Raw genomic sequence first — 53,036 nt, forward strand, 5'->3', positions numbered from 1 at the left:
TATCCTTCTCCTCTCGCGCAACACTCATAGGATCAAGTCCCAGCGGAAAATTGCGTAATAAAAGTGGTTGCCCACTCAGTTATTTACTTTACCATATTAGGTTTTAAGTGTAAAGGTCTTTTGCTTGATTTATCTATTTTACAGAGTGTTTTCAGGTTGTTCAGCGGTCCATTCAGCGATCCACTGCTGTTCCTGTTTAGTCAGCTCACGTTTGACCAGCATATCCGGCCGTCTCTGGAATGTGCGCTTCAACGATTCTTTATGACGCCATTCGTCGATTTTACCGTGATTCCCACTCATCAGCACATCTGGTACAGCCATCCCCTTAAAGTCCGCTGGACGAGTGTAATGCGGATGTTCGAGTAAACCGCTTGAATGTGAATCCGTCTGAGCAGAAGCCGCATTTCCAAGGACATTCGGCAACAGGCGCACGGAAGCATCAATCATCACCATAGCCGCCAGTTCGCCCCCAGTGAGAACATAATCGCCTAGAGACACTTCATCTGTAACCAGTGAACGAATACGCTCGTCATATCCTTCATAATGGCCACATAGAAAGACGAGGTGCTCTTCTTCTGAAAATTCCTCAGCCATTGCCTGATCGAACGGTTTGCCTGCAGGATCCATCAAAATAACACGCTTTTTAGTTTCAGGATCACGTTCATTGATCGAATCCATGGCTTCAAATAGCGGTTCAGGTTTTAAGAGCATCCCCGCTCCCCCACCATATGGCGTATCATCGACAACTTGGTGCTTCCCTTTTCCAAACTGTCTAAAATTCACCCGGTTGACTTCAACGATACCTTTGTCGATCGCCCGACTGACGATAGAGTGACCCAGTGGGCCGTCAAACATTTCTGGAAAGAGTGTGACAACGTCTATCTTCATTCGTCCAGCCCTTCCATAATATGAACAGAAATGACGCCCTGTTCGATATCGACATCAAGGATCACAGATTCGATATAAGGCAGTAATAGGTCTTTCTTGCCTTGTCTCTGAACGACCCAGACATCATTTGCTCCAGGGGACAGAACTTCTTTGATTTTACCGATTTCCTCATTCGTATCATTATCGATCACTTTGAGGCCGACAACTTCATGAATGTAAAACTCGTCTTGCGGTAAATCTAGTAAGAGATCTTCGCTGACGCGCAGCGTCCCACCAACAAACTTTTCCACCTGATTGATATTGAAATAGTCTTCAAACGTCAGTAAATCAAACGTTTTATGCTGACGGTGACTGCGGACTTTCAGCTCCACCTTTTCATTATCTTTTCCAAACCAGGTCAAAGGGGCTCCGGCGTAATAGCGCTCCTGTGGGTTGGTCGTAATCGACATGACCCGAACCTCTCCCTTTAACCCGTGCGTGTTCACGATCTTTCCTACGTCATAATACTCCATCTTGTGCTCCTCTCGGATAGTGGTCATAAAAAAAGGGATGGACTCTAAGAGCCACCCCAATTCAATCTTTACTGCTATGTGTGATTGTCATGGGTACGCCTCAGCGTGATGACTTAATCAACTATTGTTAGACGTACACGTTTGGGTCCGTCGAATTGTATGCTGTAGACAATTGCACGAATCGCTTTAGCAATACGGCCTCGTTTACCAATGACACGTCCGACATCATCTGAATGAACAGCCAGCAGGTACTCGTGAAACTCATCGGTTTCTTTCAAGTCCAGCTTGACCTCATCTGGATGACTGACTAAAGGTTCAACTATAGTTTTAATCAACTCTCGCATTTCTTTATCAGTCATAGTACCATCCTTTTTAAATAGCCTCAGTATATAGAAGGAAGAAAAGAAAGACTGCCAGTATTAAAACAGACACCATTCTTTTCTTCTTCAACGATTAATTTAATTAGAACAATTATTTAGCGTATTTCTGATCGTGGAATTTTTTGATGATTCCTTCTTTAGAAAGTAAGTTTTTAACTGTATCAGAAGGTTTTGCGCCTTCTTTCAACCATTTCATAACTAACTCTTCGTCGATCTTCACTTCAGCTGGTTTTGAAACCGGGTTGTAAGTTCCTACTTGTTCAATAATGCGTCCATCACGTGGAGCACGTGAATCAGCAACAACTAAACGGTAAAAAGGATTTCTTTTAGACCCCATACGTTTCATACGAATTTTTACTGCCATTTAACTTGCACCTCCTGTTAATTTATAAGGATATCTTTATGTTTAAAGAACCTTTAATCTGAGTTTTCTGCTTAATCAAACTCACAAAATGTATCTTACCATGCAATAAAAAGAATGTAAAGTGTTTTTTCTTTACAGAAGGAAAAAAGCATAAAATGTATCTCCCCTCTTTTGTGTTATATTAGAGTGAAATAGAAGGGATGTGTTTAAATGACGATAGAAGATCAGGATTTTATGATGCGACAAATCAAGCTGATGGCCAAAGGAATCGGTGTGTTTTTAGATATCTCTTCCCTAAAGGAATTATTTAAACTGGAATTCTCCTTTGACGATGAACTGACTGACCCTGAAATAGAAGGCATCATTTTCCTTGCCCGTACAGAGGAGCTGATTGATAAAAACCTGCTTTCCAGAGAAGAACTCGAAGAAGTCCTAAACACCTCTTCTGAAAGAATTGATCAGCTATTAAGTAGTCAGGCTCAGCCAAACGGCGAAGAACGGGAAAAGCTGGAACAGCTGATCGATGACAAACAGTACTGGATGGACCAGGACGATACAGACTATTAAATACGCTTTAAAGGATGGCGTCGGATTGAAAATGAAGGGTTGTCTGCATCTCAACATGCCACTTTAGATGAGTTGCATGTAAAGAGCATTTACCCTTCAACTCACCTGTTTAGCTTTCTGAGTTGCTTCTAAACCGATCGACTAAGTGCAAGTGAAAAAAGGAAGCATTCTGAGTTAAAGCTGAAGCAGTGACTAACTTCAACTCAGTTCATCAGGTCATATAAGTTAAAGATAGTCAGCCTGACTATCCTCAACTGAGAAACGATTCTATTTAAGCTAAGGATAAAAAACAGAAAGGCCTCATCTCAAACCTGTCCAGCCTCTCACTTGAGCCGTAAAGCATTCAGAACCAATAGAAAGACGAAAAAACACATTTCTTCAACTGATATCGAAGGAAAGCCTTCAAGGTCAGTTCAGAAATGTGTTTTTAGTTTAATTATTTATTTCTTTTTCTTTTTAACGATCTTCTTCTTTTTCTTCTTGCTGTTCTTTTTGGACATGCTGTTCATAGCCATTTTGCCGAGCTTACCTTTAACGCCACCACCGAGCAGTTTGTCCATACCGGGCATGCCGCCCATATTGCCATTGGACATTTTGCTCATCATCTCTTTAGACTGTTTGAACTGTTTGATCATGCGGTTGACTTCAGCGATGTCACGGGCAGACCCTTTAGCGATTCGGCGTCTACGCTTTTGAGACAACAGATCTGGATCCTCACGTTCAGCTGGAGTCATAGACAACACAATAGCTTTCATGTGCGCAATGTCTTTAGGATCCATCTGGAAGTCTGCCATGCCGGGAACGTTACTCATTCCTGGAATCATTTTAAGAATGTCTTCCATTGGCCCCATGTTTGTCATCTGGTCCATTTGTTCAATAAAGTCATTGAAGTCATAACGGTTTTCACGCATCTTCTCGGCCATTTCATTGGCACGGTCTTCGTCGACTTCCTGCTGGGCGCGTTCGATCAGGGTAAGAATATCACCCATCCCCAGGATACGGTTAGCCATACGGTCCGGATAAAACGGCTCTAAGGCTTCCAGTTTTTCACCAGTACCGGTGAACTTGATAGGTTTATTCGTAACGGAACGGATAGACAGTGCCGCACCCCCACGAGTATCACCATCCAGTTTAGTCAAGATGACACTTGTAATATTCAAACGTTCATTAAAGGAATCTGCCACGTTAACGGCATCCTGTCCTGTCATCGCATCGACGACCAGGAAGATTTCATGTGGGTTGACAGTCTGTTTCACATTTTCCAATTCGTCCATCAGGGTTTCATCGATGTGCAGACGACCGGCCGTATCAATAATAACGACGTCGCGGTTTTCGTCTTTCGCCATCTGAACCCCTTTTTCAGCAATTTCGACCGGGCTGACTTGATCGCCCATACTGAAGACTGGAATATCCAAATCGCGCCCAAGCGTTTCAAGCTGATCGATCGCAGCGGGACGATAAATATCGGCCGCAACCATCATCGGTTTTTTGTTCTCGTGTTTACGCAGGTAGTTCGCCAGTTTACCGGCAGTGGTTGTTTTACCAGCCCCTTGTAAACCAGTCATCATATAAATAGTGGGTCCTTGTCCAGGTTCAGCGAAGATGATTTTCTCTTGCTCGCCACCCATTAAGGCAGTCAGTTCATCGTTAACGATTTTAACGACCTGTTGTCCACCATTCAGGCTCCCCAGTACTTCTTCACCGAGTGACTTTTCACGAACGGTTTTAACAAAATCTCTGACTACTTTATAGTTGACATCGGCTTCCAGTAAGGCTAACCTTACCTCGCGCATGACGTCTTTGACATCTGCCTCCGTTACTTTTCCCTTTTTACGCAAGCCGGAAAAAGCATCCTGCAGACGTCCTGTTAATCCTTCAAAGGCCATACATGGTTCATTCCTCTCTGATTGAATCCAGACTGATTGCTTCTATTAATTCCAGCAGCTGTGCGTCTGAAGCGTGATTTTCATTTACATATTCTTTTAAGGTTTCAACTGCGTCTTTTTTCTTGTCGAATTCTTCGACTAAATGCAGTTTACTTTCGTAGTCATTTAGTATGACTTCTGAGCGCTTGATATTGTCATAAACTGCCTGACGACTCACTGAGAACGCATCTGCGATTTCGCCCAGGGAGTAATCATCACCGTAGTATAACTTCATGTACTCCTGCTGTTTAACGGTCAGGAGCGGATGATAAAAGGAGAACAGACTGTTCATTCGCAATGTTTTTTCAAGTTCCATTCGATTTATCACCTTTCTATTTTCAGCTAGTCTAACGGGCTTACGAGGTCTGTTCAATCAGTTCCTTAAACAAGCCATAAGCAAATTTCTCAGTATCAAACGGATGAAGATCATTCATCGTTTCTCCGAGCCCGACAAATTTAACGGGAATATTTAGTTCCTTCCCGATTGCCAGAACGATCCCACCTTTAGCAGTTCCGTCCATCTTAGTCAAAACGATTCCTGTTACGTTAGTGGTTTCTTTAAAGATTTTAGCTTGATTGAGCGCGTTCTGTCCAGTGGTCGCATCTAGTACCAGCAGGGTTTCATGAGGAGCGTCCGGAATTTCTCTGGAGATAATCCGTTTCATCTTCTCAAGCTCATTCATCAGGTTCTTCTTGTTCTGCAGGCGTCCAGCAGTGTCGATTAAGAGTAAATCTGCGCCGGATTCACGTGCTGTCGTAATACTATCGTAGACAACAGCCGCTGGGTCTCCACCTTGTTTAGTGGAAATCACTTCTGCACCGACTCGACTACCCCAGATGTTCAGCTGTTCGATTGCGCCCGCACGGAATGTATCTCCGGCAGCCAGTACGACTTTCTTGCCTTTATCGATATACTGGTGAGCCATTTTGGCAATTGTCGTCGTTTTCCCGACCCCGTTGACCCCTACAAACAGGACAACAGTCAGTCCATCTGGATTCTCATTGAATTCGGTATGATCCGGATTGGTCTCTCCGTACATATCCACCATCGTTCTGACGATTACACGCTCGGCATCTTTCATGCTTCGGATGTTTTCGACTTTGGCTTCGTAACGCAGCGTATCCGCAATCTGCATGGTTGCTTCAAATCCAACGTCTGATTCGATTAAAAGGTCTTCGAGTTCTTCGAAAAATTCCTCATCTTCGTACCTGAAATTAGCCAGGAGCTCATTTAATCGACGGGTAAAGGATACACGAGATTTTTTCAATCCTTTTTCGTACTGTTCGGTTTCTTTTTTGGTATCTTCAGGTTCTAAAGTCGTATCTTCGGTTACCGGTGCTTCAACTGTTTCTCTAACGGCTTCCTCTTCTACAGCTTTTTCCTGGATGACTTCCTGTTCTGGTGCGTCCTGTTTTTTATCAGCACCTGTAAAGGCGGATTTGATCTTATCAAATAATCCCATAATGGACTCACTCTTTCTTTACTTTTTTTGACACATATACATCAGTTTAACACATATTGTTCGATAGCATAAGCGACACCGTGCTCATCGTTCGATTTAGTGATTACCTGGGCTGCATCTTTGACGATTTGAGTGGCATTTGCCATCGCTACACCTGTACCGGCAGTCTGCACCATGGCAAGATCATTCTCCTGATCTCCGATTGCCATCATCTCATCCAGTCCGATTCCAAGCAGCTCACTCAGCTGAATCAATCCTTTGCCTTTATCGACTGACTTGGGCAGCACTTCGAGTAAATTGTCTCGTGACTTCATGATCGTATAGCGCTCCCGGTAAACGTCAGGGATTTCTTTAATTTTCTCGTCGAGTTCTTCCCGGTGCCAGCACATGACGATTTTATTGATCGGAAATTCTTCCGGCAGATCTGTCATATCGACCTTTACAAACGGCAGTGCTTTCATGTGTTTGGCGTACTGCGACGGTTTGCCTTTCGGATAAGCCGGTTCGTAGACCGTATCGAGATCAATAAAGTTACACGGCAGGTTCAGATCCTGGCTCAGCTTGTAGACATCCAGTACGTCTTCTTTAGGCAAGGTGATCTGGCTTAATGTTTCCCCAGTGCGGGTCCACTGCACCAGTCCGCCATTATAAGTCAGGCCAATATCGCCTTCTTCAGTCAGATGACACTCTTCCAAAATAGACAGCATGCCTTTTAAAGGGCGTCCCGTCACAAGGACGATCTTGACACCCTGTTCTTTGGCTCTTTGAATGGCTCGTTTATTTTCTTCAGACACCTGATGGTCACTGTTCAAGAGTGTACCGTCCAGATCGATGGCGACTAGTTTGATTGACATAAGGTCCTCCTCATTAAGCTTGTTCGATTTGTTCATCGATATCCTGCAAGTGAACGGATACCAGTTTCGATACCCCTTGTTCTCTCATCGTCACGCCGTATAGAGAATCCGCTTCTTCCATGGTTCCCTTGCGGTGAGTGATGACGATAAATTGCGTATCTGATGCAAATTCGTGCAGGTAACGTCCAAAACGGGTCACATTCGATTCATCTAGAGCGGCTTCCGCTTCATCTAAAATACAGAAGGGAATCGGACGAACCTGAATAATGGCAAACAGTAAGGATAAGGCAGTCAATGCGCGCTCCCCACCAGACAACAGACTTAGTGACTGCAGTTTTTTACCAGGTGGCTGGGCAACAATTTCGACCCCTGATCCCAGTAAATCATCTGGATCGGTCAGGCGCAGTTCCGCTTTTCCTCCACCAAACATTCGTGGGAAGACAATCGCGAACTGTTCTTTGACCAAGCTAAATGTTTCATAGAAGCGTTTCTTCACTTCAGTATCCATCTGATCCATCGTGTCATATAATTTCTCTTTCGCTTCAAGCAGATCCTGCTGCTGGGTAGCGAGGAAATGGTGACGCTCGTGCACTCGGTCATATTCTTCAATAGATGCAATGTTCACTGGCCCCAACTCGTCTATCCCACGCTTGAGCAGTTTAACACGTTTCTGTGTCTCTTCCCTTTCGATTTGGTCAGGCTGATTTTTCTTGGCTTCTTCATAACTCACCGCATACTCTTCTGATAAATACTCCAGTAAATGGTCAATAGAGACGTCGTAGCGTGAGGCCTGAATATCGAGCTGGTTCTTTTCTTCCACCATATTTGAGCGTTTATCCTGAAGATCACTGATCGTTTCTTCCAGTTCGGTTACGGCTGTTTCAATTTCAGTGTGTTTCTGCTTAAGGGTTTGTTCAGACGACCTTAAGTCATCTGTTTCAGTGTTTAACCGGATTAAGCGAGCATCCAGATCTTCTTTTGATTCAAGTTCTTCCCCTTGTTCAAGCTGGACCAATTCACTCTTGATTCTCTCGATTGCCGTTCTGGTTTGATCAATCTGTAGATCAATACTGTCTTTTTTCGAACGTGTAGAGGCCAGTTCTTCACGGGCCTGGTTCCACTCTTCTAAAATAGCGTCTCGTTCGGCTTCAATACGTTCTTTCTGGACTTCTCTGTCTTCTTTCTCATTAGACAGCTGATCCATTTCGGCTTTCAGTTCTGTTAAGGCAGAGTCAGCCTGCTGGCGTTTAGCCTGTACATCAGCCAACTGTTCGGTCAATGACTGTTCTTCACTGGTCGACTCGTTCATTTCAAAGAGGAGTCCTTTTTTCTCGCGTTCCAGACGATTGACGGTGTCGGTCAGCTGAGTGACTTCATTTTCCAGCTGTTTTTCTGCCAGCCGTTTGTCTTCACCCGTACTACGCAGCTCTTCGAGTTTGGCAGTCAGTTCCGTGCGCTGTTTTTCTTCCGACTGACTTTCCTGCTGCCTTAAAGCTAATGTTTTTTCCAGTTCATCTATTTCAATACGGAGCGCTTTCTCTTCTTTTTTCTGAGAAAACAGGTGTGCATTGGATGAGCGTTTACCACCTCCACCCGTCATCGATCCACCGGCGTTCATCACGTCTCCTTCAAGACTGACGACACGGACGTTGTACTGGACCGCTTTGGCAATCGCATTGGCTGACTTCAAGTCTTCGGCCACGATAGTAGACCCGAGCAGGTTCCCCATTATCTGCGCGACTTTATCATCATAGTTGATCAAGTCGCTTGCAATGCCGACGAATCCTTCTGTAGCTGAGGCGCGTTCGGCATACGCATGCGAGACTGACCGTTTCTTGATTGTTGTGAGTGGAAGGAACGTTGCGCGTCCCGCTTTTTTCTGCTTTAAGTACTGAATGGAGTCGCGTCCCGCTTTTTCATCTTCGACGATGACAAACTGACTTGCTGCTCCCAGTACCGTATCAATCGCTTCTGTAAATTTGACCGGTACATCCATCATATCGGCAACTGTTCCAACAATGCCTTCCAGCTGATTCTTAGCGGTCATAACAGCTTTAACACCGGCAAAATAACCGGCATAGTTTTCCTGCATTTCTACCAGGCTCTGTTGCTTCGCCTGAGACCGGTGAAGCTGCTGCTGAAGCTGAGCAATTCGGTTCGCTTTCTGACGATAGGTGCCGTTGATGTCGTCAAGTGTCGCTTTGGTTTCTTTAAATGACTGAACCAGTTTATCCAGATCAGCTTTCAACTGGGTCAGGTCTTCTTCTTTTTGAGTTAGACGTGTCTGAGTTTCAGACAGTTTTTCTGACACGGAATCGACTGCACGGGTCTGCTTCTCAGAAGACTGGGAAGACTGACTCAACTGCTTCGTTAAGTAGGTTTCTTCATTTTTTAAAGAGGTCTTCTGCTGCATGGCTTCAATGTAGTCTGACCGCAGCGCTTCAATGGCTTCTTCCTTATTGCCCATCAACCGTTTCAGCTGGTCTTCTTTCTGTTTGTAATCCGCTTTAAAGTCACTGACTTGCTTGGACTGACGGGTATACAGGTCACTTATAGTGGCCAATTCATTATTTAAATCCCTTAAACGGGATTCTTCTTGCGTTAAGGACCCCTGTTTTTCGCTTAAAAAGGCATCCTGATGCTTTTCTTTTTCCTCTACTAAACGCAGGTTAGCCTCGGTCCGTTCAATTTGTTTGATCAGATCAATGTGCTGCTCATGGATAGAGTCACGTTTAGACTCGACCTCATGCAAGGCGTGTTTTTTCTTCTTGACAACCTGTGAGCTGGACTCGATCTGACCGGCCAGGGCATGAGCGTTCTGACCAAACGTCTGGGACCGTTCTTTGTTGCCTTTCTGCTCGGACACATATTCATCGATCCGCATGACAGATAAAGCAATATCCAGATCAGTGAGTTCTTCCTTTTGTTTCACATAGCTTTGAGCAATGTCTTTCTGTTCTTTCAATGGTTCCAGTTGGGCCGTCAGTTCATATAAAATATCCTGCACACGGTCTAGATTGTCCTGGGTTTCAAAGAGCTTGCGTTCAGCTTTTTGCTTTTGCGTTTTGTATTTAAACACACCCGCAGCTTCTTCAAAAATAGCCCGTCTGTCTTCTGCCTTGCTGTTGAAAATCGCTTCGACCTGTCCCTGGGAAATGATTGAAAATGATTCTTTTCCAAGTCCCGAGTCCATAAACAAGTCAACGATGTCTTTTAACCGGACATTTTCCTTGTTGATCAGGTAATCACTGTCCCCGTTGCGGTTGATGCGCCTTGTGATGCTGACCTCTTCAAACGCCACAGGAAGAAAGCCATCCTGGTTGTCCAACACCAAGGTGACTTCAGCAATGTTTATTGATTTACGCAAATCTGTCCCTGAAAAAATGACATCATGCATACGGCCACCTCGAAGTGTCTTAGCGGACTGTTCTCCCATTACCCAGCGAATCGCTTCGATAATGTTTGATTTTCCACTTCCATTTGGTCCGACGACCGCTGTGATGCCATCTGTAAAGTCCAGTACCGTCTTATCGGCAAAAGACTTGAATCCTTTGATTTCTAATCGTTTTAACTGCACGTGATCGTCTCTCCTTCATAGTATTCTCGTGTTTAATCGAACACTACGATTCTCTGGCTTCTTCTAACATCTTCATAGCGACTTTGGCTGCGGCCTGTTCTGCCGCTTTTTTTGAGCGACCGACTCCTTCACCAAATGAGTCCCCTTCGACGCGAACTTCCACCACGAATTCTTTTTCGTGGTCTGGGCCACGTTTATCCACGACAGAATACTCGATCGTGACAACCCCATTTCGCTGAAGCAGTTCTTGTAATGCTGTTTTGTGATCCATCCCATGAGAGAAAGCACCGGAATCAATTTTCGGAAATAATATGGCTTTTAAAATGTCGATGACGACATCCATGCCCTGGTCTACAAATACCGCCCCAATGAAGGCCTCGAAAACATCACATAGTAGTGACGGACGCGTTCTGCCGTTCATCTGTTCTTCCCCTTTGCCCAGACGGACATAAGTATGCAAGTCAAACTCCTTAGCCAGTTTGGCCAGGCTTTCTGCACGAACAATTGACGCACGCATGCGAGTCAACTGGCCTTCAGGGTGATCGGGGTATTTATGGTACAAGTAATCAGATACAGTAAGTTCCAGTACCGCATCTCCAAGAAATTCAAGCCGTTCCAGATTTTTGATTTGCTGGTCACGATGATCATTCGCATAGGATGAATGGGTAAACGCCTCTATCAGAACATTTTCGTCCTGAAACGTCACACCAAATTTATCTTTTACATGTTGAAACAATTTTTTCATCTGCTGGTCACCTCCTAATGACAATACCCCTCTAGTATACTTGATTTGATAGGGAAAATAAACATGTGGTCGCGTATTAGACAGTGAATATAGTTTTTTTATGAATAAGACACAGTACAAGGAACAAAACGATCCAAGAGTATTGAAGATATGACCGTATACTAACCGGCTCTCACCTTATTCAACTAGAATCACTAATATTGTCCATCTATTGACAGAATATAGTCTGTCAATAACGATAACCAACGCCTATAATAGGTATCAAATACAAGGAGGAATGTACAAGTGGGAATTGACTATCACGTATCGAAGAATGGATCGGATTTAAGTAAAGGAACAAAACAGGATCCCTTCTTAACAATTAACAAAGCAGCCTCAGTGGCTATTGCTGGAGACAGTGTCGTTGTTCATGAAGGCGTTTACCGAGAATGGGTCAAGCCTAAGTTTCCTGGCTTAAGTAACCGCAGACGCATTACGTACAGTGCAGCTGAAGGTGAAAAAGTCGTGATTAAAGGATCTGAAGAAGTGAAAGACTGGGAAAAGGTCGACGGATCAGTCTGGAAAACTGTCATCCCAAATGCGTTCTTTGGAGACTATAATCCATTTAAGGAAGAACTATATGGAGACTGGATCGTTGAGAATCCTGGTCGCCACCTTGGAGAAGTCTATTTAAACGGTAAGTCATTTTATGAAGCAGAAACCAAAGATGAAGTCACTAACCCCGTTACTGTAACGGAAGTAGTTGATGGATGGACGAGAAAAACTGTTGCAGCTCACGATCCTGAACAGACAAAATATGTCTGGTTTGCGGAAGTAGACGAAGACAATACAACAGTGTTTGCGAACTTCCATAAGTATGACCCTAACCAGGAACTGATTGAAGTGAATGCGCGCAGATCGGTTTTCTATCCTGAAAAAACGGGCATTGATTACATTACAGTTAAAGGGTTTGAAATGGCTCAGTCCGCTACGCCTTGGACGCCCCCTACTGCTGATCAGCCAGGATTACTAGGACCGAACTGGGCTAAAGGATGGATTATTGAAGATAACATCGTTCATGACTCAAAATGTAGTGGGATCAGTATCGGAAAAGAAGTCGGTACAGGTGACAATTACTACTCTAAGCGTCAGGACAAACCAGGCTATCACTATCAGATTGAAACAGTCTTCGCAGCTGAAAAAGCGGGCTGGAGCAAAGAAAAAGTCGGCTCTCATATTATCCGAAACAATAAAATTTATGACTGTGGCCAGAACGGAATCGTCGGGCACCTGGGTTGTATCTTCAGTGAAATTTATAATAACCATATCTTCAACATCGCAATCAAGCGTCAGTTTTACGGACACGAAATTGCCGGCATTAAACTCCATGCGGCCATCGATACACAAATCCATGACAACCGTATCCATGACTGTACGTTAGGTATTTGGCTTGACTGGCAACTGCAAGGCACGCGCGTCAGTAGAAACATCTTCTACCGCAACAACCGTGACCTGTTTGTCGAAGTCAGCAGCGGACCGTTCCTGGTCGATCATAATATCTTCACGGCAGACTATGCACTGGACAACCATGCGCAAGGTGGAGCTTATGTCAATAACCTGGTCAGAGGTAAAATGGAACACCGTAAAATGCTGGACCGTTCTACCCCTTACCATGAGGCTCACAGTACGGATATTAAAGGCTTCTCCCCTGTTTACGGAGGAGATGACCGCTGGTACAATAATATCATTGTTGGAGACGAAGGAATCGAGGACGCAGGAACAGCGCACTATAACGGGTATACTACGTCTCTTGAAGAATATATCTACGATGTTCACCATCAGCCAGGCAGTGATCATGAGGCATTTAACGTTGTCGAGCAACCTGTTTATATTAATCAGAATGCCTATTTAAACGGTGCTCTACCCTTTGACAGAGAAGAAGAAAATATTGTTTCTGACTTTAATCCAGAACTTAAAATCAGTGAAGAAGGCAATGACGTCTATCTTGAAATTACTCTTCCGGATGAATTTGAAACGATCAAAGGTGGCGTTCATTCTACTCAAACCCTTGAACGTGTCAGACTGACGGATGTCGAATTTGAGAATCCAGATGGCAGTGAAGTCGTCATCAATAAGGATCTTTTAGGACAGGTCAAAGAAGGCAAATCGGTCTTAGGCCCTCTATCCAATCTTAAGAGCGGTAAAAACAAAATTAAAGTCTGGGGATAAATACTAGAAACATCAAATGAATAGAAAAAAGGATCAAGTAAACTGATAAAATCCGCTGAAAAATCATAATCGATTTTCAGCGGATTTTATTTGTCTATTTAGTTCTCTTCCCTACTCCTATTTGTTTAAGCTTAATAGTTTGATAAATGATAACTGTAAGGTACAGTAAAATCAATTGACAGGGTAATTTAAAAGAAAAAATAAGGGGGATAACAAATGTTTAAAGATCTAGAAGGAAAAGTAGCAGTCGTAACGGGTGGATCCAGAGGAATTGGAGAAGCCATTACACTCCGTTTAGGCGAAGAAAAAATGTCTGTCGTCATCAATTATTACGGTGATGAAGATAATGTACATGAGTCAGTAGAATTGATTAAAGAAAAAGGCGGCAAAGCTGTAGCTGTCCAAGCGGATATTAGTTCTGAAGAAGGCGTCGATACCTTACTTAAAGCAGCTGAAGAAAACTTTGGGTCCCTGGACTTATGGGTCAACAATGCTGGTTTGCAAAGCCAATCGCCAACACATGAACTGAGCCTTGAAGACTGGTCTATGATCATGAATGTCAATCTGACTGGTGCATTCCTGGGGTCTAAAAAAGCACTGAATTACTTTTTAGAACATGATATTAAGGGGAACATTATTAATGTGTCCTCAGTACACGACAAAATACCCTGGCCGACATTTGCCCATTACGCAGCAAGTAAAGGTGGACTGAAACTATTTTCAGAAAGTATCGCACTGGAATATGCCCACAAAGGAATTAGAGTCAATACTATTTCTCCAGGTGCCATCAATACCTCAATCAATGAGGAGAAGTTTGAAGTTGATGAAGCAAAACAACAAGTATTGACTATGATCCCAATGCATTATATCGGTAAACCTGAAGAAGTTGCTGCCGCAGCTGCGTGGTTAAGTTCCAGCGAATCCAGCTATGTGACCGGAACAACGTTATATGTTGATGGTGGCATGACACTTTACCCCTCATTTGAAAAAGGAGACGGTTAATTAATAGGGTACAGTTAAGAGGCTAGGACTTTTGTCCCAGCCTCATTCCTACGTTTAATCGATTAGGCATCATGATTTAAAATCAAGGTTCTCTTCTTCAAGAGATGCTTTTAAAACGGGAATTGAGGACGGTCCTATCCCGTGAAGTGCCAGAATCTCTTTTTGCGTATGCTCTGACAGTTTTTCAAGGGTGTCTATCCCTTCAGATAATAATGCTCTTCTAACAGGAGAAGATACTACTGATAAAAAGCCAGTTTCTGGTTTAGATTCTTTATCACAGATTGGACAACTCTTACAGTCACTGCTTTTGTAAAACTGATGGCCTTTCTCACACGTTCTCAGTGTTTTTTCAGCACTCATATGCTTCCCTCCTTCACTTAAACCTATCATATTGCTTTGACTATGAATTGTTGAGTTCAGAATGGTTTTCGATTACGTCTTCTCTAAGCGTACTTTGTCTTTCAGCCAGTGTAGTAAATGCTTTTTCTAATTCCTTGTCTTTCGCTTTTTCAGCGTAAGTTGTTAGGAGTTCACTATTTTTATAAAGGTCACAAATCAAGCCCAGTTCATCTTGAATGGCTTCTGCTTTCTTCTTCACCTTTTTGACTTCTTTAGAGGGCAGTATATCCTTATATCCCTTGGCAGCATAACGCAGCTTCTTGGCCTGTTTTCTCACGCCATGGGCTGATTTGTGATCAGAATGATCCGCCTGTTTAAATGAGTCCAACACTTTTTTCTTTTTCTTGTTGAAGCGGTTTTGAAGGTACGAATCCCACTTGCCGTCTGTCGCCTTCTCTTCGTTAAATGTCAGGTGGTTAATCGCCTGTTCTGTCTCTTCGAGCATTTTTTCAAAAGCTGAAATCATGCTATCTGTCAGACGGCTCCGGATCCATTTGCGCCGCTCATTATGCAGATACTTGAACACGTCAGCGTAATTGTCAATCAGCCCAGGTTCTTCCAGTGCCCGTTCTCCACACGATGCAATCAGCACATCCGCTTCTCGTATCGGCTCAATCCGGTGTGTAGAGTCTTTAATCAAATTATTCAGCTCATTGTACGTTTCTTTACCTATAAGTGGTTTAACAAAATGGAGCAGGGACCGCATTTTGCGCATGGTTATTCGAAAACGGTGTATCCGTTTGGGTGAATAAGGGTTGTTTCGGAAGTGCTCATAAGACTGCTTCATTTTACCTGCTTGTTTTAAAAGAATATCTCTCAGGACTTCGGCTTCCTCATTGCTTTTTTTTTTGAATTTAGGATCACTATCCCAGATAAGTGTTCCTTTTGTCTGGTCATCGTCAGCTAAACTGACAAGGGCCATGCCACCTTTTTTAAATGAATACTCAGACCCAGTTAATTTTTCCACCCATTGGCCTAAAGTCGGTTTGTGCCCAACGAGTACTACTCTAGTATCGGGATCCAAGTTAGCGACTTCATCCATCAAGGCTTTAAAATCTCCAGCTGCGATAAACTCTTTTGTATCTGCTTTTGGCCATCCCAACTGTTCACTCACTATAGAGGCTGTCTGTTTAGCCCGTTTTAAAGGACTGGTCCAGACATGAATAGTATTTTCCGTTGTCAGTTCTTCTTTCATTGATGAAACGAAATCATTAAACTCTTCTTTCCCCTTCTTGGTCAATTGACGTTTAGTATCATCCTTAGTGGACGAGCGGTCTTCAGCTTTTCCGTGACGGATAAACAGTAGTTCTTTTGGCATAACGATCTCTCCTTAACTGTATACGTTCACTATCGATTTTATCTAGTCACAGTATATCAAATAAGTGCATTAAAACTGAAAGTTAGAGCTTCAAGGATCACAAAAAGCAGAAAAAGGCTCTTCCCATGATCAATAATGAGAAGAGCCTTACTATTATAGTCGATTTATTCACTAACTAATTCTTTTTCGAAACAGATATGACCTGCGATGTTTTTCGCTGCTTCTTTGGGCGCCTCATAGGACCAGGCCCCATCGGTTTTATTGTCTTCTCCGGTAATGATGTGATAATAAGTGGCATCCCCTTTCCAGGGACACGTGTACTGCGTCTCGCTTTTGATCAAGTAGTCCATGTTGACGTCTTCTCTTGGGAAGTAGTGATTGTTTTCGACTACTTCAGTATTGCTGCTTTCGGCTAGTAACGTTTCTTCAAATACAGCTTTCATCGTATGTCACCTCCACCTCTAGAAACACTTATTTAATAAACTGTTTTTTTAAGTTTTAGTCGAACTCTTTTAATCGTCTGATACAATATATTATTGATAAAGTGAATTTTATAGAGGCTCTACAACATCTAAAGCTCTCTTTAATTTGTCATAATGCGAGATGAGCCAATCGAAATTTTGATGGTAGTTCGATCTGTCACGCAAGTCAGTCGTAGATGAATACAGTACCCTTTTTGCGACACTGTCTTCTTTGCTGGTGTACCAATCTAACTCAAACCCGCAAATTTGTTCTATTTTATCTTTCTGCTGTTCTATCAATTTGAAAACATTTTCATTATAGATGTATATACCAACTCTAATAATGTCACTTCCGATAATATTAAAAAAAATATGATAATTCTTATTGGAAAATTTCACATCATAATAATTATGAGAATATGGACTTCTTGAAGCTATTTCTGATTCTCTTCCGATTTCTGTACAATAATTGATAAAATTAGTCCAGAAATCTAGTTGAAATTCAGAAATAGTCATTTCGGCACCATTAGTTGTAGGAATTTCATCTAGTGTCAAAGTAATCTCTTCAGGTATTTCTTCAACATCTTCTCTTTCTTCTTTGACAAAGCCGATATGGAGTAAATCTAGCTTTTCCTGTTCACCTTCAAAAGAAAAATCCCATCGATTTTCTATGAAATTTAATAACTTAAGACCACGATTAAGGATAGTCGTTGCGTTCCATTCTTCTTGATCAGACACTTCTATTTCTGAATGTGAGCCGTCTCTATATCCTCTTCTACCAGGTGTGTTAACAGATTTCTTATCCGGGAAACTGTCGTTTTGCAATGAAGAATTGACACTTTGAGATAGAGGAAGTAAGTTCCCAAGGGAGCCAGATAAAGTCTTGATTTCATCTCCTGTAAACTGCCTAAACTGGTTTCTCCAGTACCATTTTGTTGGAGTTTGAGGAAGAATATGTTCAATAGATACCCTGTCTTTTTCAATTGTAGTAAATGGTTCCCATCCTACTTTTTTTATACCTGAATGCATTGCTTTTTCGTATTCATACTCGTAAAGCAAGTACTTAAGGTCTCGCCACGAATAAAATCCTTCGTGTTTTGAAAAACGAGTATCCATTTTTGTGGAGAAATTTTTTAAGGCAGTATTCAAGTCTTCTTCAACAGATTCATTAAGTGACTTAATAATATCATGAACAGTAATGTCGCCTTGGTATAAATCTCGTCCTTCTCTATAGTAAAAACTGCTCTTATAGCTGGATTGGAATGTACCCATTCTGAAGCAAACAAAAATAAAGCGTTCTATAGCCTTAAAGAGCATCACTCGCTCATCAACTGTAATGTTCTGCTCAGGTAACAGTGAAATTGCTATGAGGGGCCTGAAGTAGCCAATTCCGATTCGATTCAACCGATGAAGCCATATTTTTTCTTCAGTATTTATATCACCATGCTCCGGGAAATAGGACATGTACCAGTACTCTGAAATATCTTTTAAACTATTTACATACCCACGTATTTCATGTGGAGCAAGTTTACTGACATTTACCGAGAAATCTTCTTCAATGATCTCTTCACCATCATCGTCTTTTAGAGGGTCATCGTTTATTGGTTCAATAGTCTCTTCTTCCAGTAAGACAATATGCTTCTCAAAAATATTCAAAGCCGAGAATTTGTTGAGCAGGAAATTAATGTAATCATTCCCAGTATTGCGTGTATATTGAAAATAGATAGTCCAATGAGCTCGTAGGAATTCATCATCTGCCAATGGTGAATTCTGGTTTCTGCCTAACTGATAATAGACTTCTTTCCAGGAATTGTTGATTTTCTTCCTCAGTTCATCTTTATCAGTAGAATCCAGTTGATCATCGTCATATAAAGTCGTTAAATAAATCAATCGGTTCTTGAGAAGTTCCAAATTGGACAGCTTTTTCCCGCGATTATTCATGGTCTCAAAGGCGACAAAAACATCATAATCTTCTTCGATTTCATGAATATTAAACATTAATTGAAAAGCCAGCTTATGATACAGTTTTTCAATGCCATCCAAACCTTCTGACTTAAATAAGTTTTCTAAGCAATCTGAAAAGAAAGTTTTAGCAAATTTCAAATTTTGGGTATAATACGTTTCTTTCATGCTCCCACTATGAGGCTCGCCAAACACTTTATGAATCAGGTAGTCAGCACTCGGGTTATCCATTTCATATCCAAACAAATACGTCGTGACCATATTTTGAGGTGGTCTTTTTTGGGATATATACTTTGAGCGAATAGAGGTTAATGTTTCATAGCTGATCACTATTTCATCTTCTGTTTTTCCATCATTTTCTTCAAGTCCTTTAACGAACGTAAGGATTTCATTCATTAAAATGGAGAAAGTCGTTAATCTCTGTTGGCCATCAACGACATGATAGGCTTTGTATCCTCTATTGTTAATAAGCCACTGGTCGTTATTCCATTTATTAGTCTCAGTTTTAGGCACTGCTTTCAAAGATAGCAATCCTGTATAATGATATCTCCCTTCCTGTAGATGCACCAAATCATCCCAGAAATCCACAAGCTGACTCTGTTTCCACGCATACCCTCTCTGATAATCCGGTATTCTAAATAGTTTGTTCTGAAATAAATCCGAGAATGATTCTAGTTCGCTCATGTTGATCACCTGCCCTATTCTATATTTACATGAAACTATTATGCCTGGTCTAATCCTATTTCGAAAGAGCTTATAAATTTCTTCATATTATTCTTTGCGATTATCATTACTTTAGCAGATTCTTCAGCGTTTTTTATTTCGACGAGAAGTTTCTTCTTATCTTTTACGTTTAAATCATCAGCTTGATGTTTTAATTCGACGATCCCTTTTTCGATAGCCATTATTTTTTGAACATATTGTTCGTAGACAGTGTTTGAATAAATGGTATCATGTTCGTCATTAAGAAATATTTCTCTAACCGAAACAAGAAGCTTTTCAGATTGTAGAATGGTATCTCTCTTTCCAAGGAAACCAGCAGTCCCTACGACAGTTCCAACACCAGCCCCCAGTCCTATTCCCAGAAATGCACCTCCACCTACAACCGCGATTGTTCCTCCGGCCATTCCAGCTCCTCCAACAGCAACTGCTCCTCCCCCAAGATAAGCAAGAGACGCAGCTGTTAAGGAAGCTCCGCTTAATCCAGCAAAATTCGATCCGACCAAGGCTACCGCGATTGATGGAGCAAATGCACCTGCTGTAACCACTGCTAAGATTGTTATGGCTGACGTAATGGAGAGAGTTTTAATGACTGTTTTGAGAACTTCATTAAGATCTCTTAATACTTTATTATAAGATTTGCGCAGTCTTTGTATGTAATCATTTGGGTAATAGCTTCCAGAGAAAAATGCATCAATATAGTCATCCCCAGTTCCCTTCTTATAGCCATTAACTACGTTTTGCAAGGTCTTGTATTTTTTACTTGGGATATCATTATTATTTTTATCTTTTTCAAGTCCCAGTGGATAATAAGGTTCAAAGAGCATGACTTCGAGCAGTATCAATCTGAACCACGTGCTTTGTGGAGCATTTTCTTCGACTATAGCAATCAATTCCTGCTCAGTATACCAGTGAAGTTCAGCGTCTTCAATTTGCAGGAAGCTTGAGAATCCCTTTGATATATAATGTTTCCATTCTTTAAGCCATTCATGTTTCAGAAGCTTTATATTCTGAGTTTTTCGAGGTGTTTTTGTCTGTCGTATATCATTCAAGGTCTTGTAGTATTCAAGATTATACAAAATCTCTGTTTGTTCGACTGTTAATCCAAAATTATCGGTAGTCATATCGGCACCTATCCTTTTATTAATAGTATCATCTGATTTCTCGTATACAAACTGCTGGATATCCTTATACATATTTCTGATTTCTTTAATTTTGCGAGATTTTATACACCAGGTAACGTCTTCACCTATAGCAACGGCAAATCTCCCAACACCCATGTAATTAATAGACACCCAGTATTTTTGGGTGATGATTGAATCTCCGACATCTATAGTAGTAAAGACTCCTGTTGCAATTGTTAGCATTCTAGTTACTGTTGGATTGTTATAAGGCCGTACATCCTCCCAGTTAATTTGTTTTAAATCCGAGATTGTTTGGATATCGTTCTCCTTAATTTCTAAAGCAAGGCGTCGTATAAAATAGAAACTTCTAACGATACACTCATTAGCAATGACCGGAATGGTTTGTCGACCTATCTCAATTCCAAGACCCATTTCACTGCGCAGATCAAACCTCAGTTCTGTGTTTTTAATGATTGTACCTGAGTCATCATGTTGGGCTAGTAAAGTGCCATTAAAGAGTTTTGACAATAATTCAGATAGGGAAGTGTCTCCGATAGTTATGTTTTTGAAAATGGGTAGTATAGAAAGTTCTTTGGCTAGAGAGAGTAATGGACCTGGTATACCTGTTCCACCGCTATTACCTGCAGTATGACTAGAACCTGCCATGTCACTTACGAGATGAAAGAACCAAGTGATTGTTCCTTTAGATATTTTGGATGGCACATCATCTCCGATGAAAGCTTTACTTTTATCTAGCACGTCTAAAACTATAAATTGTCTATAATTGTTTGTCCCGTAAGATTTATTTGTAAACTGAGTAAGAAGTGAAAACATTAGTCCTACAATTGAGGGGTGATGTGCAAAATCTCTTAGATGATGCTGGAGGCTACCACCAAAAGCAGAAGTATTCCCATCACTTGGAGTTGGAAATTTATTCTCAAGAAATCTAACTGAGGCTTGTAAATCATCTGCTTCACATCCCACTAGCTTAGCCATCTTAATGACGAAGGTATCTACTTCGTCGCTGGCAATATTACGTCCTCGCTCTAAACTGAAATCGCCAACCCATAAAGTATCAAGTAACCCGCTTAATATCCCGCTGCCAATAGATACTAAATAATCGTATGAATCAGCATGGCTTGAGAGTAGGTCTATATCACTTTCAAAGTCATAAATCAGTCTGTCTAAATCGAAACTAGCCTTACTATCACTTTGAAGTTCTATATGCAAATTTTTATCTTCTGTATTCATACGTCCCCTGATTTATCAAGATTATTATTTCTTCAGTTGCTACTAATTTAAAGTAGTAAAGGTGGTCAAATGTATTAGGATTTATTATTTTTTCTTAATAATTTTGAAAACTATCTTATTACTAATATTAACATGTATTATGCATGAATACTCTAAACAAATTTTGATTATTCATATATATTGTACCCCTTTTCATGATAAACTATTTAATATATTTATAATTATGTCTGGAGGGTTTAAAATGACAAACTTAGTTTTAGGGCTCGATATTGGTATATCAAGTGTTGGCTGGGGAATCATCGATAAAGACACAAATGAAGTAGTTGATGCTGGTGTTCGTCTATTTGAGGAGGCCACAAGAAACGCGAATGAGGATCGCCGAAATTTTAGAGGTTCTCGTCGATTGAAAAGACGTCGCAAGCATCGTCTGGAAAGAGCAAAAGACTTTTTAGATTCACATGGGTATAGCTCTGAAAATATTGGTTCTGTTGACCCTTACCGAGTAAGATATAAGGGACTACATGAAGAATTGAGCAAAAAAGAATTGACCGCAGCTTTATACCACTTGGTCAAACGTCGCGGGACAACTATTGATACACCTCAAGAGGATGAAAAAACATCAGGAAGTGAACTATCTACTAAAGAACAACTGAAGAGGAATGCCAAGAAACTGGAAGATAAACACGTTATTGAGATTCAGTACGAGAAATTGAAAAATAACGAAGTCGTTCGTAATCATACAAATCGCTTTAAAACGAGTGATTACATAAACGAAGCAAATGCTTTGCTTGAAAAGCAAATGGAATTTCACTCGGAAATTGATGAAGAATTTCAGAAAGGTATTATAGACTTAATCAATAACCGCCGTCAATACTATGATGGTCCGGGATCAAAAAAGTCTCCTACCCCATATGGTCAATATTTTTATGACGAACATGGTATTTTACAGCATGAGTCAATGATTGATAAAATGCGTGGTCGAGGGACTTATTTTACAGATCAATTTAGAATTCCCAAAAAAGCGTACACAGCTGAGCTTTTCAACCTGCTTAATGACTTGAATAACTTGCGTTTTCCAAGCGATGAAAGTGGAGAAGTTGAAGGATTGACTGAAAAGCATAAACAATATCTTATAGAAAATTTTGCTGAAAAAGGCAAAAAAGTGACATTGAAAAATATTGCCAAATTAATTGGTTTATTCAATGAACTAGATATTAAAGGTGCCAGATTAGACTTGAAAACCAATAATCCTATATTTACTGAGTTCGTTGGATTAAAAAAATTAAAAAAAGATTTAAAAGATATTACGTTACCTGCTGACTTCTTTAATAACCATGATGTCCTTGATCAAATTGCTGAAATATTGACAGCTGAAAAAAGTATCACTCGACGTGAAGAGCAATTAAGTGAAGTGTTCAATACACACTACGATGATCCCCTAAACGACGTTATAGCAGCATTAGTTAATGACACATCTTTTAAAGAATATCATGCGTTATCCAAGAAAGCGATGGATCTTATCCTACCTGAACTCTGGTCAACCAGTAAAAACCAGATGCAGCTCTTCACAGATCATGGGTTAGGAAAAAGTCGATTAGAACAACTTCAGAAAGGATCTAAAATTCAATTTGATGATGAAGCAATCTTAAGTACTGTTGCCAGACGTGCTCATCGTGAAGCGATTAAAGTAACAAATGCGGTAAGGGATAAACATGGTGAACTCTCTCACGTCGTTGTTGAAATGGCGAGAGAAAAAAATAGTGATGAAGCTAAGCAGTCATATCGTAATTTCCAGAAAAAGCAAGGTGATTTCGAGAAAAAAATGGCTAAATTGTTAGAAGTCAAAGAACTGAAAGATTTAAAACTCAACGGTAAGCAAATGCTGGCATTAAAGTTAATGGACAGTCAGGACTATAAATGTACTTACACCGGCAAACAAATTTTACCTCACGATATTGTTAAAGAACATTATCAGTTTGAAATTGATCACATTATTCCGCTCTCCTATTCGTTTGATGACAGCCAACAAAATAAAGTGCTCTGTTACCGTCAGGAGAATCAGGATAAAGGTCAGCTTACCCCCTTCCAGTATTTCCAAAGTGGAAAAGCTAAGCGATCATTTGAAGAATTTAAAGCAGAATGCATGAATCTATTTAAATCGAGAAAGTTATCTAAAAGTAAGTTGAACTATTTACTTGAACAACGAGATATTCAGCATGATCCAGAAGTACAGAAAAATTTTATTAACCGAAATTTAGTTGATACTCGTTATGCGATGCGCAGCTTCTCATCTAATTTAAGAACGTTTTATATGAATAATGAAGTTGATACTAAAGTTTTGTCTATCAGAGGAAGTTTCACTTCAGCTTTGAGACGTCGGGCCCGCTTGCACAAAGATAGAGATGAAAGTCACGCCCATCATGCTATCGATGCGCTAATTGTCGCTGCAATTGGTACGACGCCAATATTGAAACAGTTCAAAGCCGTTGACTTTAATCGTGAAGGAATAGCAGTCAATACTGAAACTGGAGAGATTCTAGGTGAAGAAGAAATCTTTTCCTCCCCTACCCTTAAGTTCATTCACTGGTTGCGAAACATGGAAAGTGAAATCAAATATTCACATAAAGTGGATAGAAAACCAAATCGTACTATGACCAATCAGACCCTCTACTCTACCCGCGAAAAAGACGGCGAGAAATATTTGGTAGCTAAAGAGAAGAATATTTATGAGATGGATAAAAAAGGATTTGATGCAATTAAGAAAAAAATTGATAAAAATCCCGATAATTTTCTAATGGCTCAACATGATCCTAAGACTTGGAAGTTACTCTTAAAAGTAATGGAAGAACATAAACATGCAGAGAATCCATTTCAGGATTACTTTAAAGAGCATAAGTATATCCTAAAAGACGGAAAAGTTCCGGTCAAGAGTTTGAAGTATCTGGACAGCAAACTTGGTATCCATGTCGATATTACTAACAAATATCCTGAGTCTAAAAGAGTCGTTGTTCTTTTGAGTCGTAAGAGTGTACGCATCGATGTCTACAAAAATGATGAGGGTAAATATAAATACTTGGGTGTCCCCTATAACTGGTTCAAAAAAATTGGAAATGAGTATGTACTTGATTTAGATAAGTACTATGGTAAAGATGGATTGGCTGCCCCTTATAAAAATATTGATGAGTCTTATGAGTTTGAGTACAGTTTTTATAAGAACGATCGGATATCATATGATAAAATCGAGAAAATTATTAATCCCGAAACTGGAGAGAAAGAAAGTCAGCTGGTCCAATATGATAAGCTATTTAGAGGAGATGCTAATCCTAGACAAAATAAAATTGAAATTTATGATATTAGTTTTAAAAATGAAAAGCGTCAATTTCCTGCACCTAGTTCTTTGAATAACATACAAAAATATGGCGTTGATGTACTTGGTAATGAATTTCTAATAGATAATGAGAAATTTCAAAGTAAGATTAAATCAATTTAAAATTAAAGGTTTACAATTGTGGTGTCTCTTGGTAGAATAAAGATGTCCTCGACGGAGGACTCCTTTATACCAAAGGTTGAGAGAACCTACCAAAAAAAGGCTTTATGCCGAGATCACAGATAAAAGCCCCTTTATTGGGGCTTTTTCTGTATACAAAATTAAAATGAATGAGGTGAATACTAATGAGTTGGCGAGTAGTCTACATTGAAAAAGCTGATCAGTTACGGTTGTACTTAGATAACCTGAAAGTGATTAGAGATGAGTCAGAGATACTCATCCCTCTTTCAGATATCCATACTATCATTGTCGATAATCAGCAGACTATAGTAACAGCACGCATTATCAATAAACTGGCAAAGTATCATATTTTAATGGTTTTTTGTGATGAAAAACATCTTCCGAATACATACATTCTGTCCCCACATAGCCATCATCAATCATCCAAAGTACTGAAAAAGCAAATTAGCTGGTCTGAATCGATCAAACAGCACATGTGGCAGCAATTGATTCAAATTAAAATTTATAATCAAGCCTCTATTTTAGACCATTTAAAGAAAAACGAATCAGTTATTCATCAGCTATTCGATTTAGCTGAGGCAGTGCAGTTGGCGGATAAAACAAACCGTGAAGGTCACGCTGCTAAGGTATATTTTAAAACGTTGTTCGGGGACTCTTTTATTCGTGATCGCGATAGTTTGGACGGCATTAATTCTGGTTTAAATTACGGATATATTGTTTTAAGGTCAACCGTTGCTCGCAGTATTATCGCTCATGGGCTCCACCCTGCTCTGGGAATTGGTCATATTAATCAGTATAATGCATTCAATTTAGCGGATGATTTAATCGAACCATTCAGACCAATTGTTGATTTATGGATCAGTATCCTGATGGATGAAAAAGATTACCTTGATAAACAGACAAAACAAAAACTCGTCTACCTGATTAGTAATAATAAAATATTGATTGGCAATCAAAAACAAACGATATTAAATGCAATAGCCATTCTCATCCAAAGTTATATAAAATCTATGGATGAAGAAAATACAGATCTCCTGATCTACCCAGCTAATGGGATCTCCATATAGATTCATGAGACTCATGCTATTTTTTGATCTGCCAATGAATACACGTAAAGAAAGACGAGCCTACTCTAGGTTTAGAAAGTATTTGATTTCTAACGGATTTACGATGGTACAGTTTTCAGTTTATTCAAAAATTTTTCCGAATCGCAGTGCTCTGGATACATATATGATGACATTGAGACAAAATCTCCCTTTTCATGGATCGGTCAGAGCAATGGCTGTCACTGAAAAACAGTACAATAAAATGTATCTGCTGGTTGGAGATAAGACGGTCACGGAAAATACGTTGACTGATAATACGATGGTGATTTTATGAGGGAATGGATTTTTGACGATGGAAAGTCAACGACATTATTGCTTGATAAAGTAACGGTGCTAAAAGGATCAGCCAATCAGTGGGAAAATATGATTTATCTGATAAAAGACACAATTAGCCAAAATAAATATAATCTGTATGAAGGGAATGAAAAGATAAACCACAAAGATTATCAGCTAAACATCCTTTCTTATTCAAGCTCATTCATCTCTGAAGATGTGAAAAATAATAATGGCAGCATAATGGATTCATTTTTTTCTTATTTAGAACTCTCCCCTTTTTATAAACAGTTAGTAGAAAGTTGGGACGAATTACAGGAAGAGATATATTTTCTTAACGAAGAACTAGGATATGAAGATAAAATTACCCTTTCAGATTTTAAAAAGCAGTTAATAAAAAAGAACTTAAAAATAGAGAGTGATAAAAATGATTCCTTCCTGCAATTAAAACAGCAGCTTCGAATAACCAGAAAATTAAATAGTAGTAAACGAAATATTTTCCTGATCATTAATCCTGAACTTGAATTAAATTTATTTGAACTTGAGCAACTGGATAAATTTATGAATCTTCAGACTGATTACTTTATTGTCATTACATCGCATGTCTTTCGGGGTTCAGTTAATGTTATTCATGATGAAAAAATTATTAACTCCTGCAGTTTGTTAAAATATAAAAGCGATATTGAGGATCTACTTCCCTTTGTATTTAAAGAAGACATATATAATGATGCAGTAAATTGGTATATTGAACTTGTGGATAAGTATGACAAGAAAACGATTAATTTAGCACTACCATCTGTGGATAAGTTGGAGACTTTTATTTATCTCTACTTACTTTTTTATTTATCAGACATCTCGTTTTCCGTTGATTACAAGGGGATTCCACCTGAATATCAAAGTTACATTGCTTCATTGCAAGATAATAGGTTATAATGAAAATGGCATTTTGGTACTCTCTCATCTTTTGGTATAAAGGAACAATATTTTTACAACAGTTTTGTTCAGTGCCATTTTGGTACTCTCTCATCTTTTGGTATAAAGGAACAGTCGCCATATCGTACACGTCTTTATGGTTATTTTGGTACTCTCTCATCTTTTGGTATAAAGGAACAAAGAGGAACTTGTATCCAAAGAGGTTATGATTTTGGTACTCTCTCATCTTTTGGTATAAAGGAACGCAGACCAATGAATTGTTTAACATCAGCAAATTTTGGTACTCTCTCATCTTTTGGTATAAAGGAACCTGAATGTATCGCTGTCTTGCGCTTTCAGTATTTTGGTACTCTCTCATCTTTTGGTATAAAGGAACATGACTTATGGTACAAGCCGGTTGGTGAAGATTTTGGTACTCTCTCATCTTTTGGTATAAAGGAACTGCGGCGTTTAAAGATATCTACAACGAAGCATTTTGGTACTCTCTCATCTTTTGGTATAAAGGAACTGCGGTGCTTGTCAATGAATGGATCATCTCATTTTGGTACTCTCTCATCTTTTGGTATAAAGGAACAATGCACAAATTCGGGAATGTAACGGATATATTTTGGTACTCTCTCATCTTTTGGTATAAAGGAACATAGGAGAGGTAAGAGTGACATACACAGAAATTTTGGTACTCTCTCATCTTTTGGTATAAAGGAACAACATTTAACCACAATCCAGCAAAGGTGGTATTTTGGTACTCTCTCATCTTTTGGTATAAAGGAACCACAGATATGGGAATCGCTTTGGAACGGCATAATTTTGGTACTCTCTCATCTTTTGGTATAAAGGAACTCTGCAAAGCTTTTTCCCTTGCTTCTAACTATTTTGGTACTCTCTCATCTTTTGGTATAAAGGAACCTACACAGAGCTCGTTAAAGCTCTTATTGTATTTTGGTACTCTCTCATCTTTTGGTATAAAGGAACGAAGTACCCTTTCGCTCGGTTGGAGAACTAAATTTTGGTACTCTCTCATCTTTTGGTATAAAGGAACGCCAGATTATAGTGAGACAGTCGAGATCTTATTTTGGTACTCTCTCATCTTTTGGTATAAAGGAACTCAAACTGTTTGTCAACTTTTTAAGCACCCATTTTGGTACTCTCTCATCTTTTGGTATAAAGGAACTAATAAATTTATTTCCCGATTATAGCCATCATTTTGGTACTCTCTCATCTTTTGGTATAAAGGAACTATAACCAGTATGATGTACGCCATCGAGCATTTTGGTACTCTCTCATCTTTTGGTATAAAGGAACTACCTAGATTGCAGATCGAGGAGGGAAGTAATTTTGGTACTCTCTCATCTTTTGGTATAAAGGAACACGGTCTAACTTATTTAACGTCAATATGGCATTTTGGTACTCTCTCATCTTTTGGTATAAAGGAACAGACTGTCCCTAAGAATACTTCTAGCGCTAATTTTGGTACTCTCTCATCTTTTGGTATAAAGGAACACGCACCCGAAAATGATTCGTCATTTATGTATTTTGGTACTCTCTCATCTTTTGGTATAAAGGAACCAGCTGGCAGTAGACCAGTATATGACGCAAATTTTGGTACTCTCTCATCTTTTGGTATAAAGGAACAAAAGCCGATAGACCCGTCACTTGGTCGTCATTTTGGTACTCTCTCATCTTTTGGTATAAAGGAACGCATCATTGATCGTGTGCTGTTCGATTTTGATTTTGGTACTCTCTCATCTTTTGGTATAAAGGAACTAAATATCGGCAGGACTTCAGCCCCGATTGATTTTGGTACTCTCTCATCTTTTGGTATAAAGGAACAAAACGAGTCATTTACCGTTCAGGATTAAGATTTTGGTACTCTCTCATCTTTTGGTATAAAGGAACTTCTGCTATGACTGTACCGCCACCACTTGGAATTTTGGTACTCTCTCATCTTTTGGTATAAAGGAACGCTCGTAGACTGGCTCAGTGTCACTTTTTATTTTGGTACTCTCTCATCTTTTGGTATAAAGGAACATCGAGCCTAGTTACATTATGCCGAGCTTTATTTTGGTACTCTCTCATCTTTTGGTATAAAGGAACCAATGGACTCGGCTCAACCAAATGATGAACTATTTTGGTACTCTCTCATCTTTTGGTATAAAGGAACATAGGCTTCATAATCATCTATTTCACCGTTATTTTGGTACTCTCTCATCTTTTGGTATAAAGGAACTATATGCTGACTGAAGCTTTTCCTGATGATATTTTGGTACTCTCTCATCTTTTGGTATAAAGGAACATATATCTAAAGCGTTTATCGAAGAAGCCGATTTTGGTACTCTCTCATCTTTTGGTATAAAGGAACCAGATCCTGGCTGGTTATTCATTGCTGATGATTTTGGTACTCTCTCATCTTTTGGTATAAAGGAACTAAAAAGCACCCACCATATAGGCAGATGCTATTTTGGTACTCTCTCATCTTTTGGTATAAAGGAACCGGAAGAACAGAGAGAACTGGGATAGAGCAATTTTGGTACTCTCTCATCTTTTGGTATAAAGGAACACATGGATGTGGATGTGACACCAGCGCTGCATTTTGGTACTCTCTCATCTTTTGGTATAAAGGAACAACAGGCTAATAATACCAGGACTAATCACCATTTTGGTACTCTCTCATCTTTTGGTATAAAGGAACCCTGCTCTTTAACCAACTCTTTCTTTCCACGATTTTGGTACTCTCTCATCTTTTGGTATAAAGGAACTCTGAAGCTATCCCAAACGCACCACCTAGTATTTTGGTACTCTCTCATCTTTTGGTATAAAGGAACAAAGGGTATCGGTCACCCACTTTGAAAGAGATTTTGGTACTCTCTCATCTTTTGGTATAAAGGAACTTCGAACAAACAATCGTGATATAAATTTAGATTTTGGTACTCTCTCATCTTTTGGTATAAAGGAACAAAGAACAGCAATTAAGTCGCAGACTACCCATTTTGGTACTCTCTCATCTTTTGGTATAAAGGAACAACAAAAAGTTTTCTTCTGTCGGGCTTTCAATTTTGGTACTCTCTCATCTTTTGGTATAAAGGAACTCAACTCGTTGGACAATAATTTCAGCGTTCATTTTGGTACTCTCTCATCTTTTGGTATAAAGGAACAACGCTGAACTTAAACCTTGAAGCTCCCCGATTTTGGTACTCTCTCATCTTTTGGTATAAAGGAACTCAACTCGTTGGACAATAATTTCAGCGTTCATTTTGGTACTCTCTCATCTTTTGGTATAAAGGAACAAACAGATTACTAATACCAATCCATTGAACATTTTGGTACTCTCTCATCTTTTGGTATAAAGGAACCTTCTGTGGTTTCATCGTCTGGTGCAATGTATTTTGGTACTCTCTCATCTTTTGGTATAAAGGAACTGATGTGAATGCTCATGCGACACATTCGATATTTTGGTACTCTCTCATCTTTTGGTATAAAGGAACTGATTGTGCTCGATTCTGGCGAGTTAGTCGATTTTGGTACTCTCTCATCTTTTGGTATAAAGGAACTACGATGGTGAAAGAGATTGTATCGGATATATTTTGGTACTCTCTCATCTTTTGGTATAAAGGAACCGCTACGAGATCACTTCCTGACTCAAGGCGATTTTGGTACTCTCTCATCTTTTGGTATAAAGGAACGAGCGATTCATTCGTTACTGGCCCCTCGGGATTTTGGTACTCTCTCATCTTTTGGTATAAAGGAACACCTATACGAATGTTTGAATCAGGCCTATAATTTTGGTACTCTCTCATCTTTTGGTATAAAGGAACTGGTAGGGTCCTCCTACAATCTAACGAAAGATTTTGGTACTCTCTCATCTTTTGGTATAAAGGAACATATGTTAGATGTATCAGGTATGTCAGAGGATTTTGGTACTCTCTCATCTTTTGGTATAAAGGAACGTCAATAAGTATGCTCGTATTATTAAATTAATTTTGGTACTCTCTCATCTTTTGGTATAAAGGAACGGAAAGAGAATATCACTAGGGTTCATATTAATTTTGGTACTCTCTCATCTTTTGGTATAAAGGAACTTTATTTACCGTTTAGTACGGATATTAACTATTTTGGTACTCTCTCATCTTTTGGTATAAAGGAACACAACAACACAGTAGAGAAAGGCAGCACCCATTTTGGTACTCTCTCATCTTTTGGTATAAAGGAACGATTCAATATGAACGACCAAGAGATTGTCTATTTTGGTACTCTCTCATCTTTTGGTATAAAGGAACCTCAACAACGAAAGCAGCGTGTGAAAATTGATTTTGGTACTCTCTCATCTTTTGGTATAAAGGAACATCACTCGATCGGGTGAACTCAATGAGCATATTTTGGTACTCTCTCATCTTTTGGTATAAAGGAACAAACGATAGCATTAATTTCTGATCTGAATAATTTTGGTACTCTCTCATCTTTTGGTATAAAGGAACTGAAGAAAGTTAAAGTAGGCGGATTGACTTATTTTGGTACTCTCTCATCTTTTGGTATAAAGGAACCTCTGGATGGAATCGAATCTTTTCCTCGTTATTTTGGTACTCTCTCATCTTTTGGTATAAAGGAACACGGCGTTTAACTGCGGGATTACCGGGTCATTTTGGTACTCTCTCATCTTTTGGTATAAAGGAACATTCAAGTGTTTATATAGGACATTGAGCGCATTTTGGTACTCTCTCATCTTTTGGTATAAAGGAACTTAGGTGTGAGTGTGAAACGGAAAAACGTGATTTTGGTACTCTCTCATCTTTTGGTATAAAGGAACTGTTGTCATTGGCTGACGTCAGAACCGTGTATTTTGGTACTCTCTCATCTTTTGGTATAAAGGAACTAAAGTGAAACAGTTAAGACAAGTCGATACATTTTGGTACTCTCTCATCTTTTGGTATAAAGGAACTAGCTATACTGATAATGAAGTTGAAGAGATATTTTGGTACTCTCTCATCTTTTGGTATAAAGGAACCTCACAAGAAAAAACTATCACACTGGGCGAATTTTGGTACTCTCTCATCTTTTGGTATAAAGGAACTAAAACCATAGTACCATGACAGTATGATTAATTTTGGTACTCTCTCATCTTTTGGTATAAAGGAACTACATTTTTAGAATCTAAATCCAACAACCAATTTTGGTACTCTCTCATCTTTTGGTATAAAGGAACTGCCACCGCACAAATGCCAGCGGGTCAGTAATTTTGGTACTCTCTCATCTTTTGGTATAAAGGAACAGAAAAGAATTTAGATTATCTAAGTTTGTTATTTTGGTACTCTCTCATCTTTTGGTATAAAGGAACTCCGGTTTAAAATCGAATTCATCGCCGTATATTTTGGTACTCTCTCATCTTTTGGTATAAAGGAACTTAGACGTATAATAAAAGGTCGTGTCCGGCATTTTGGTACTCTCTAATCTTTTGGTATAAAGGAACATTAATATTATCAGTGATTCACCTATGCGGATTTTGGTACTCTCTCATCTTTTGGTATAAAGGAACATACAGAATGGACACTAAATTAAATAATAGATTTTGGTACTCTCTCATCTTTTGGTATAAAGGAACATTTGGTGTTGATGTAGAAAAGCAAAATAATCCAGCCAGTAAATGTCACTTTATTCTGGCATATTTTTCGAAACCACTGGTCAATTAAGCGACAGAATCTGTTTATTCCAGCACTTTTGTCAGTTTACTACAGCTACTAAAAAAAACCCATCACAATTTACGATAGGCTTGTCACGATACGTATGTAGTTAGTTTAAATTTGAGGTTAATCCTCTTCTTTAAGTTCAATAATTTCATCAGCTTCAAGAATCTTTATCATCTGAATAAGTTCTCCTTCTGCATAATCTCTCTCCAGCACATTGAATCCGAATTTTCCGTATAACCGAACAAGATAAGGAAGGTCTTTACATTCCAGCATGATAATTCTTCCACCTAATCTGACTTGTCCTTCGAAAATTTTAGCAAGACAATACTCCAGTACTTCTGATCCAGAAATAGCTCGTGGATGCATTTCATTTTTTCCAAGTTGTCCGATCAGTATGGAGGGGAACTCCGTGATACGACTCCCTCGCATATTAGCACTTAAGCCATCTAACTTTTTAACTTTATTTCCTGAAAGCATGCCTTCAGGGATCTTCAAAACCTGTATAGCAAGTGTGAAGTATGCGAGAATCTGAAACTCGTCTTTATTCTCATCATAAATAAAAAATGTTCTACTTTTACCTAGCTTTTCAAATTGAATCGCCTTACTTTTTAGAAAGTTTTCAATATCTGCATCTTTTTTGCAAACAAAAATAGAAATAAGTTCTTGAGCTTTAACCTCATCACTCATTTCTATTAGTCGTTTTAGCGAGATAACATTTGTTTTAATTTCTGCTCACCTCGCCTCTCTTTTTCAGGCGATACCAAGTTTCTATTTATTTTAATACTTTTTTTAGGAGTGGAAATAATTCTCTCGAATGACTCCACAGCCTTCTTCGTATTCAATGTAAAATCCTTATTAAAAGATGATGTAGCCATTCTAACCACTCCTTTGCTATTATAATATGCGAAGTTCAATAATTTATACGCATATTATAACACAATTTGACTTGATTGACTAGCTAGCTAATTCTGTTTGCTGGCAGATTATGACACTCTATTCTTACTTCAACTTCTTCATTTCTTTTTCATAGCGTGAAAGATCGAACGGGCGACCTTTATTTAAGACAAAATAGATTTCATCCAGTAATACCTGTGCGATCATTTCTTTGGCTTTTTTGGTACTATGACCGTTATCCTCTAACCTCTTCAAAGTAATCCCGGTTATCTTAGGATCATCCATGCGTAATTGTTCTTCTAAAATACCTAAAACTGTTGTTTTTAAATGTTCATTAGCCATATGAAACACTCTCCTTAAACAATTTTATTTATTTGTTTTAAAATTAGTACATATTTTTTTTATGTCAACGCTCAACGTCCACAGCACTTTTTAAATTTCTTCCCGCTTCCACATGGACAGGGGTCATTTCTGGATACATTTCTATACGGATTTTTGACGGGTTCCTGCTGGATGAACTCGTCATCATAATAATCCGAGTAAGCACTATATGATTGTGCCCCCGCTACCAGAAGTGACGTGTCCATCTTTTCCGGATCAAACATAATTCCGTCAATCTCATCGCTCATTTCCAATGGTGTATGACCTTGCAGCTGCCACTGGCGAGTTTGATTAAAAACATCTGCGTACAACTTCGCAAATTGATCAGCTTGCGATTTGTTTTTGAATAGTAACCTATCATCTTCTGTCAATTCTTCGACAACACTTACAAATGCACTGCCGACCTTCAAATTAAAATCTAAAATGTCCATTACTATATCAGAATCGACTGTCTGTTTTTTTACAAACTGTTTTAGTAATGTATATGAGTAGCTTTTGTTAACAGCTGAGTCCTTCATGTAGTGTTCAAGCTCTTCTTTAGAAGGAACATAATAATTTTTCCCTAAGTGGCTCTCGATGCTATTTCTAAATTTTACTGCCCCTTTTTCGTCTGTAAAATCAGAGCTTGCAATGGACTGATCATCCAGAACAAGATAGGAGCGGTCTGCCATTACAATATGAATGAGAGAATAGAACTTTTCGTAAGACTCAATGGTAAAAGGTTCGTCTGGAAAAGCTATGCGCCACAATGTCAAAATAAATTCCCTTGTGACTACTCCATATAAGTCAATGGCTGCTTTTATGAGACGCTTAATGTTGGTGAACTGTTGAATTTTGTCACTCTCACGGACCTTTTTAATATTATCAACAGTTTCTATCAGCTCATAAGAATGGACGGTACTCACTCGATCTGGTAACTGTTTGGAGTAGAGTAATCCCAGTCTAACTGCCACTGGGAAAACGGAGATATAGAACAGTGTTTTTTTATTGCTTATTTCATCTGTAGAAAACTCTTTATTCATAAAAGCTTGCAACAGTTCGATTTGTGAGCCGCTTAGTAAACAGACTCGCTCTTCAATTGTTTCTCTAATTTTATTTGAAATGGTTTGAACCATTTTTGCTTTTTTCCAGTTTTTCTTTATCTCGATTCCGTTTATTTCGGCTAGTTTGAGCAATCCCTCTTTCGTATAGGCACTGATACAATGTTCGAGGTGGTTAGATTTTGGAAAATGGTGAATTGAAAGATCCTCCAACGTCTCTTCTACCATCTGTACAAATAAAAAATGGTTAACTTCTTCTTCATATTCCTGTGCATATTGTTTATTCAAATGGTCCTCCATGGTATGAACACTCCTATCTCAAATGTCTGCTTCGAGTAAACTAATTGTAGCAAAAAAACAGATTCCCTTCACGCTTATTTCAATTTTCATCATAAGCAATCAACCTTAATAACTGACGACCCTAAAGATATACATTTGTATACACAAGTGGTACAATCTAAATGACAAATCATTAAGGATGGTGATATTTATGAGTATAAACAATGATAAAATCGAAAAGCAAACTAAGCGCTGGGGAAACAGTATTGGCCTACGAATTCCCAAAGAAATGGCCAGTGAATTAAATCTTGAAGAAGAGTCGGCAGTCTATCTCCAAGTTAAAGATGGCAAATTAATTGTCGAACCTAAAAAAGATCTTTCATTAGAGGAAATGGTTGATCTGATTAACGAAGATAATAAACAGGAATTGATAGACTTTGGCAATCCAGTCGGGAAAGAGTTGTATTGAGTATTCCTAAAGCTGGTGACATTATTCTAGTTAGTTTGGACCCTACAAAAGGTCATGAGCAAGGGGACTATAGACCTTGTTTAGTCATTAGTGAGACGTACTATAATAAACGGGTCAATATGTGTGTGGTATTACCCATTACGCACTCAAAGAAAGGCTACCCTTTCGAAGTGGAGTTACCTTCTTCTTTAATGACAAAAGGTGTCGTCCTTACTGACAGTATTAATACGATTGATATTAAAGCACGATCCTACAAAATTATTGAAAGACTGCCCTTACCCATTTTAAACACCTGCCGCAAGAATGTTGCAAAATTGATTGGCGCTTAATTCAATGAAAAAAGACCTTCCCCAGGTTGTATTAGTACTGGAGTGAAGGTCTTCTGTCTGTTTTTAAAAGGGCAAATCTAAATCTTTATCAGCATCGTCATTCTTCTCTTCTTCCAGCAGACCTTGTTCTTCTGCTTCTTCCATCGTTATACCGTATGGTGCTCCACCACTTGTATAGCCAGCGATGAAATAATAACTGTCACCGTAAAACTCCTTTTCAAGTTCTTCCCAGCTTTTTTCTATCCTCTTTCTCTTTCCCATTAAGATATACCCTTTCTTTCCATGTTGAATTAAACCAAATCCAATTTAAACCGTTCTTTCACTATATCAGTTGAATCATTCTCGTTTTCCATGACAAAGTAATAAGGCGCCAATGGATTGTATTGTTCGTTTAAAAGAACCAGTTTTTCTGTAAAGACGCGCTCACTGCTGGAAGGATTGACCCGATTTGCAATGAGCGAGAGTTCATTAGAAATCTTTTTACCTTGTTCATCTTCAAAGTAAAGAGTCAGACGTTTTTCTTTTTTCTCTTCACTTACGGGTTCTACTTGAAGAAAGTCCAGCCAGACCACGTTTGTTGTCAGTGTCCGTGTTTGGCTGATCAATGACACAGCCACTTCAGGTATTTCATTTCGACCACGGTCCGTCTTAATTCGCAGCAAGGGAACCATCATTTCCTGAGGCAAATGTCCGCCATGAACATACTGATTGCCTCCGCCCTGCAAGGCAAATCGATTCATACCCCTTGGGACTGAGATATAGCCAGATTTATCCAGTCGCTCAGACAAGGTAAAGTTTAGTCCAAGTGGGTAATCAGACTCGCTTTCCAAAAGGATAAAGCGTTTATTCTTTATCCAGGCATCCTCGACATTTTCAACCGTTACTTTGGCGCTTTTCGGAATCGTTCCTCGTGTATAGAGATACCCGTGATCAGCAGTGACTAGAAACGAGCTGATACTTAATTCATTAGTGAAGCGGTGCATTAAATGATTCAATTCTGCAATTGAATCTTTCGTTGCTTGAAAGACTTCTTGTTCAGTAGGCGTATTGTCTCCTATAGCGTCTATTTTGTCATGATAGATATAAATCAGTTTTTTCCCTTGAAGCTGTTCTCTTAATTCTTTTAGGTTCCATCTATTTATATCAGTGGCTTTAAGTGCAACAGCATCTGGGTGTCCGCTATTTTGCAATACAGCTTCGCGATTTTTCAACCCTTTAGTTGACTGGTCATCGACTAGAACCTGTCCATCATCTTTAAATTGAATGGCCTGGTGAGGAAGTAAACTGGCCATACCAATTGAAGTAATAGATGGCAGTTCCGTCTGCATCCAGTCCATCTCTCCATTGAATTTTTTCTCTTTCGTTAATTCAAGAAACAGTTCCTTACCAGCCTCATAACGCAATCCATCCGAGATGATAACGACGATTCGTCTGTCGTTTGCTATATATGGTTTCACTTCATTCTGATAGAAATTTGCCTGCAGCTTAGCCGGATCGAACACTGTCTGATCCAGATAATAGTCATCCCACTTGTCAGTGAATGCTCTCAGGTACTGATTGACGTACAGTCGTTCCATCTGATCTTTCACTTCAACGACCAGTTCTTTGTGAACGCTGGATAGGACATCATAATATTCATACATCTTACGGTACGCATGATCGACATGGTAAGCTGAATCACCGTAAAATGACCAGAGCTCAGAAGAATCAACAAGTGAACGCCAATCTGATTCGCATTCAACAGTATAATGATTGAGCTGAATGGCCCATTTAAGGAAGTGATAAAGGGGTTTAAATTCCTTGTACCACATCGTATTGCGACGCTTATCTAACAGAGGAATCAGACGATCCATTTCCCCGGCCTGCATATTGATCGACTGGGCTATTTCTTTAATAAGCTGGACATCAAACCACTTAAAGGTTTCAACGTTCGCAAGAGCCTGACTTGAAAAATCACTGAACAGGTTATCGAAGTCCCAGCCATTTTCAATCACAGTCGAGACAAAATAGTAGGCATCTTCTTTATCTTTCGTATTCATCCAACGGTTCATAAAGACAACGATCGGATTGCTTTTCTCAAGGACATACGGTCTTATTGCTTTAGGAAGCGGCTGATCCATTTCAGTAGATAGATAGGTAAAGAATACATGCTGCATCAGTTCGTTCACTGATACAGCCCCAGATACACTTGTGGACTGATTATACCCGGTCAGCTGGTCGATCATCTGCCAGAAAAGTGATTCGTCTCCGAACTTGACCAGCTGGTCCCACTTTTCTTCTTTTCCTTGCACAGCTTCTTCAAATAATTCTATTAAAGTAGCCATCCAGTCAGCTGAAGGAGCTTTAACTAACGAACCAAAAACCCCATATTCGACTACCTCACTTGTTTTGAATGGGCTCTGATCAAACAGTCTCTTGAATTGCTGCATCCGTGATTTCGCTCTGAAAAAGATAGGAAACTGATCGACCACTTGCGTCAACTCGGAATTATCCGGATCAATGCCTAGGGTGAGATATAGCTGACTCTTTTCATCTACTTTGAGTTCCTCACTGTAAAGCAGGACATCTAGCAGAGGATTTTCTTCCAGCGCCGGACGGTTCATGCAGAAGTACAGAAAAAGATGAGTGTCGTTTTTTTCTACTTCAACCACATAGTTTGTCAGAAAGAAATTGTGATCAGTCACTTTGAGCAATTGAATGGTGCCGTTTGTCTCGCACCATTCAGAAATAGACTTTCTGTAGCTTTCTTCTTTATCGAACAGATACATTATTTTACGCTCTTCCCCGTCTTTAAGAGGCGATAAAAAGTACTGGTCTATTCGGGTTAATACGTCTTCAGACAAAGGATCCTCTCCTTTCTACAGTTTTTCAAACACATTTAGTTTCTTGGGTTTTGACGATGAATCATCACTAATTTCAATATCCTGAAACTTCTCGTAATTCACTTTGACCCCGTCATCCAAGTCCAGATCGATCTGCTGCTTGGCTACATGATCGATGACCTGATCGTATTGTGCCAGTTCCTGACGATCTTTCGTGTAGTCGTCAATCAGTTTTTGTGCACGTGACTTTTGAACCTGTGTGCTGGACTCGTCCCTGATAACCTGAGTTTCGTGCTGAATCAAGTTATCGATAACTTTTGCCTCGTGTAGTACATAATCCGTACGAAGCTGAGCCACTGTGTGCTTATGGTAGCGATGCAAGTACATCAGTCCTTTAAAGGCACCCCGCTTGCCACTAGTAAATTGCCAGTAAATGGGACGTTTCTGATAAATTTTGACATGGTCTTTATAGAATTCTTTCATGAAATAACGACGAATACGGTCACGAGAACTTTCTGTTGCTTTTTTAGTCAACGCTTCGGCAATGAACAGTAGATTCTCCTCTAAAGTCTCTTTACCGTAAATGACAACCAGTAACTCTTCCACTTTTTTCATGATGTCATCACTGAAGTACTGATCTTCTGTTAATGGAATAATATTTGTCTCGTCCGGCTGATAAGAAGTATATAGACTGTTGTCCCAGTCTCCACCAGCGTATGCTAAACCTTTAGAATCAAGTGAATAACGACCGAACATGACTCCGACTAGATAAGATAAGAAGCTCTTCACATCACGATCAAGTTTAGCTTTTCTAACCGTTACATCCTTCTCTTCCACTTCAGGTGTTAACTCATCTTGTAGACCATAGATATCAATAAAAATACGATTCAACTCTTCTTCGTTTTCTTTGAGTTGGCTGAAACGTTCATTAGTAACTTCTTTCCATTTTAAGAAACTATCATTCATTGAAGAAGTTTCTTTGTATGTTATGAATGGATATTCTTCAAAGTCCCAGGATGTCTCGAAAGAATCCCAGTCTCTTTTGGATATATTGCTATTTATGTCTACAAGTTCATAGACACTCTTCATTTCCGAAAAAATAATAGGCATATTTCGGATATCCTTAACTTGATAATTCAAAGTAGGATTAAAAAAATTTGATAATTTGAAATAAACTTTTGAATTTAATAGTCCCAAAATATAATTAAAGTTTTGTTCATCATTAATGAAAACTGAAGACCCGCCCTTATCGTATGTAGATCCAGTTGTAAGAATCCTGAAACTAGGAAAACTTGATGTAATTAATCCCCAAGTTATGCCTTTTTTATACCAATACTCTTTTGGAACTATTTGAGATGCATGTCCAGTTTGATATATTTTTCTTGCCTCCGGTGTCCAATTAACTACATTAGTTAGATTTCCATACCATTTATTATACCCTCCACCTTTCGCGTAAAAGATCCACTTATTTTCTTGGCCAACTGACAGATTTTTTACTTCCCAATGTAGTCTTAAAAATTTTGAATTATTCCCTGTAACATTTTGACTAGCTGTAGTAGTATACTCATAAATTGTTTTATTTCCATCAAAGATATTAAATATCTCTTCACTCGCCCAATAAGCTATAGGACTTCCTGGGATTTTGCTGAATTCACTGGAGTCTATAATATTATATCTATGCTCTGTAACAGGGAATTTTTCTGGATAATTATTTGAAATGTTTTCAATTTTTACATAGTTATAGATTCCTTTTAATCCAGTTACTTTTTTTCTAAAAACTGTTGCTGCTGTTCCAAAAGCTATTCCCATCACCATATTATCCATATGAGTCATTGTTACTAATGAATAGTTATCTACAATCTTCTTCCTGAATTTTTCATAAGAAGATAAAAACATCCATGACTGCATAGTAACGTTAGAAACTATTCCACTTTCTTTAATCAGATTAAACATCTGCTTCATCATAACTGCAAACAAGTCACTTTTCTCATCTGGATAATACTTAGTCAAATACTTTTTAAGTTTTGCATCCATGCCCTTGCTTCCCATATATGGTGGGTTAGTTACTACTACATCATAACTTTTTGCTAATAAGTAGTACTGATCAATTAAATCTTCGATGATAGGAAACAAATATTCAATTAGCTCTGTAGTTAGAAGATCTAAATCAGCCTCATCTCTGGTATAAGCGATCTGATTTCCAATTAATGAAATATCTATTGGAGGTACTTGAATGATAGAACCGTATAGTTTCGCATCTTCAAATACATTCACTAATTTTGATATTTCTTCTAAGACGTTCTCGTTATCATCAGCGAACAAAGTAAGTTGTTCAGCATTAATGGTATTACTCTCTTCTATACTATGCACATGAACATTATAGTCACGACTGAAAAGTCTGCGGTCGTATTCTCTGGCTTTCATGAGTAGAGCAAAAGTGGCCAGTTGTGCGGCACGTTTATCTATATCAAGTCCAAATAAATTGTTTTTTAGAATAAGTTTAGGGATCTCTCTTTCACGGTAGCCTCTGGACAAATATATTTTATGAAAGACTTCAAAGGCGTAGACCAGAATGTGTCCTGATCCGCAACTCGGATCCAGAAAAGAAACCTTTTCAATATCCAAATTCGGATCAGTTAATTCATTCAACTGCTCGAGTACTGATTCTTCCTGCTCCGCATCATCTAAGTAATAGCTAAGTGACGACTTAAAGCTCTCATCTGGATGAGACTCCAGCCATAACCTTCCTAGGGAATTGTCTACCATGTATTCTACTATCCATCGGGGTGTAAACAATTGAGTAGCTGGACCAATCTCTTTTTTGCCGATTTTTTTATTTTTCTTGAGATTCTTAAACACATCATCTTTTTCTTCAGAAATATAAAACTGATACAGCCACCCGACGATTTCAACTTCTTTCCAGCTTTCCTCGTCTACCATATCAATGATATCTCTAATGACACTGTTCTCGTTCAATAAATTATCCGGCAGCAGTAGTGCCATTGCGTCTGATATAGGTTCAAAGACGTTTGGTAAAATGTCACCCAGTTTATTACTTTGCTGGATGAGCAGGTACTGATAGAGATTGTTCAACTGATTCTCTTCTTTTAATTTGTAGACATGGTCTTTTTTCAGGTCCAGTTCATCTGTCAGCTGTAGTACATCTGTCAAGGCATCCGGTTCTTTTTTGCCTTCTTTTTCGGATGACAAGATACGCATACCTATCGGGAGAAAGCTATTTACTTCCATGTAGCGGAGAGCGACGAAGCGGTTGAACCACGTGTATGCCGCTTCGCTCATGACCGCTTCATAGCCGTCCATCGTAATCCGGTTCTTCAAGTGAGTGTATTGTTTACGTTCTCTTTCACCCATGACCGTTCCGTTAATAATCAAGCCGTCTTCCAATTCCTGCAAAGGTTTAATTGAATCGTTTGTAATACCGAAACTGTAGGCTTTCTGTCTAACAGCTGCTTCGATATCTCTGCGTGCTTTCATCGCAAATTGTTTTAACTGCGTTTTGTTCACTTTCATGCTCCTTTACAGTAATTTGATGACATCTGCATCGTTCAAATAATCGAGTAAGGTGTCACGAAGATTATTCACATAATTATTGATATCTTCTTCTGACCTTAACTCTGTATAGGCTGTCGGATAGATTTCTGCTTTGTCAATAATTGTAGACTTCTCTTGTTTGATTGGACTGACAGGTTTAACCAGTTTCTCTTCTTTAGCTTGATGAGCAGTTTCTGTGGCTGGTGCAGATTGAGTCGCCACTCTTGCATTCTCTTCTTCCAATTGTCTCGCAATCTCATTTTTCGTTTTTTCCACTTCTTTAAAAAGTGTAACTTTGACCGTATTACTTAAGTCTTTTGCGGATTTCAGATCTCTAACTGTTCCGGCGGAAGTCACTTCCTGTTCCAAGTTACTGAACTGAAACTTTACTTTCCGGTAAATTTTATGATAATCTTCATGACCATCCAGAGCTTCCAGCTGTTTAAGTATATCGGCTTGATCATTTTCAATTTCTTTACTGATCGGTTGAGCAACATTTTCCAGTTCATCCGTGTATTCAGCATTAAATTGACTGGACCACTCGCTCAGCTCATTCATCTTACGGTACGGACGGGCCATATCCATAATAGCTTTCATTTCATCATAAATATGTTTGAGCTCACCATTGTCAATGTAATTACGATCTTTTTCAAAACGCAAGACTTGAGAGTGTGCTTTATCGTAGATGTCACGCTGGTTCTTGAAAAAGCCTCTGACATCTTCCAGATCAGAAAAATCGTCTATCAAGTCTTCGCCTGTTTCTACGAAATGATTAAGGAAATCCCGCGAATCATTTATATTCCCCAGACGTTCGACATGATTCAGCGTTTCCTGAACCAATTGACGGTCGGGATAATGCCCTTCTCTATAGTAGCTCAATAGATTTTTTAATTCTTTTTCTTTCCCGCTTAATTTCTCTGATAAAGTCGCTGAAATTTCATCTTCTTTGTCACCGATAGAGGTAATGCCAAACAGTTCATTAGACACGTTTTTCACTTTTTTGATGAAGCCCGCATCCAGGGTCTGGCGTTTGATGACAAGCAGCTTTTCCTGAGTGGCTTTTCGTGTAATATCTCGAGTAAAGGCAGTTTCTTCCGGTTTCAGTTTGCGGTTATTAAGCGTGAAATGGACTTTTTCCAGCTTGATCATGCGAACGAGACTAGCCAGAATATCGAATTCTTTCCAGCCATAGGGTTCTTTAGTGAATCGTTGAATCAGTTCCAGTAATGTAATGGACTTGTTCAATTCATTCTGCATGTTCAAATAGCTTTCAATTTCATTCGTCGCCTGATTATTGTCATCTTCATAGTCTTCCAGCATCGAGACGTTCTGATCGACACATAAACGCTCCAGATCGTGGCGATCGAAGTTTTTCTCGATATACATCAATTTCGGATAAATAGTTGAAACAAGGGTCTGTAATCCCTGACTGATCCGCTGTTCAGGTGAGCCCACGGTTTCAACGACCGATCCATTGACGATTATATCCGCTTCACTTATGGCTTCTTGCAGTTTTATAAGCGATACTTTTTCCAGCTGGCTACGCTCAGCGGCTTTTCGGCTTCTGATACTGTCTTGGACAGGGGTCAGAGACTGAGTGTTCTGACTTCTTAAGTATTGATTGATTTTCTTCCACTGTCTGATTTCTTTAAATGTTTCTTCTTCCGGTAACCGGACGATCACTTTATCTGATTCCCGCTGGGATAATGCCAGTACGGCCGGTTCTTCATGATATTCAGAATAAGACGTAATGAAGCGCACGCCAAGTGAAGTCGGTGAATTTTTAATCGGACGGTCATCGATCCACTGAGACAAATCCATCAGATAGGATACTTGTGGACGATCAGCAAAGGGTTTGTAATCGAATTTCTTCAAGTCCAGGACTTCATTACTGAGTCGTCTGCCGGCATCGATTAAATAATCTGAAGTCGGAATCGATACATTTTCAATTTCTCGGTTGATATCCTGCTCTTCATTGGTTAAGAACAGGTATTTGTTTCCGATACGCTGAATCAGAAATTCATCTTCAAGTAAATCTAATGAATGCTTGATTTGCTTGTTCAACACAATCAGGTCCTCATCGATTGATGAAATCATCAGTGTGGTCAAGTTTTTCAGGGTGCCTGGCATTTCATCTACGTACCGTACGAGGAAAAGAAGTTTCAGTACCGCAACATCAAAATCATTTAGGGCATTGTTCTGCTCAGCTTTAATGATTGTCGAGCGGACAGAGTGTTCCAGAGCCTGCTCGATATTGTCATAAAAGACGTAGAACGGAATCAGTGTGTTCAAGTCTTGTTCTTTATGTTGAATCGTTGCCTGTTGAATCGCTTCAAGCAGATTACGTTCGCCATCAGACAAATGCTTTCCTGCAGATCCGTGCTCTCTTATGCCGGTAAAGACTTTCTGCAGAAGATTGAACTGATAAGGGACAAACGGATAAACTTTTGAGAAGTCGTCGCTACTCTGATAAAAATGCATGGTTGCGGCTTCTTCAAATTCCAATTTGTTTTTCAGGACGATTTCATTTTCATTATAAATGGACAGCAGCTTGGAACGTGCTTCTGCTTTTTTCTCCAGAAGTCTGATTTTAATGACCTCATCAGCATTCGCACTGCTTAAGCTTACACGCGTATTGAAACGTCCCTGAATTTTAGAAAAGTCAGTAGAGGACATCTCGTCACTCAAACTGTTGATGTCCTGCTGGGAAGTTACTAAGACCCAAACTTTTCCATGACAGTATTTGCCCAAATCTTCAACAACAGTCTGCATGTTAAGCATCAGTTCTGTGTTTTCGGCAATGTACTGCCCGACTTCATCAACTGAAAAAATCAGACGGTAATCGTCTTCTTTAGTCTCCACATAGTCTTTAATGCGCTGAGCAAAACGTTCAACTGAAATCGAATAGCTGTCTTCTCCATTTTCCAGCCAGCGAGCGGCATTCTTATCAGAGATACCTGCTGCTTTTGCTAATGCAATTTCTGTTTCATCGGAATGATAAAAAATCGACTCACGCTCTTCCAGCCAGGCTAAACCCGTTTCTTCTTCGAAGTAGGTTTTGAAAGCTTCGTACTGTCCTTTTTGATCTAATGTCTCTTCCAGCTCAGCCAGCCAAGGAATGCTTGCAGAATACCCGCGCATTTCATTGAATACTTTGTTGAACACTTTGACGATGGCAGTCTTATTCTGCTTGCTGTCAGAATCGGCTTTCGAATCGATATTGAACAAAACGACCTCGCTGGGATGAAGTGTGGCCTTTTCCATTTGCTTATGTAAATCGTTTCCGTTTACTTTATCTTTGAAGTAGTCTATGGGTCTCATACCATCCACTTCCAAATGTGACTGCAGAAGATAAGAAAGAATTTTCAAGAAGTGTGATTTCCCTGAACCAAAAAATCCGGAAATCCAGACACCGACTCTATCAGTTGGATGATCATATGATTTATTATACGCATTATAAAACGTGTCGAAATGTTTCTTTAATTCATCTGTAACGACGTATTCTTCAAGTTCCTTTTTCATCACCGCTTTATCCTGCTGGCCGATTTTGATGACCCCCTGGATATCTCGATTGATGTCTTTTTTAAACAGCTGCTCTATGTTCATCGAATGTCCTCCTTTTGTTTAATTTTCAATTAGTTTAAACGCTCTATAGTAATTATCATCCAGGAAACGGGAGAATAGTCTCAAGCTTCCGTTGTCGTACCGACCGGGATAGAATAGAATGAGTGGTTTCTTTTCAACAACAGTTTGAAGATTGTTTAAAATAGTATGTGAGCGAATAACAGGATAAGCTTTTCCGACACCGGTCAGAAAAATCATGGCTTCTTCATCCATGTGTTCCCTAATATAATTGACGACCCAATCGTTGTCAGTCGCTAACTTCAATGCTTTTTTCATTTTATCGTAAAGAAATTCACTGCCCTTTTTTTCTTCCATTTTAAAGTTTTTGTCCATAAAACCGCGCTGATGGAAAAACTCTAAAACAATATCATATAAATCAAACTCCTGGATTTTAACAGTGTTATCTTGAGACTGGATATGTTTCTTTATATACGGGATAGCGTTTCTGACAATCAGTTCGTCTTCAGGTTCGTAGTCAAAAATATAAAAGCCCACTTCATTACCTAATCCTTTGTTGGATAATACCTTCGGATCAGCCAATTTTTCGTTTAACTCTTCCAGTCTAACTGAGATATCTCTCACTGCATAACCTCCCCTAACAAAACTTCTACAAGTTGTTTTTCTTTATTTCTCTTTAAATATCGTTCGACATCAGGCGCAATGATAGGACGCTGCAGTCTGATTTTTTCATCTTCACTGCTTGCGTATTCCGCATCGACTAGTGTTTGATGATACGCATTGGCTAATCGTTCAATGGTACTGTCTTTCCATTTTCCCACTGTCTCATTTTGTTCCACCTTTTTATCAAAAAAAGTGAGTGTATCGTGTCTATGAATGACATAATCAAGTGTCAGCCATTTATCCAATACGACTTCACGCATCCATTCGTAAAACAGTGTGTCTTTACTTGATATGGCATATAGTAAAATAAGTTTGCTCGTCTGAGAATCACTGACTAAAAAATGTTCAAATAAAAAGTCATCTAAATGACCTAAACGTTTCTTTATTTCATGATAAAACCTGTTCCGTCTATCCTTACTTTGAAGGCCTAGCACGTTATCTTCTACAACTTTCACCTTGATCAAGTCTTCATCTAATCCTTCATCAATCAAGGAAGCAATCAGTTTAGTTTCTCTATACATAAATGGTCGAGTATTTAAAGTGGTCGTATATTTTTTGTTCACTATCTTCCGCTCTTTTCTAAAAGACTTTAATACCTTCAAGTATACCATTTTCTACTAACTCATTGAACCGTTCATAAAGAAAAATCACCTCTCTATTAGAAGTGATTTGACATTATTTGCAATTGATCAGAATAGTCTTTGATTTTGGCGTTCAGCTGAGTAGCGTTTCTCACAACAGAATCTCCATGTACTACCTGATTGATTTAGAGACTTTCAAATTATTTGAGTAGGCTAAGGCGTTCATTTGAAATGCCTGCCTTATTTGTCAGTTTCTTCGAGAGTTAATTGTTTTTTGAGCAACTCTGATACTTTCTTCTCATTCATCGTTCCTCTCACCTCCTGCAATTGATTTTTATACTACAGTTATACTAATTTGAAGCATAATTGTCATGAAAACTTTACCTTCTAATAAATGTTACTTCTACACTATTGACTATTATTACAAGAAGTAACTTTTTCTCTAGTTATAAAACAACTATCGAGATTCGTTTTTATTTGATTAAAATGATTCTTTTTAATCAAATAAAGTGGGATGATGAATTGGACTTAATTTTTAGGAGGACTAAATGATGGGTGCAATAAAGGGAATTGATTTTTTACCACCTAAAGTAACCCTTGCTCAAGCGCTTCAACTGTATAAGAAAATCGCAATAATAAAATCGTCTGTTGGAAAATTGAATTCAGATTTAGAGCATTCTGTTGTGAACTCTCAGCTAATACAGATGCTCAGTTTAAAAGAGTCTGTACAGTCTACTCGAATCGAAGGTACTCAAGTTACTTTTGCAGATATGATAGAAGAATCTACTAAGAAAAACAAAAGTAGTGAAGTAACAGAAGTAATGAATTATATGGAAGCACTCTCTAAAGGTATCGACATTATTAATACTGGGACACCCATTTCTTCTCGTTTGATAAAACAGCTTCACAAAATTTTGATGGGTAAAAATACAAGTGGAACGACTTCTGCTTCTGGTGAATTTAGATCTATTCAAAATTTTATAGGACCTTCTAATAAACTTGAAGATGCTGTTTATATACCAGTGGATGCAAACCAGATTGGTGATTACATGACTAATTTAGAATATTTTATTAATTCTGAAAAGCATCGTTCGTTTGAAAGAACATTTGATAGTGATTCTGAAGTATTACTCGACGAAAGTTCTGATACATTAATTAAAACTGCTATTATGCACGCACAGTTTGAATCTATCCATCCATTTTTAGACGGAAACGGTCGGATGGGAAGAATTCTTATTGTTTTGAATACTATGCAGGATAGTTTGATAAATAAACCAGTTTTTTTCGTCAGTGAAGAACTTGAAAAAGAAAGAATCAGATACTATAATCTTTTAAATGGAGTAAGAGGCGAGAATCCGGACTGGTTTGCTTGGATCAATTTCTTTTTAGATGCTTGTCAGCGGATGGTTGATAGTATGCTTGTTAAGCTAGAAAATATAAAAGATTTAGCGAATAATGGATTATCAAAAATCAAAAGCGAAAGTACAATAAATCATATCTGGCTTGCTACATTTTCCCACCCGTCTTTATCTGTGAGCGATGTAGCTAATAAATTAAATATTGCAGTTTCAACGTCTAGAAATGGATTGAATAGATTAGTTCAATTAGGATTGATAGACGTTGATCACTCGAAGAAAAAAAACAGAGTATATGTTAATAATGATTTATTAAGGCTGCTTTAAATAATTTTTACAAGCTAGCACAAATTTGCGAATAGTCTGCATTGTCTTACTCAAAAAAACTCGTATTTGTTATTAACATTGACCTGTTAGGTACCGTTAAAGAAGGTGACTTTATCCTAGGTCCGATTTTAGAATTGCAGAGCGGTCATAACCGAATTATAATCTGGGGTTAAACAGAATACGAAAAGAGCATCAGTCTGTTTTGACTGGTGCTCTTTTATGATGCACTGTTTAGAATTTATTACTTGTTAAACCGTCTGTTTTGTATTTCTTTATCCAGCAACTTATGCGCTTTTTTTGATCCGCGTTCCAAATCACGGTCACGTTTTCTGGTGTGATAGTCAGTAAACAAACTGTCCAGATCATAGCCTTCTGGATAAAGTTCGCTGGCTGAGCCTTTCAGCTCCACTCTTTTACGCTTAACTGACTGTATCTGGTCTTCCAAGAATACTTGAATGCTCGAACTCCCTTCATCAGAGTAAACCAACCCAATCTTATCTCTATCTTTCAGTAAGACACGGTCCCCTTTTTGGAACCTCATTTCTTTTGGAAGCCTCATCGCCAGTTTCTGTTTTTGAGTTGCAGCTGGGAAACTAATCTTTTCTGTAGCGTATGATTTGTTTTGAATATACTCAGCAGCTTTCTTTAATAATCCTTCTGGCATGTGCATCTTTCTAGCAATCCATAGTGCCTGGCTCTCGCCCACTTCTCCAACCTGCAAAATATATTTAGGCGTTAACGTGTCCGGATCGAAAGCCATGGCAGCTGGTAGAATATCAGCGTGACTTTCTGCAAACTGTTTGATTTCTCCATAATGCGTCGTGGTAACGACTAGCGCGCCTTTTTTGTAGAGAGTTTCCATGATAGCAATAGCTAAAGACGCGCCTTCATTCGGTTCTGTTCCGCTTCCCAATTCATCCAGCAGAACCAGCGTATACCGTCCAACTTTAGTTAAAATCTCTGATATATTTTTCATGTGACCTGAAAAGGTACTGAGTGCATTTTCGATCGCCTGCTGATCACCTATGTCCACAAAGAGGTGATCCATAATGGCGATCTCAGTGCCAGTCTGAGCCGGGATCTGAAGACCGAACATCGTCATGACAGTCAATAGCCCGACCGTTTTCAAGACGACCGTTTTTCCACCCGCATTGGCACCCGTGATGACCAGTCCACGGTAAGACGTACCCAGCTCGAAATCCAGTGGTACGCTCTCTCCTTTCAGCAGCGGATGCTTCCCCTGGATGATAGTGATTTTTTCATCCTTATTGACCAGAGGTGTCACTCCACTAATGAATCGGCTGTATTTCGCACGTGCAAATATGATGTCAAATACTGTGACCAGTTCAATGGAATCATCTATAGAAGCGTCCATTTCATTCAGATATCCTGTCAGTTCAGCCAGAATCTGGAATTCTTCCGCCTGCTCTTGAGTTTTTAACAAAGAGATCTGTTCGTTCAGCTTGGTCACTGCGGCAGGTTCAATATAGGCTGTCGTTCCTTTATTTGATTGTTCAACAATATTACCTGCTACTTTGTTTTTGTAAGATGCGTTTATGGGTATAGTATAGTGCTCGTTCTTATTGATGATCAAGCTTTCCTGGATCATGGTCTTGTTTTTAGGGTTTGAAAGGAACTTGGATAATCGGGTCTCTATTTCCTTTTCCTTATCGCTGATTTGCTTTCTTAATTTTCGCAGAGTGCTAGATGCATCATCTGCTATTTTTTGATGGTGTATCTTCTGGTAGATCATTTCTTCTATATTCAGAAAACTCTCCAGTCCTTTGCTGTAATGATACAAAAGCGGTGTCTGGAATTGGTTTTTCTCAAAGAACTTCTGAATCATTCGAGTACTCCGCAGAAAATCAGCGATTTCGATCAGTTCTTCTGGAGTCAGAAGCATCCCTTTTATGACATGCTGCATCAACCGTTTGATCTGACTTAAGCCCATAAACGGGACGTGCTGACCGCTGTCGATAATCAGTCGGGCTTCTGACGTTTCCTGAAGTTTTGTCTCAACAGCAGATAAATTGGAGTCTGGTAGAGTTTGACTGATTACTTCCTTAGTGTAGTTTCCAATCGCATAGCTTGTAACGTCTTGAATAATCTGGTCAAACTGTAATTTTATTAATGTGGTTTTATCGTTCATTCGTCTCTTCCTTTCTTGAAAGAGATACCTGTTCAGGAATAAATAAGAGCATAGTCTATTGTTTTTGGGTACACAAAAAGACGACAGTTAGTCATACTATCGCCTTAGAATTTAATATTCTATAGTTTTCGACAGGTATCACTTATAAGCATGCCAAATAAACCTTGGTAATTCGGGTTCTTTGCTATTCAACTTACGGGTTAGATACCTGCTACACTCACAAAATTATCTCCATTCGACTTGTCTTATTCATATCCATTTGTAATATATCAAGTACCGAATGATCTGTCAACTGCTTCTAAGCTTGAAGATTATTGTTTCTCAGTCCCTCTCAAAATCCCCCTGATCAAAGTAAGGCTGGAGATAATCTACAAGTTCATCGTACAAGGCAGGAAATGCATTCGATCCAGATTTTTCGACGGTCGCTCTGTCATCAAATTCCAGTCTCATTTCCCACTGCGTGCCGTCCAGTATATTCGGGTCGTGATAAGTTTCATTCCAGTATAAGACGAATAAGTCATAGAAAAGCATCGTTTTGATATCCTGCCATTCACTCAGCATGATCCGGAACCTCACGTCTACCCTGTCCTCCGTGTTGCCGTAAGGAGAGCTGACGATCAGATCAGCATACCCGTCCCTTTCTTCCACTTTTATAAACTGGGAGCCGCCAAAAAATCCGCCTTGAGAAAAGTAAAAGGTGTCGCAGTGTTTTTCAGGCGCGAGTGTTGAATCGCTTACGTTCACGCCAAATGTTTCAGAACAGTTCAGACAGATATATTTCTCTGAGTATGATTTTGTATTTTCGTTAGTCGCTTGTTCTTCTACTGCTGCTTGACCACAGTATGGACAGCGCTTGTCCGTCATAAAGACCACTCCTTCTTGGTAATCCTGTTAGATCTATTATATTACTTTGATTAGTAGGTTAGACTGTCGATTTGACTAGTCTCTAAGTCATAGCGGCGCATGTCCATTGAGCCATCGTCAATCTCCCTATCGTATCGGATGCGTGAACCTGCTCTGGTTGCGTTCCGGTATGATCTGTGACAAATACCCAACTGGTCGGATGTTAAAAGTTATCTTGTCCCAGTGTGTAAACCAGCGCATCATCCGTTGGTGTTTAGAGTGCTATCAGACTGGATAAGAAGGCCTCAGTATAGTCTGATAATGCTGTCACTCGGCATAATATACCGGTATTTATTACTGAATAGTATACCAGACAACCCGCTTACTTTAAAGGCTGTGACGGTCAATGTCGGTCTACCAAAAAAAGCCTACCCAATAGTACGGCAAGCTTGATTATTGAATCTCTACCTATAAACTAGACACATTAAAAAAACAATATTATGCAGTCCATAGAAGGTGATCCCGATAAGCTACTGGGGTCATCTTCTTTAA

The 53,036-nt window shown here is 39.1% G+C and carries 37 protein-coding genes and 1 CRISPR repeat array; of the genes, 10 read left to right on the plus strand and 27 right to left on the minus strand.

Annotation, left to right across the window (positions count from 1 at the left end; all coding sequences use genetic code 11):
- Positions 1-138: 138 nt before the first annotated feature.
- The 4 genes from trmD to rpsP form a co-directional block, all read right to left on the minus strand.
- Positions 139-888 (minus strand): tRNA (guanosine(37)-N1)-methyltransferase TrmD, encoded by a 750-nt coding sequence (trmD, locus tag CLV38_RS00825; RefSeq protein WP_106190250.1) that lies wholly within the window; start codon positions 886-888, stop codon positions 139-141.
- A complete protein-coding gene (rimM, locus tag CLV38_RS00830) occupies positions 885-1,400 on the minus strand; it encodes a ribosome maturation factor RimM (protein ID WP_106190252.1) in 516 nt (171 codons plus the stop codon). Before rimM ends, trmD begins: the two co-directional genes overlap by 4 nt.
- A gap of 113 nt (positions 1,401-1,513) precedes the next feature.
- Entirely contained in the window at positions 1,514-1,759 is a 246-nt protein-coding gene (locus CLV38_RS00835) for a KH domain-containing protein (RefSeq protein WP_106190255.1), read from the minus strand.
- Positions 1,760-1,871: 112 nt separating this feature from the next.
- Positions 1,872-2,144 (minus strand): 30S ribosomal protein S16, encoded by a 273-nt coding sequence (gene rpsP, locus CLV38_RS00840; RefSeq protein ID WP_106190258.1) that lies wholly within the window; start codon positions 2,142-2,144, stop codon positions 1,872-1,874.
- Positions 2,145-2,354: 210 nt separating this feature from the next.
- Here rpsP and CLV38_RS00845 point away from each other — a divergent pair, with 210 nt between their 5' ends.
- Positions 2,355-2,711: a hypothetical protein gene (locus CLV38_RS00845; protein WP_106190260.1), complete on the plus strand. Its 357-nt coding sequence runs from the start codon at positions 2,355-2,357 to the stop codon at positions 2,709-2,711.
- 440 nt (positions 2,712-3,151) lie between these two features.
- Here the strand turns inward: CLV38_RS00845 and ffh are convergent, their stop codons facing one another.
- From ffh to rnc, 6 genes are read right to left on the minus strand one after another with little or no spacing between them, the layout of a single operon-like run.
- Positions 3,152-4,597, minus strand: coding sequence for a signal recognition particle protein (gene ffh / locus CLV38_RS00850; protein ID WP_106190263.1), 1,446 nt, complete (start codon positions 4,595-4,597; stop codon positions 3,152-3,154).
- Positions 4,598-4,604: 7 nt separating this feature from the next.
- Positions 4,605-4,952: a putative DNA-binding protein gene (locus CLV38_RS00855; RefSeq protein ID WP_106190265.1), complete on the minus strand. Its 348-nt coding sequence runs from the start codon at positions 4,950-4,952 to the stop codon at positions 4,605-4,607.
- 40 nt (positions 4,953-4,992) lie between these two features.
- Complete coding sequence (gene ftsY, locus CLV38_RS00860; RefSeq protein ID WP_106190268.1) at positions 4,993-6,099, minus strand: signal recognition particle-docking protein FtsY; 1,107 nt, start codon at positions 6,097-6,099, stop codon at positions 4,993-4,995.
- Between the two features lie 41 nt (positions 6,100-6,140).
- Entirely contained in the window at positions 6,141-6,953 is an 813-nt protein-coding gene (locus CLV38_RS00865; protein WP_106190271.1) for a Cof-type HAD-IIB family hydrolase, read from the minus strand.
- 13 nt (positions 6,954-6,966) lie between these two features.
- Positions 6,967-10,530: a chromosome segregation protein SMC gene (smc, locus tag CLV38_RS00870; RefSeq protein ID WP_106190274.1), complete on the minus strand. Its 3,564-nt coding sequence runs from the start codon at positions 10,528-10,530 to the stop codon at positions 6,967-6,969.
- Positions 10,531-10,573: 43 nt separating this feature from the next.
- Positions 10,574-11,275 carry a ribonuclease III gene (gene rnc / locus CLV38_RS00875; protein ID WP_106190276.1) on the minus strand — a complete coding sequence of 234 codons (702 nt, stop codon included), beginning with the start codon at positions 11,273-11,275 and terminating at the stop codon, positions 10,574-10,576.
- A gap of 285 nt (positions 11,276-11,560) precedes the next feature.
- Here rnc and CLV38_RS00880 point away from each other — a divergent pair, with 285 nt between their 5' ends.
- Both CLV38_RS00880 and CLV38_RS00885 read left to right on the plus strand, forming a co-directional pair.
- Positions 11,561-13,483: a right-handed parallel beta-helix repeat-containing protein gene (locus CLV38_RS00880; RefSeq protein ID WP_245920510.1), complete on the plus strand. Its 1,923-nt coding sequence runs from the start codon at positions 11,561-11,563 to the stop codon at positions 13,481-13,483.
- A gap of 216 nt (positions 13,484-13,699) precedes the next feature.
- Positions 13,700-14,485 (plus strand): glucose-1-dehydrogenase, encoded by a 786-nt coding sequence (locus tag CLV38_RS00885; protein WP_106190279.1) that lies wholly within the window; start codon positions 13,700-13,702, stop codon positions 14,483-14,485.
- A 69-nt stretch (positions 14,486-14,554) separates the two neighbouring features.
- Here the strand turns inward: CLV38_RS00885 and CLV38_RS00890 are convergent, their stop codons facing one another.
- The 5 genes from CLV38_RS00890 to CLV38_RS00910 form a co-directional block, all read right to left on the minus strand.
- Complete coding sequence (locus CLV38_RS00890) at positions 14,555-14,845, minus strand: RNA polymerase alpha subunit C-terminal domain-containing protein (protein WP_106190282.1); 291 nt, start codon at positions 14,843-14,845, stop codon at positions 14,555-14,557.
- A gap of 40 nt (positions 14,846-14,885) precedes the next feature.
- Entirely contained in the window at positions 14,886-16,202 is a 1,317-nt protein-coding gene (gene sixA, locus CLV38_RS00895; RefSeq protein ID WP_106190284.1) for a phosphohistidine phosphatase SixA, read from the minus strand.
- A 164-nt stretch (positions 16,203-16,366) separates the two neighbouring features.
- On the minus strand, positions 16,367-16,645 hold the full coding sequence (locus CLV38_RS00900; protein WP_106190286.1) for a DUF427 domain-containing protein: 279 nt from the start codon (positions 16,643-16,645) through the stop codon (positions 16,367-16,369).
- A 108-nt stretch (positions 16,646-16,753) separates the two neighbouring features.
- On the minus strand, positions 16,754-19,309 hold the full coding sequence (locus CLV38_RS00905) for a DUF4268 domain-containing protein (RefSeq protein WP_106190288.1): 2,556 nt from the start codon (positions 19,307-19,309) through the stop codon (positions 16,754-16,756).
- A gap of 38 nt (positions 19,310-19,347) precedes the next feature.
- Complete coding sequence (locus CLV38_RS00910) at positions 19,348-21,720, minus strand: hypothetical protein (protein ID WP_106190291.1); 2,373 nt, start codon at positions 21,718-21,720, stop codon at positions 19,348-19,350.
- A 139-nt stretch (positions 21,721-21,859) separates the two neighbouring features.
- Between CLV38_RS00910 and cas9 the strand changes: the two genes are divergently transcribed.
- The 4 genes from cas9 (at position 21,860) to CLV38_RS00930 (ending at position 27,540) form a co-directional block, all read left to right on the plus strand.
- On the plus strand, positions 21,860-25,210 hold the full coding sequence (gene cas9 / locus CLV38_RS00915) for a type II CRISPR RNA-guided endonuclease Cas9 (RefSeq protein WP_106190294.1): 3,351 nt from the start codon (positions 21,860-21,862) through the stop codon (positions 25,208-25,210).
- A gap of 182 nt (positions 25,211-25,392) precedes the next feature.
- Positions 25,393-26,295, plus strand: a complete 903-nt coding sequence (gene cas1, locus CLV38_RS00920; protein ID WP_106190297.1) for a type II CRISPR-associated endonuclease Cas1 — start codon at positions 25,393-25,395, stop codon at positions 26,293-26,295.
- A gap of 4 nt (positions 26,296-26,299) precedes the next feature.
- Positions 26,300-26,608 (plus strand): CRISPR-associated endonuclease Cas2, encoded by a 309-nt coding sequence (gene cas2, locus CLV38_RS00925; RefSeq protein ID WP_106190361.1) that lies wholly within the window; start codon positions 26,300-26,302, stop codon positions 26,606-26,608.
- Complete coding sequence (locus CLV38_RS00930) at positions 26,605-27,540, plus strand: hypothetical protein (protein ID WP_106190299.1); 936 nt, start codon at positions 26,605-26,607, stop codon at positions 27,538-27,540. The genes cas2 and CLV38_RS00930 overlap by 4 nt, the downstream gene beginning before the upstream one ends.
- 10 nt (positions 27,541-27,550) lie before the next feature.
- Positions 27,551-33,133: a CRISPR direct-repeat array (repeat unit 36 nt; unit sequence ATTTTGGTACTCTCTCATCTTTTGGTATAAAGGAAC).
- Positions 33,134-33,338: 205 nt separating this feature from the next.
- Here CLV38_RS00930 and CLV38_RS00935 read toward each other — a convergent pair.
- The 4 genes from CLV38_RS00935 to CLV38_RS14160 all read right to left on the minus strand — a co-directional run bounded on the left by CLV38_RS00935 (position 33,339) and on the right by CLV38_RS14160 (position 35,821).
- Complete coding sequence (locus tag CLV38_RS00935) at positions 33,339-33,905, minus strand: hypothetical protein (protein ID WP_106190302.1); 567 nt, start codon at positions 33,903-33,905, stop codon at positions 33,339-33,341.
- Between the two features lie 14 nt (positions 33,906-33,919).
- A complete protein-coding gene (locus CLV38_RS13675) occupies positions 33,920-34,093 on the minus strand; it encodes a hypothetical protein (protein ID WP_170068771.1) in 174 nt (57 codons plus the stop codon).
- 124 nt (positions 34,094-34,217) lie between these two features.
- Entirely contained in the window at positions 34,218-34,454 is a 237-nt protein-coding gene (locus CLV38_RS00940) for a hypothetical protein (RefSeq protein ID WP_106190304.1), read from the minus strand.
- Between the two features lie 71 nt (positions 34,455-34,525).
- Entirely contained in the window at positions 34,526-35,821 is a 1,296-nt protein-coding gene (locus CLV38_RS14160; RefSeq protein WP_170068772.1) for a YecA family protein, read from the minus strand.
- 202 nt (positions 35,822-36,023) lie between these two features.
- On the opposite strand from CLV38_RS14160, the gene CLV38_RS00950 reads away from it, so the two are divergent.
- Positions 36,024-36,281: an AbrB/MazE/SpoVT family DNA-binding domain-containing protein gene (locus CLV38_RS00950; protein ID WP_170068773.1), complete on the plus strand. Its 258-nt coding sequence runs from the start codon at positions 36,024-36,026 to the stop codon at positions 36,279-36,281.
- Positions 36,278-36,610 carry a type II toxin-antitoxin system PemK/MazF family toxin gene (locus tag CLV38_RS00955; protein ID WP_106190311.1) on the plus strand — a complete coding sequence of 111 codons (333 nt, stop codon included), beginning with the start codon at positions 36,278-36,280 and terminating at the stop codon, positions 36,608-36,610. The genes CLV38_RS00950 and CLV38_RS00955 overlap by 4 nt, the downstream gene beginning before the upstream one ends.
- A gap of 63 nt (positions 36,611-36,673) precedes the next feature.
- Here CLV38_RS00955 and CLV38_RS00960 read toward each other — a convergent pair whose 3' ends face one another.
- From CLV38_RS00960 to CLV38_RS00985, 6 genes are read right to left on the minus strand one after another with little or no spacing between them, the layout of a single operon-like run.
- Positions 36,674-36,871, minus strand: a complete 198-nt coding sequence (locus CLV38_RS00960) for a hypothetical protein (RefSeq protein ID WP_106190314.1) — start codon at positions 36,869-36,871, stop codon at positions 36,674-36,676.
- Between the two features lie 29 nt (positions 36,872-36,900).
- Entirely contained in the window at positions 36,901-39,453 is a 2,553-nt protein-coding gene (gene pglZ / locus CLV38_RS00965; protein WP_106190316.1) for a BREX-1 system phosphatase PglZ type A, read from the minus strand.
- A gap of 15 nt (positions 39,454-39,468) precedes the next feature.
- Positions 39,469-42,957 (minus strand): BREX-1 system adenine-specific DNA-methyltransferase PglX, encoded by a 3,489-nt coding sequence (gene pglX / locus CLV38_RS00970; RefSeq protein ID WP_170068774.1) that lies wholly within the window; start codon positions 42,955-42,957, stop codon positions 39,469-39,471.
- A gap of 12 nt (positions 42,958-42,969) precedes the next feature.
- Positions 42,970-46,590, minus strand: coding sequence for a BREX system P-loop protein BrxC (gene brxC, locus CLV38_RS00975; protein WP_106190321.1), 3,621 nt, complete (start codon positions 46,588-46,590; stop codon positions 42,970-42,972).
- Between the two features lie 18 nt (positions 46,591-46,608).
- Positions 46,609-47,190, minus strand: coding sequence for a DUF1788 domain-containing protein (locus tag CLV38_RS00980; RefSeq protein ID WP_106190323.1), 582 nt, complete (start codon positions 47,188-47,190; stop codon positions 46,609-46,611).
- Entirely contained in the window at positions 47,187-47,792 is a 606-nt protein-coding gene (locus tag CLV38_RS00985; protein ID WP_170068775.1) for a DUF1819 family protein, read from the minus strand. Before CLV38_RS00985 ends, CLV38_RS00980 begins: the two co-directional genes overlap by 4 nt.
- A 566-nt stretch (positions 47,793-48,358) precedes the next feature.
- Here CLV38_RS00985 and CLV38_RS00990 point away from each other — a divergent pair.
- A complete protein-coding gene (locus CLV38_RS00990; protein WP_106190328.1) occupies positions 48,359-49,492 on the plus strand; it encodes a Fic family protein in 1,134 nt (377 codons plus the stop codon).
- Positions 49,493-49,733: 241 nt separating this feature from the next.
- Here the strand turns inward: CLV38_RS00990 and CLV38_RS00995 are convergent, their stop codons facing one another.
- Complete coding sequence (locus CLV38_RS00995; RefSeq protein ID WP_106190330.1) at positions 49,734-51,641, minus strand: endonuclease MutS2; 1,908 nt, start codon at positions 51,639-51,641, stop codon at positions 49,734-49,736.
- Positions 51,642-51,962: 321 nt separating this feature from the next.
- On the minus strand, positions 51,963-52,505 hold the full coding sequence (locus CLV38_RS01000) for a hypothetical protein (RefSeq protein ID WP_106190333.1): 543 nt from the start codon (positions 52,503-52,505) through the stop codon (positions 51,963-51,965).
- Positions 52,506-53,036: the final 531 nt, after the last annotated feature.

The sequence above is a fragment of the Alkalibacterium olivapovliticus genome (genome assembly GCF_003003275.1).
GTDB classification, from domain to species: domain Bacteria; phylum Bacillota; class Bacilli; order Lactobacillales; family Carnobacteriaceae_A; genus Alkalibacterium; species Alkalibacterium olivapovliticum.

Coding starts and splice junctions, on each gene's coding strand:
- CLV38_RS00930 (WP_106190299.1), top strand. CDS start 26,605: ATGAGGGAATGGATTTTTGACGATGGAAAGTCAACGACATTATTGCTT.
- CLV38_RS00990 (WP_106190328.1), top strand. CDS start 48,359: ATGATGGGTGCAATAAAGGGAATTGATTTTTTACCACCTAAAGTAACC.
- CLV38_RS00995 (WP_106190330.1), bottom strand. CDS start 51,641: ATGAACGATAAAACCACATTAATAAAATTACAGTTTGACCAGATTATT.
- CLV38_RS00905 (WP_106190288.1), bottom strand. CDS start 19,309: ATGAGCGAACTAGAATCATTCTCGGATTTATTTCAGAACAAACTATTT.
- cas2 (WP_106190361.1), top strand. CDS start 26,300: ATGAGACTCATGCTATTTTTTGATCTGCCAATGAATACACGTAAAGAA.
- CLV38_RS00960 (WP_106190314.1), bottom strand. CDS start 36,871: ATGGGAAAGAGAAAGAGGATAGAAAAAAGCTGGGAAGAACTTGAAAAG.
- rnc (WP_106190276.1), bottom strand. CDS start 11,275: ATGAAAAAATTGTTTCAACATGTAAAAGATAAATTTGGTGTGACGTTT.
- CLV38_RS00935 (WP_106190302.1), bottom strand. CDS start 33,905: ATGAGTGATGAGGTTAAAGCTCAAGAACTTATTTCTATTTTTGTTTGC.
- CLV38_RS00890 (WP_106190282.1), bottom strand. CDS start 14,845: ATGAGTGCTGAAAAAACACTGAGAACGTGTGAGAAAGGCCATCAGTTT.
- CLV38_RS00835 (WP_106190255.1), bottom strand. CDS start 1,759: ATGACTGATAAAGAAATGCGAGAGTTGATTAAAACTATAGTTGAACCT.
- ffh (WP_106190263.1), bottom strand. CDS start 4,597: ATGGCCTTTGAAGGATTAACAGGACGTCTGCAGGATGCTTTTTCCGGC.
- trmD (WP_106190250.1), bottom strand. CDS start 888: ATGAAGATAGACGTTGTCACACTCTTTCCAGAAATGTTTGACGGCCCA.
- sixA (WP_106190284.1), bottom strand. CDS start 16,202: ATGCCAAAAGAACTACTGTTTATCCGTCACGGAAAAGCTGAAGACCGC.
- CLV38_RS00950 (WP_170068773.1), top strand. CDS start 36,024: ATGAGTATAAACAATGATAAAATCGAAAAGCAAACTAAGCGCTGGGGA.
- CLV38_RS00900 (WP_106190286.1), bottom strand. CDS start 16,645: ATGAAAGCTGTATTTGAAGAAACGTTACTAGCCGAAAGCAGCAATACT.
- rimM (WP_106190252.1), bottom strand. CDS start 1,400: ATGGAGTATTATGACGTAGGAAAGATCGTGAACACGCACGGGTTAAAG.
- CLV38_RS13675 (WP_170068771.1), bottom strand. CDS start 34,093: ATGGCTACATCATCTTTTAATAAGGATTTTACATTGAATACGAAGAAG.
- cas9 (WP_106190294.1), top strand. CDS start 21,860: ATGCATGAATACTCTAAACAAATTTTGATTATTCATATATATTGTACC.
- CLV38_RS00910 (WP_106190291.1), bottom strand. CDS start 21,720: ATGAATACAGAAGATAAAAATTTGCATATAGAACTTCAAAGTGATAGT.
- CLV38_RS00865 (WP_106190271.1), bottom strand. CDS start 6,953: ATGTCAATCAAACTAGTCGCCATCGATCTGGACGGTACACTCTTGAAC.
- CLV38_RS00885 (WP_106190279.1), top strand. CDS start 13,700: ATGTTTAAAGATCTAGAAGGAAAAGTAGCAGTCGTAACGGGTGGATCC.
- CLV38_RS00855 (WP_106190265.1), bottom strand. CDS start 4,952: ATGGAACTTGAAAAAACATTGCGAATGAACAGTCTGTTCTCCTTTTAT.
- CLV38_RS00940 (WP_106190304.1), bottom strand. CDS start 34,454: ATGGCTAATGAACATTTAAAAACAACAGTTTTAGGTATTTTAGAAGAA.
- CLV38_RS01000 (WP_106190333.1), bottom strand. CDS start 52,505: ATGACGGACAAGCGCTGTCCATACTGTGGTCAAGCAGCAGTAGAAGAA.
- ftsY (WP_106190268.1), bottom strand. CDS start 6,099: ATGGGATTATTTGATAAGATCAAATCCGCCTTTACAGGTGCTGATAAA.
- brxC (WP_106190321.1), bottom strand. CDS start 46,590: ATGAACATAGAGCAGCTGTTTAAAAAAGACATCAATCGAGATATCCAG.
- rpsP (WP_106190258.1), bottom strand. CDS start 2,144: ATGGCAGTAAAAATTCGTATGAAACGTATGGGGTCTAAAAGAAATCCT.
- cas1 (WP_106190297.1), top strand. CDS start 25,393: ATGAGTTGGCGAGTAGTCTACATTGAAAAAGCTGATCAGTTACGGTTG.
- CLV38_RS00845 (WP_106190260.1), top strand. CDS start 2,355: ATGACGATAGAAGATCAGGATTTTATGATGCGACAAATCAAGCTGATG.